Annotated in this window: 45 protein-coding genes (2 of these 45 running past the window's edge); 18 read left to right on the top strand and 27 right to left on the bottom strand. The window is 69.6% G+C overall.

The annotated features are described in order from the left end of the window. A protein-coding gene (locus tag ACFSCV_RS04650) for a phospholipase D-like domain-containing protein (protein WP_378797451.1) crosses the window boundary here: on the top strand, positions 1 to 979 show its 3' portion. It extends 461 nt beyond the left edge of the window; only the last 979 of its 1,440 coding nucleotides appear in the window; the start codon falls outside the window, past its left edge; its stop codon occupies positions 977 to 979. Between the two features lie 24 nt (positions 980 to 1,003). Further along, positions 1,004 to 1,741: an endonuclease/exonuclease/phosphatase family protein gene (locus ACFSCV_RS04645; RefSeq protein ID WP_378797449.1), complete on the top strand. Its 738-nt coding sequence runs from the start codon at positions 1,004 to 1,006 to the stop codon at positions 1,739 to 1,741. A gap of 173 nt (positions 1,742 to 1,914) precedes the next feature. Here ACFSCV_RS04645 and ACFSCV_RS04640 read toward each other — a convergent pair whose 3' ends face one another. Genes ACFSCV_RS04640 through ACFSCV_RS04630 form a run of 3 tightly spaced genes read right to left on the bottom strand, consistent with a single transcriptional unit; the run spans position 1,915 to position 4,077 of the window. Then, entirely contained in the window at positions 1,915 to 2,892 is a 978-nt protein-coding gene (locus ACFSCV_RS04640) for an NUDIX hydrolase (protein ID WP_378797447.1), read from the bottom strand. Then, positions 2,889 to 3,401, bottom strand: coding sequence for a tyrosine phosphatase family protein (locus ACFSCV_RS04635; RefSeq protein ID WP_378797445.1), 513 nt, complete (start codon positions 3,399 to 3,401; stop codon positions 2,889 to 2,891). The genes ACFSCV_RS04640 and ACFSCV_RS04635 overlap by 4 nt, the downstream gene beginning before the upstream one ends. Positions 3,402 to 3,459: 58 nt before the next feature. Beyond that, a complete protein-coding gene (locus ACFSCV_RS04630; RefSeq protein ID WP_378797443.1) occupies positions 3,460 to 4,077 on the bottom strand; it encodes a YfbR-like 5'-deoxynucleotidase in 618 nt (205 codons plus the stop codon). 185 nt (positions 4,078 to 4,262) lie between these two features. Here ACFSCV_RS04630 and ACFSCV_RS04625 point away from each other — a divergent pair, with 185 nt between their 5' ends. From ACFSCV_RS04625 to ACFSCV_RS04615, 3 genes are all read left to right on the top strand, one after another. Then, a complete protein-coding gene (locus ACFSCV_RS04625; RefSeq protein WP_378797441.1) occupies positions 4,263 to 5,597 on the top strand; it encodes a dicarboxylate/amino acid:cation symporter in 1,335 nt (444 codons plus the stop codon). A 62-nt stretch (positions 5,598 to 5,659) separates the two neighbouring features. Next, positions 5,660 to 5,917, top strand: a complete 258-nt coding sequence (locus ACFSCV_RS04620) for a type II toxin-antitoxin system Phd/YefM family antitoxin (protein ID WP_378797439.1) — start codon at positions 5,660 to 5,662, stop codon at positions 5,915 to 5,917. Further along, positions 5,914 to 6,180 (top strand): Txe/YoeB family addiction module toxin, encoded by a 267-nt coding sequence (locus ACFSCV_RS04615; protein ID WP_378797437.1) that lies wholly within the window; start codon positions 5,914 to 5,916, stop codon positions 6,178 to 6,180. Before ACFSCV_RS04620 ends, ACFSCV_RS04615 begins: the two co-directional genes overlap by 4 nt. A 53-nt stretch (positions 6,181 to 6,233) precedes the next feature. On the opposite strand, the gene ACFSCV_RS04610 is transcribed toward ACFSCV_RS04615, so the two are convergent. Further along, positions 6,234 to 6,824: a DNA-3-methyladenine glycosylase I gene (locus tag ACFSCV_RS04610; RefSeq protein WP_378797435.1), complete on the bottom strand. Its 591-nt coding sequence runs from the start codon at positions 6,822 to 6,824 to the stop codon at positions 6,234 to 6,236. Then, complete coding sequence (ygfZ, locus tag ACFSCV_RS04605) at positions 6,821 to 7,681, bottom strand: CAF17-like 4Fe-4S cluster assembly/insertion protein YgfZ (RefSeq protein ID WP_378797433.1); 861 nt, start codon at positions 7,679 to 7,681, stop codon at positions 6,821 to 6,823. Before ygfZ ends, ACFSCV_RS04610 begins: the two co-directional genes overlap by 4 nt. 362 nt (positions 7,682 to 8,043) lie before the next feature. On the opposite strand from ygfZ, the gene ACFSCV_RS04600 reads away from it, so the two are divergent. The 3 genes from ACFSCV_RS04600 (at position 8,044) to ACFSCV_RS04590 (ending at position 11,914) form a co-directional block, all read left to right on the top strand. Continuing rightward, positions 8,044 to 10,020: an acyl CoA:acetate/3-ketoacid CoA transferase gene (locus ACFSCV_RS04600; protein ID WP_378797479.1), complete on the top strand. Its 1,977-nt coding sequence runs from the start codon at positions 8,044 to 8,046 to the stop codon at positions 10,018 to 10,020. 121 nt (positions 10,021 to 10,141) lie between these two features. Continuing rightward, a complete protein-coding gene (locus ACFSCV_RS04595; protein WP_378797431.1) occupies positions 10,142 to 10,552 on the top strand; it encodes a DUF930 domain-containing protein in 411 nt (136 codons plus the stop codon). Between the two features lie 159 nt (positions 10,553 to 10,711). After that, positions 10,712 to 11,914 (top strand): ABC transporter substrate-binding protein, encoded by a 1,203-nt coding sequence (locus tag ACFSCV_RS04590; RefSeq protein ID WP_378797429.1) that lies wholly within the window; start codon positions 10,712 to 10,714, stop codon positions 11,912 to 11,914. A 6-nt stretch (positions 11,915 to 11,920) separates the two neighbouring features. Here ACFSCV_RS04590 and ACFSCV_RS04585 read toward each other — a convergent pair whose 3' ends face one another. From ACFSCV_RS04585 to ACFSCV_RS04510, 16 genes are all read right to left on the bottom strand, one after another. Continuing rightward, positions 11,921 to 15,400: an AAA family ATPase gene (locus tag ACFSCV_RS04585; RefSeq protein ID WP_378797427.1), complete on the bottom strand. Its 3,480-nt coding sequence runs from the start codon at positions 15,398 to 15,400 to the stop codon at positions 11,921 to 11,923. Beyond that, complete coding sequence (locus ACFSCV_RS04580; protein ID WP_378797425.1) at positions 15,390 to 16,640, bottom strand: metallophosphoesterase family protein; 1,251 nt, start codon at positions 16,638 to 16,640, stop codon at positions 15,390 to 15,392. The genes ACFSCV_RS04585 and ACFSCV_RS04580 overlap by 11 nt, the downstream gene beginning before the upstream one ends. A gap of 67 nt (positions 16,641 to 16,707) precedes the next feature. Next, entirely contained in the window at positions 16,708 to 18,228 is a 1,521-nt protein-coding gene (gene amaB / locus ACFSCV_RS04575) for an L-piperidine-6-carboxylate dehydrogenase (RefSeq protein WP_378797423.1), read from the bottom strand. Between the two features lie 40 nt (positions 18,229 to 18,268). After that, on the bottom strand, positions 18,269 to 18,886 hold the full coding sequence (locus ACFSCV_RS04570) for a L,D-transpeptidase (protein ID WP_378797421.1): 618 nt from the start codon (positions 18,884 to 18,886) through the stop codon (positions 18,269 to 18,271). Positions 18,887 to 19,064: 178 nt separating this feature from the next. Then, a complete protein-coding gene (locus tag ACFSCV_RS04565; RefSeq protein ID WP_378797419.1) occupies positions 19,065 to 20,372 on the bottom strand; it encodes a UDP-glucose dehydrogenase family protein in 1,308 nt (435 codons plus the stop codon). A gap of 153 nt (positions 20,373 to 20,525) precedes the next feature. Then, on the bottom strand, positions 20,526 to 21,968 hold the full coding sequence (gene glgA / locus ACFSCV_RS04560; protein ID WP_378797417.1) for a glycogen synthase GlgA: 1,443 nt from the start codon (positions 21,966 to 21,968) through the stop codon (positions 20,526 to 20,528). Between the two features lie 7 nt (positions 21,969 to 21,975). After that, positions 21,976 to 23,238 (bottom strand): glucose-1-phosphate adenylyltransferase, encoded by a 1,263-nt coding sequence (glgC, locus tag ACFSCV_RS04555; protein WP_378797415.1) that lies wholly within the window; start codon positions 23,236 to 23,238, stop codon positions 21,976 to 21,978. A 107-nt stretch (positions 23,239 to 23,345) separates the two neighbouring features. After that, positions 23,346 to 25,856 (bottom strand): glycogen/starch/alpha-glucan phosphorylase, encoded by a 2,511-nt coding sequence (locus ACFSCV_RS04550; protein WP_378797413.1) that lies wholly within the window; start codon positions 25,854 to 25,856, stop codon positions 23,346 to 23,348. A 127-nt stretch (positions 25,857 to 25,983) separates the two neighbouring features. Further along, the gene (locus ACFSCV_RS04545) at positions 25,984 to 26,214 is read right to left on the bottom strand and encodes a hypothetical protein (RefSeq protein WP_378797411.1); all 231 of its coding nucleotides are present in this window, start codon (positions 26,212 to 26,214) and stop codon (positions 25,984 to 25,986) included. Positions 26,215 to 26,372: 158 nt separating this feature from the next. Then, complete coding sequence (gene treY, locus ACFSCV_RS04540) at positions 26,373 to 29,012, bottom strand: malto-oligosyltrehalose synthase (RefSeq protein ID WP_378797409.1); 2,640 nt, start codon at positions 29,010 to 29,012, stop codon at positions 26,373 to 26,375. Next, complete coding sequence (gene malQ / locus ACFSCV_RS04535) at positions 29,009 to 31,096, bottom strand: 4-alpha-glucanotransferase (protein ID WP_378797406.1); 2,088 nt, start codon at positions 31,094 to 31,096, stop codon at positions 29,009 to 29,011. The genes treY and malQ overlap by 4 nt, the downstream gene beginning before the upstream one ends. Continuing rightward, on the bottom strand, positions 31,093 to 32,847 hold the full coding sequence (treZ, locus tag ACFSCV_RS04530) for a malto-oligosyltrehalose trehalohydrolase (RefSeq protein ID WP_378797404.1): 1,755 nt from the start codon (positions 32,845 to 32,847) through the stop codon (positions 31,093 to 31,095). The genes malQ and treZ overlap by 4 nt, the downstream gene beginning before the upstream one ends. A 4-nt stretch (positions 32,848 to 32,851) precedes the next feature. Further along, complete coding sequence (glgX, locus tag ACFSCV_RS04525) at positions 32,852 to 34,990, bottom strand: glycogen debranching protein GlgX (protein WP_378797402.1); 2,139 nt, start codon at positions 34,988 to 34,990, stop codon at positions 32,852 to 32,854. 157 nt (positions 34,991 to 35,147) lie between these two features. Further along, the gene (glgB, locus tag ACFSCV_RS04520) at positions 35,148 to 37,334 is read right to left on the bottom strand and encodes a 1,4-alpha-glucan branching protein GlgB (RefSeq protein ID WP_378797400.1); all 2,187 of its coding nucleotides are present in this window, start codon (positions 37,332 to 37,334) and stop codon (positions 35,148 to 35,150) included. After that, positions 37,331 to 40,642 carry a maltose alpha-D-glucosyltransferase gene (gene treS, locus ACFSCV_RS04515; RefSeq protein WP_378797398.1) on the bottom strand — a complete coding sequence of 1,104 codons (3,312 nt, stop codon included), beginning with the start codon at positions 40,640 to 40,642 and terminating at the stop codon, positions 37,331 to 37,333. The genes glgB and treS overlap by 4 nt, the downstream gene beginning before the upstream one ends. Further along, complete coding sequence (locus ACFSCV_RS04510; protein ID WP_378797396.1) at positions 40,642 to 42,642, bottom strand: alpha-1,4-glucan--maltose-1-phosphate maltosyltransferase; 2,001 nt, start codon at positions 42,640 to 42,642, stop codon at positions 40,642 to 40,644. The genes treS and ACFSCV_RS04510 overlap by 1 nt, the downstream gene beginning before the upstream one ends. Before the next feature lie 114 nt (positions 42,643 to 42,756). Here ACFSCV_RS04510 and ACFSCV_RS04505 point away from each other — a divergent pair, with 114 nt between their 5' ends. After that, positions 42,757 to 43,047, top strand: coding sequence for a DUF2934 domain-containing protein (locus ACFSCV_RS04505; RefSeq protein WP_378797394.1), 291 nt, complete (start codon positions 42,757 to 42,759; stop codon positions 43,045 to 43,047). Between the two features lie 116 nt (positions 43,048 to 43,163). Continuing rightward, positions 43,164 to 45,233 carry a glycogen debranching protein GlgX gene (gene glgX / locus ACFSCV_RS04500; RefSeq protein WP_378797392.1) on the top strand — a complete coding sequence of 690 codons (2,070 nt, stop codon included), beginning with the start codon at positions 43,164 to 43,166 and terminating at the stop codon, positions 45,231 to 45,233. A gap of 62 nt (positions 45,234 to 45,295) precedes the next feature. Here the strand turns inward: glgX (ACFSCV_RS04500) and ACFSCV_RS04495 are convergent, their stop codons facing one another. Then, complete coding sequence (locus ACFSCV_RS04495; protein WP_378797390.1) at positions 45,296 to 46,153, bottom strand: arylamine N-acetyltransferase family protein; 858 nt, start codon at positions 46,151 to 46,153, stop codon at positions 45,296 to 45,298. Positions 46,154 to 46,231: 78 nt separating this feature from the next. Here ACFSCV_RS04495 and soxR point away from each other — a divergent pair, with 78 nt between their 5' ends. From soxR to ACFSCV_RS04455, 8 genes are all read left to right on the top strand, one after another. Then, the gene (soxR, locus tag ACFSCV_RS04490) at positions 46,232 to 46,675 is read left to right on the top strand and encodes a redox-sensitive transcriptional activator SoxR (RefSeq protein WP_378797388.1); all 444 of its coding nucleotides are present in this window, start codon (positions 46,232 to 46,234) and stop codon (positions 46,673 to 46,675) included. 157 nt (positions 46,676 to 46,832) lie between these two features. Further along, positions 46,833 to 47,636: a phosphoribosylaminoimidazolesuccinocarboxamide synthase gene (gene purC / locus ACFSCV_RS04485; RefSeq protein ID WP_378797386.1), complete on the top strand. Its 804-nt coding sequence runs from the start codon at positions 46,833 to 46,835 to the stop codon at positions 47,634 to 47,636. Between the two features lie 89 nt (positions 47,637 to 47,725). After that, positions 47,726 to 48,307, top strand: a complete 582-nt coding sequence (locus ACFSCV_RS04480) for a hypothetical protein (RefSeq protein ID WP_378797384.1) — start codon at positions 47,726 to 47,728, stop codon at positions 48,305 to 48,307. A 32-nt stretch (positions 48,308 to 48,339) separates the two neighbouring features. Then, positions 48,340 to 48,582 (top strand): phosphoribosylformylglycinamidine synthase subunit PurS, encoded by a 243-nt coding sequence (purS, locus tag ACFSCV_RS04475; RefSeq protein ID WP_378797382.1) that lies wholly within the window; start codon positions 48,340 to 48,342, stop codon positions 48,580 to 48,582. An 8-nt stretch (positions 48,583 to 48,590) separates the two neighbouring features. Then, the gene (locus ACFSCV_RS04470) at positions 48,591 to 49,145 is read left to right on the top strand and encodes a hypothetical protein (RefSeq protein ID WP_378797380.1); all 555 of its coding nucleotides are present in this window, start codon (positions 48,591 to 48,593) and stop codon (positions 49,143 to 49,145) included. A gap of 22 nt (positions 49,146 to 49,167) precedes the next feature. After that, positions 49,168 to 49,857, top strand: coding sequence for a phosphoribosylformylglycinamidine synthase subunit PurQ (purQ, locus tag ACFSCV_RS04465; protein WP_378797378.1), 690 nt, complete (start codon positions 49,168 to 49,170; stop codon positions 49,855 to 49,857). Next, complete coding sequence (locus ACFSCV_RS04460; protein ID WP_378797376.1) at positions 49,857 to 50,660, top strand: DUF72 domain-containing protein; 804 nt, start codon at positions 49,857 to 49,859, stop codon at positions 50,658 to 50,660. The genes purQ and ACFSCV_RS04460 overlap by 1 nt, the downstream gene beginning before the upstream one ends. Before the next feature lie 170 nt (positions 50,661 to 50,830). Then, positions 50,831 to 52,774, top strand: a complete 1,944-nt coding sequence (locus tag ACFSCV_RS04455; protein ID WP_378797374.1) for an AI-2E family transporter — start codon at positions 50,831 to 50,833, stop codon at positions 52,772 to 52,774. On the opposite strand, the gene ACFSCV_RS04450 is transcribed toward ACFSCV_RS04455, so the two are convergent. The 5 genes from ACFSCV_RS04450 to pbfA form a co-directional block, all read right to left on the bottom strand. Then, positions 52,771 to 53,205 (bottom strand): GlcG/HbpS family heme-binding protein, encoded by a 435-nt coding sequence (locus ACFSCV_RS04450; protein ID WP_378797372.1) that lies wholly within the window; start codon positions 53,203 to 53,205, stop codon positions 52,771 to 52,773. The two genes, ACFSCV_RS04455 and ACFSCV_RS04450, sit on opposite strands and share 4 nt — an antisense overlap. Then, positions 53,202 to 54,344: a BMP family ABC transporter substrate-binding protein gene (locus ACFSCV_RS04445; protein ID WP_378797370.1), complete on the bottom strand. Its 1,143-nt coding sequence runs from the start codon at positions 54,342 to 54,344 to the stop codon at positions 53,202 to 53,204. The genes ACFSCV_RS04450 and ACFSCV_RS04445 overlap by 4 nt, the downstream gene beginning before the upstream one ends. A gap of 118 nt (positions 54,345 to 54,462) precedes the next feature. After that, complete coding sequence (locus tag ACFSCV_RS04440) at positions 54,463 to 55,149, bottom strand: GntR family transcriptional regulator (RefSeq protein WP_378797368.1); 687 nt, start codon at positions 55,147 to 55,149, stop codon at positions 54,463 to 54,465. Positions 55,150 to 55,240: 91 nt separating this feature from the next. Further along, the gene (locus ACFSCV_RS04435) at positions 55,241 to 56,890 is read right to left on the bottom strand and encodes a Na/Pi cotransporter family protein (RefSeq protein ID WP_378797366.1); all 1,650 of its coding nucleotides are present in this window, start codon (positions 56,888 to 56,890) and stop codon (positions 55,241 to 55,243) included. A gap of 46 nt (positions 56,891 to 56,936) precedes the next feature. Further along, a protein-coding gene (gene pbfA, locus ACFSCV_RS04430) for a (R)-1-hydroxy-2-aminoethylphosphonate ammonia-lyase (protein ID WP_378797364.1) crosses the window boundary here: on the bottom strand, positions 56,937 to 57,259 show its 3' portion. It continues 1,057 nt past the right edge of the window; only the last 323 of its 1,380 coding nucleotides appear in the window; its start codon lies off the right edge, out of view — the gene reads right to left on this strand; its stop codon occupies positions 56,937 to 56,939.

Raw genomic sequence — 57,259 nt, 5'->3', positions numbered from 1 at the left:
CGTCGGCGAGCGCTTCATCGCGGCGCTGACGCGGGCGCACAAGCGGGGCGTCGCGGTGCGCGTGCTGATCGACGGCATGGGCGGCGGCTTCTTCCTGTCCCGCGCCTATCGCCGGCTGCGGGCGGAGGGCGTTCCCGCGGCGCGCTTCCTGCACTCGGTCCTGCCCTGGCGGATGCCGTTGCTCGACCTGCGGCTGCACAAGAAGGCGCTGATCGTCGACGACGCCGTCGCCTTCGTCGGCGGCCTCAACATCGCGGCCGAGAACGTGCTGGCGAAGCCGACCGCGGAGCCGGTGCAGGACGTCCATTTCCGGGTGTCCGGCGGCGTCGTGCGCCAGATCGCGGCGAGCTTCGACGACGACTGGACCTTCGCCACCGGCGAGGAGGCGCCCGAGCGGGATTTCCCCTCCCGTCGGACCGCGGCGGGACCGGAGCGGTCGTCGCGCATGCGCGCGATCCCGAGCGGGCCGGACCTCGCGATCGACCAGCTCGCGCTCGTCCTGCAGGCGGCGATCGCCTCCGCGCGCAGCAGCATCCGGATCGCGACGCCCTATTTCCTGCCCGAAGAGGCGCTGCTGACCGCGCTCCAGCTCGCGGCGCTGCGCGGGGTCGAGGTGACGCTGACGACGCCTGAACGCAACAACCACAGGATGGTCGCATGGGCGTTCGAGGCGCATGTCCGCCCCCTGATCGAAGCCGGCTGTCGGCTCTACCGCTCGCCGCCGCCCTTCGATCACTCGAAGCTGATGACGGTCGACGACGAATGGTGCCTGATCGGCAGCGCGAACTGGGACGCCCGGAGCCTCCGGCTCAACTTCGAGCTGGCGGTCGAGGTCTATGACGCGGAGCTCGCGGGCGCATTGTCAAAGATGATCCAAGAGAAATGCGGGGCGCGGATGACGCTCGCGGAGCTCGACGGGCGGCCGCTGCCCGTAAAGCTGCGCGACGCGACCGTGCGCCTGATGGCGCCCTATCTCTGACAGGTTCCAGGACCGACGGACGTCGTGAAGATCGCCTCCTACAACATCCACAAATGCCGCGGCACGGACGGGAAGGTGCGCCCTGACCGGATCGTCGGCGTCCTCGGCGAGATCGGGGCGGAGCTCGTGGCCCTGCAGGAGGTCGACCACCGCTTCGGCAAGCGCATCGGGCTGCTCGACCCCGACGCGTTGCGGGCCGAGACCGGCCTTCATCTGCTCGCCCAGTCCGACGCGCCGGATGGGCACGGCTGGCACGGCAACGCGCTGCTGGTGGCGCGCGAGCCGCAGTCCTATCGCCGGCTTCGGATCCAGCTTCCGGGCGTCGAGCCGCGCGGCGCGATCATCGCCGAGCTCGACCTCGGGGAGGGGCCGTTTCGGGTGATCGCCGCGCATTTCGGCCTGCTGCGGCGGTCGCGCGTCAGCCAGGCGAACGTGCTGCTCTCCGCCTTCACCTGGATGCAGCCCATGCCGACGGTGCTGCTGGGCGATCTCAACGAGTGGCGCCGGCGCCGACGCTCGTCGCTGAGCGTGTTCGAGCCGCTGTTCGGCGAACCGCATCCGCTGCCGAGCTTCCCGTCGCGGCGGCCGATCTTTCCGCTCGACCGCATCCTCGGCTGGCCGCGGGGGCTGGTGCGGAACCTCGCGGTGCACAACACCCCGCTCGCCCGCAAGGCCTCAGACCACCTGCCACTGACCGCGGAGATCGACGTCGAGAAGACCGGCGTCGCGATCCGCACCGTTGCGGGGCAGGCGGAGGGCTGAGGCGTCAGCCGCGTTCCCTTCCGACTCTTCGTCATGGTCCGGCTTGACCGGACCATCCATGGCCGACGTGCAGTTCGACGCCGACGATGGGTCCTCCGGTCAAGCCGTAGGACGACGGAGTTCGTTCGGCGGCCGAGGAGCAGGTTCATGCCGAGGCTGTGGGAATATGCGCGTCAGCCGCGGCCGAAGCGCAGGCCCGGCGCGGGGCGCTCCTCCAGCACCTCGCGCCGGAAGCGGTAGAGCTGCGCCGGCCGTCCGCCGGTCGCGGTCTCGGCGGCGCCCGTGGGCTCGACCAGCGCGGTCGTCTCCACCAGCCGGCGGAAGTTCTGCTTGTGCAGCTTGCGGCCGGCGATCGCCTCCACCGCGCCCTGCAGCGCGCTGAGGGTGAAGCGGCGCGGCATCAGCTCGAACACCACGGGCCGGTATTTCAGCTTGGCGCGCAGCCGGCCCATGGCGGTCGCGAGGATGCGGCGGTGATCGTCGCGCATCGGTTCGCCGAGATTGGGAAGACTGTCGCGGTCGAGAGCGGCCCGGCGGCCGTCGCGGGCGGCCTCCTCCACGAGCCCGGCTTCGTAGAGCAGCTCGTAGCGGTCTAGGACCTTCTCCTCGTCCCAGGGCGCGCCGTCGATGCCGAAGCACTGCCTTGCGCGCACGCGGCGGGGCAGTGCGCGGCCGGCCTCCGTGTCCGGTGCCGCGGCGGTCCAGCGTTCGAGCGCCGGCAGGATCGTCGTGTCCAGCACCTCCGGGCGGCGGCGGCGCCAGTCCTCCCAGGGAAAGAAGGCGTACCACGGCCGGAACAGCGCGCCGGCCTGCGCGAGCGCCGAACCGTCGCGTGGCCGGCGGGTGAGCGCGAGATAGCCGATCGAGACCATGTGCGGGGCGGTGTCGCCGGGGGCTGCGGAGCGGCCGCGATCGCCGAAGGTGTAGAGCTGCTCCACATAGCCGACGTCGAGGCCGGACTGTTCGGCGATGAAGGTGCGCAGGCCGATCTCGAGCGTGCGGTGGCGCAGCGGCTCGAACGGGCCGGACGGCAGGCCGAGAACGTCGGCCGAACCGCCTCCGGACTGGGCGAGCAGGATCTGCGGCGCGTCGCCCTCGACGGCGACGACCGCGGCCGAGAGGCCGACGCTGACGGCGAGCGCGTCGCTCATGCGCGCACGCCGGCGAGACGCAGCGCGAAGGGCTCGCCCTCGAAGGTCTCCGCGCCCCGCCCGATTCGCGCGATCGCCGCGCTCATCCGGCCGTCGCGGGACAGAGCGGCGTCCGCGAGCGCCACGATCAGGCGGTTCGGCGTGGCGGTGGGGCTGAGGCTCCGGAGCTCGTCGGCGAGATCGAACTCGTCGCGGCCGGGTTCGCGCGCGCAGGCGATGGCGTAGGCCATCGCGGTCGAGCGGCTGACGCCGGCGTAGCAGTGCACGACCAGCGGCCCGTCGTCCGCCGCCGCGAAAGCCAGCGCCTCTGCGACCATGTCGGCCGATGGCGCGACCAGTCCCTCGCACGGCTCCGCGATGTCATGAAACCGCAGCGTCAGGTGACCGGCGGGAGCGACGTTCGCCGGCCGCTCGACCACTGCGCCGTCCGCGATCAGGGTCAGCACGCGCCGCGCGCCGCACGCGGCGACCGTGCGTTCGAGCTGGGACAGGGGACAGACGAAGATCATCTCCGCGATGATACGCGCCGCCGCCGGCGCGCGAAACGGCTGCGGCTAAGAGCGCGCGTCATCCCGCGAGCGCGTGGAACCTTTCGAGGAAGCGCGCCGCCGCGATCTCCGCCGGCCAGGGCGTCAGGTCGGCGTCGGCCGGCGCCCCGTCGGGCCGGCCGAAGATCTTCCGGGCTTCCTCCAGCCCGAAGCCGGCGAGCCGCGTCGCCTCCAGAAAGGCGGCGCAGGAATCGGCCCGTTTGAGCAGCTTCGTCGTCTCCGGGCTGCGTTCCGCCGGCAGGCCGAACCGCAGGTGGATCGCCGCCATCAGCCGGTTCTCCACCGCCTTGTAGTCGCCGCCGAGCACCGCCTTGAACGGGCTGATCATGTCGCCGATGACGTATTCCGGCGCGTCGTGCAGCAGCACGGCGAGCCGCGCGCGCGCGTCCGCGCCAGGCGCGATCCGGCCGGCGATCCGCTCCACCAGCAGGGAATGCTGGGCGACCGAGAAGATGTGCTCTCCGAGCGTCTGGCCGTTCCAGCGCGCCACCCGCGCGAGGCCGTGCGCGATGTCGCCGATCTCGATGTCGAGCGGCGAGGGGTCGAGCAGGTCGAGCCGGCGGCCGGACAGCATGCGCTGCCAGGCGCGGGGCGCCGCGGGCTTGGCGGAGGGACGGGCGGTCGGCGTGCGGGTCATCGGTGGTCGCGAATCGATCGGCTGCGCGGGGAGCATGCGGCCTGAGCCTGAAGGAACGCCAAAGACGGCGCTCCGGAGGGGGCTGCGACCGCCGTTCGCGCGCTGGACTTTTGTTCGTCGCCGGCTAGATAGCGCTGGCGCGGCCGATCACGCGACCGCGATCGTAAAGTGGGCGGGAGAGACGCATGACGGCCGTAACCGCGGAGGGCGCCCGCCACGGGGCCGGGCGACCCTGGTACCGGATCCTCTACGTCCAGGTCCTGATCGCCATCGCGCTCGGCGTCGCGCTCGGCTATTTCGCGCCCGACCTCGGCAAGCAGATGAAGCCGCTCGGCGACGCCTTCATCAAGCTGATCAAGATGCTGATCGCGCCGATCATCTTCCTGACGGTGGTGCACGGCATCGCGGGCATGGAGGACATGAAGAAGGTCGGCCGGGTCGGGCTGAAGGCCATCCTCTATTTCGAGGCGCTGACGACCGTCGCGCTGATCATCGGCCTCGTCGTGGTCAACGTGCTGAAGCCGGGCTCCGGCATGAACGTCGATCCCGCGACGCTCGACGCGGGCTCCATCGCCAAGTACCAGAAGGCCGCGGAAGGCCAGACGGTCACCGACTTCTTCCTGCACATCATCCCGGACGCGGTCGTCGGCGCCTTCGCGCAGGGCGAGATCATCCAGGTTCTGTTCTTCGCCGTGCTGTTCGCCTTCGCGCTCCACATGGTGGGCGACAAGGGCAAGCCGGTCATGGCGCTGATCGACAGCTCCATGGACATCTTCTTCAAGATCATCGGGATCGTGATGAAGGTCGCGCCGATCGGCGCCTTCGGCGCGATGGCCTACACCGTCGGCTCGCAGGGCGTCGGCGCGCTCGCCTCGCTGCTCTACCTGATGCTCGGCTTCTACGCGACCTGCCTGATCTTCATCTTCATCGTGCTCGGCGTGGTGGCGAGGTTCGCGGGCTTCTCGATCTTCAAGTTCGTCCGCTACATCCGCGAGGAGCTGCTGATCGTGCTCGGCACCTCGTCCTCGGAGTCGGTGCTGCCGCGCATGCTGCACAAGATGAAGAAGGCGGGCGCGGAAGAGAGCGTGGTCGGCCTCGTGATCCCGGCGGGATACTCGTTCAATCTCGACGGCACCTGCATCTACCTGACCATGGCCGCGATCTTTCTTGCGCAGGCGACCAACACCGAACAGACGCTGTGGCAGCAGATCGGCATCCTCGCCATCCTGCTGCTGACGTCGAAGGGGGCGGCCGGCGTCACCGGCTCCGGCTTCATCGTGCTGGCCGCGACGCTGCAGTCGGTGGAGCACATCCCGATCGCCGCGATCGCGCTGATCCTCGGCGTCGACCGCTTCATGTCGGAGGCCCGCGCCCTGACGAACCTTATCGGCAACGGCGTCGCCACCATCGTGGTGGCGAAGTGGGAGGGCGCGCTCGACGAGCGCAGGCTCCACGCCGAGCTCGACAGCGGCGGCAGCACGGAAGACGACGAGCCGGCGGCGGCTCCCGCGCGGGCGTGAGGATTGCTCGCCGGGCGGCTAATGTACATCTTGACGTACATTGACCGCCCGGAGGCGCAGCCATGCCGTCGCATGTTGGTTTCACCGAATTCCGCCAGAACCTCGCCACCCATCTCGACGAGGTGGTAGACAGCCGCGCGCCGTTGCTCGTCACCCGGAAGGGCGGCCGCTCGGTCGTCGTGATCTCAGAGGAAGAGTGGCGCGGGATGGAGGAGACGCTCTATCTCATGAGCAATCCGCGGAACGCCGAGCATCTGCTGAAGGGCATAGCGGAACTCGACGCCGGAAAGGGCGTCGAGCGTGACCTGATCGAGCGGTGAAGGTCGTCTGGTTTTCGGACGCCTGGGACGACTATGTGGCGCTGCAGGCGCAGGACCCTGAACTGGCCGACAAGATCAACGCCCTCATCAAGGAGGTGAGGCGATCCCCGTTCCAAGGGCTCGGGAAGCCCGAGCCGTTGAAGAACGAGCTGAAGGGCTGGTGGTCGCGCCGCATCAATTGGGAGCACCGGCTGATCTACAGGGTGGTCGGAATGGGCGACGACCAGACGCTTGAGATCGCGACATGCCGGTTTCACTACTGACGACACCCCGCCTCGCCGTGGCTTCGGCGTGCGGCCGCTGCGGCTGACCCTGTTCAGGCCTTTCCCTTCCGCCAGCAGTCCGCCATGTGGTCGTCGACCATGCCGACGGCCTGCATGAAGGCGTAGACGATCACCGGCCCGCAGAAGGTGAAGCCGCGACGCTTCAGGTCCTTCGAGAGCGCCTCCGAGATCGGCGTGGAGACCGGGACCTGAGCGCGCTCGGTCCAGCGGTTCACGATCGGCGCGCCGTCGACGAAGCCCCACAGATAGTCGGAGAAATCCTCGCCGCGGTCGCGCATGGCGAGATAGGCGCGGGCGGATTTGACCGCGCCCGCGATCTTGGCGCGCGAGCGCACGATGCCGGGATCGCCCAGCAGGCGCTCGACGTCGGCCTCGCCGAAGCGCGCGACGACGTCCGGATCGAAGCCCCGAAAAGCGGCGCGGAAACTCTCGCGCTTCCGCAGGATCGTGATCCAGGCGAGGCCCGCCTGAAAGCCGTCGAGCACCAGCTTCTCGTAGAGTGCACGGCTGTCGCGTTCGGGCGTTCCCCAGTCGGTGTCGTGATAGGCGACGTAGAGCGGGTCGGTTCCGCACCATCCGCAGCGGCATTTGCCGTCGGCGTGCCGCGGCGCGGCGTCGCTCACGCCGCGGTCTCGCCCGGGAAGGCGAACCGCGCCCAGGAGGGTTTCACGAGCGTCAGCATGGCGGCCCCGGCGATCAGCGGCGTGCCGGCCGCGCGAGCCTCCTCGGCCCGGTCGAGCCGCAGCAGCGCGAGGCCCCGGCCGTCCGCCGATGAGCCCATGCGGCCGATGGTGCGCTCGCCCGCCACGACCGCGGCGCCGATCTCCGGCGCCAGACCGTCGAGCACCACGGGCGCCACTCGCGTGCGGGCGGTGCCGCGATGCTCCATGCGGCTCACGATCTCCTGGCCGACATAGCATCCCTTCCGGAAGTCGATCCCGTTGAGCTGGTCCATGCAGGCCTCGTGCGGGAAGGCGTCGCCGTAAACGAAGTCGAGGCCGCCCTGCGGCACGCCGAGCGCGATGCGATGCGCGCGCCAGCCTTCCTGGCCGGCGTCCGCGACGCCGTCCGGCAGGCCTTCGCCGGCGCGGAGATAGGCGCGCGCGCCGAGCGCTGCGAGCCGGGGATCGAACGCCAGTCCCTCGATGTCGGGCAGCAGGCCGTCGCCCCAGAAGGCGGCCACGCGCGTCTCGTCGCTCGCGTCCCTGAGCTCGACCTTCGAGCGCAGCTTGTAGAGCGCGAGCTTGCGCAGAAGGTCCGGCGCGAGCGGGCGCGGCAGATCGATCCGGTAGCCGCCGTCGATGGGCGAGACCAGCATGTCGACCGCGATCTTGCCTTGCGGGGAGAGCAGGGCCGCGAAGGCGGCGCGTCCAGGCGCCAGCCCGCTGACGTCGTTGGTCAGCAGGTTGTCCAGGAACCGGCCGGCGTCCGCGCCGGTCACGTCGATCACCCCACGGACGTCCAAAACCGCGCCGCGCATCGGCGTTCTCCTCAGCATCCGCGTCCCTCGGCGACGGACGTTAGGCTCAGCCGCGCCGCGCCTCAAGCGGCCTAGAGAGCCCCCGGCGGGCCTCCCGGTTCTTCAGAAAAACTGCTTTTGAACAGAAGTTATCCTGAATAAGGGAATGTGCGTCTACACGTGACTGGATGGCGTCAAGTATGCCAATTCACAATATTGCGCCTGCGACAGATTGATCGAGACATACGCTGCATTGCGGCCCGCTAACACCCGCTCTAACCTCGGGGCTCAATCGCGCCCCGTCCTTCGCGTATCGGCTCGCCGGCCGAAACGTCACGAACGGCGGCCACTAGACAGCGGAGCGTGCGAAATCCATGGCGCAAATGAAAAAAAACAAGGTGATCTCCGCGAGGGAGGCGATCGCGCTCATCCGGGAGAATGACGTCGTCACGACGACGGGATTCGTCCAGAGCTGCATTCCGGAGGCCCTGCATGCGGCGCTCGAGGAGCGCTTCGTCGAGACGGGCTCGCCGAAGAATCTGACGCTGATCATGACCGCCGGCGCCGGCGACAGCAAAGGGCTGGGCACCGGCCGGCTTCACCATGAGGGGCTGCTCGGCCGCGTCATCGCGGCGAACTTCGGCCGCATGCCGAAGGTCGCGCAGGCGGCGAAGGAGAACCGCATCCGCGGGTACAATCTCCCGCAGGGCGTGATCTCGCAGCTCTACCGCGCCTGCGCCGCGGGTCAGCCCGGCCTGTTCTCCAAGGTGGGCCTCCACACCTATGTCGATCCTCGCCACGGCGGCGGCCGCGTCAACGAGCTGACCTCCGACGATATCGTCAAGGTCGTCGAGGTCGACGGCGAGGAGTGGCTGTTCTACACCGCGACCAAGATCGACGTCGCCTTCATCCGCGGCACGAGCGCCGACCCCCATGGCAACATCTCCATGGAGAAGGAGGCGCTGACGCTCGACGTGCTGGCCCAGGCCATGGCCGCCCGCAACAACGGCGGCATCGTGATCGCGCAGGTCGAGCGCATCGTCGAGGACGGCTTCCTGCTGCCGAAGGACGTGCGCGTGCCGGGCATCCTGGTGGACTGCGTCGTCGTCGCGGAGCCCGAGATGCACCGCATGAACTACGGCGTCATGCACAACCCCGCGCTCGCCGGCCAGATCCGCGTGCCGGTCGCCAACATGGCGAAGATGCCGCTCGACGCGCGCAAGGTGATCGCGCGGCGCGCCGCCTTCGAGCTGCCGCCGAACGGCGTCGTGAACCTCGGCGTCGGCGCGCCGGAAGGCATCTCCGCGGTCGCGAACGAGGAGAGGGTCACGCCCTACATCACGCTCACGACCGAGGCCGGCGCCGTCGGCGGCGTGCTCGCGAGCGGGTCGAGCTTCGGCGCGGCGACCAACGCCGACTGCATCATCGACCAGAACCAGATGTTCGACTTCTACGACGGCGGCGGGCTCGACATGACCTGCCTCGGCATGGCCGAGTGCGACGAGGAGGGCAACGTCAACACCTCGTCCTTCGGCGGCAAGCTGAACGGCTGCGGCGGCTTCATCAACATCAGCCAGAACGCCCGCTCGGTGGTCTTCGCCGGCACCTTCACCGTCGGCGGCCTCGACGTCGCGATCGAGGACAGCCGCCTCGTCATCCGGCAGGAGGGCCGCTCGCGGAAGTTCATCCGCCAGGTGGAGCAGAACACCTTCTCCGGGCCCTACGCCAAGCAGCGGTCGCAGCCGGTGATCTACGTCACAGAGCGCTGCGTGTTCGAGCTGACGCCGGAAGGGCTGGAGTTGACCGAGATCGCACCCGGCGTCGACATCCATCGCGACATCCTCGCGCACATGGACTTCAAGCCGATCATCAACCGTCCGAAGATGATGGACATCCGCATCTTCCGCGACGAGCCGATGGACCTGCTCGCCGATCTGCTCAACCTGAACCTGTGCGAGCGAGTGAGCTACGACGCCGACCGGAACATGCTCTTCCTCAACCTCGAGGGCTGGCACTGCCGCTCGAAGGAGGACATCGCGGACCTGCGCAAGGTTCTGGTGGACGCCTGCGAGAAGGCCGGCAAGCGCGTCAAGTCGGTCGTCAACCACGACGGCTTCAAGCTCAGCGAGTCGCTCTACGACGACTACGCCGAGATGATCCAGTATCTGCTCGAGAACTACTACGAGACCACGACCCGCTATGCGACGAACGCCTTCCTGCGCCTGAAGATGCAGGAGGCGCTGAAGCGCCGGGGCGTCGCGCCGCATGTGTTCGAGCGCAAGGAGGACGCGCACGCCTTCCTCGAAGCGACCGCGAACGCCGCCAACAAGGCCCGCCGCAGCGAAACCGCGGCCGCGTGACGGTTGCGGAGGCCGGGCGTTCGAACGTCCGGCCTCCGTCTCTCCCTCCGGACGGTTGTCGACCGAACGCCTCGGGTGCTACCCGGACGGCTCCTCAGACCGTTACGAGTTCCTGAATCGCATGCGAAAATTTGTCAGCCTCGCCGCCGCGGGGGCGCTGGCGTCCTCCCTTGTCGCCTCCGTTCCCGCCTACGCGTTCTCCTACGACCGCCGGACCGAGGCGGCGCTCCGCAAGCTCGAGCCCGAGACCCGCTTCAACCAGGTGTGCGACCTCGCGGCCATGGAGAAGATCCGCAAGAACGAGCCGGAGCTGAAGCCTGACCGCATGGCGATCGACGCGCTCGCGGAGCCGGAGCGGAAGGGCGACACGCTGTCGGGGACCGGAGCCGCCGTCCGGGCGGGCGGCGTCTGGCGGCGGCTCGCCTTCACCTGCAGCGCGACGCCCGACCGCATGACGGTGACGGCCCTGCGCTACACGCTCGGAGCGCCGATCCCCGAGCAGGACTGGGAGCGCTACGGCCTCTGGCGCTGAGGCGCGGAGCGAAAGCCGATCTGAACTTGACGCTTGATGGCGCCGCCTCCGGTGCTACCGTCGACCCGCCCGGCGAAGATCGGGCGGAGCGGAAGGCCGCCGGCGCGGGGGGACTGACCCCCGTGAAAAACGAGCGGCCCGTCTCGGGAGGAGATCGGCATGAAGCTGTCAGCGACCGTCGCCGCGGTCCTGTTCGCCGCGAGCGCGCTGCCCGCCGCGGCGCAGGTGTCGGACGGAAAGGTGAAGATCGGCATCCTGAACGACCAGTCCGGCGTCTACGCGGACTTCGGCGGCAAATGGTCGGTCGAGGCGGCGAAGATGGCGGTCGAGGACTTTGGCGGGAAGGTGCTGGACGCGCCGGTCGAGATCGTCAGCGCCGACCATCAGAACAAGCCCGACATCGCCTCCAACATCGCCCGCCAGTGGTACGACACCGGCCAGGTCGACAGCATCATGGAGCTGACGACCTCGTCGGTCGCGCTCGCGGTGCAGGGCCTGTCCAAAGAAAAGAAGAAGATCGACATCGTCACCGGCGCGGCGACGACGGAGCTCACGGGCAAGCAGTGCTCGCCTTACGGCTTCCACTGGGTCTACGACACCAACGCGCTCGCGGTCGGCACCGGCGGCGCGTTGGTGAAGCAGGGCGGCGACACCTGGTTTTTCCTGACCGCCGACTACGCCTTCGGCTATTCGCTGGAGGCGCAGGTCACGAAGTTCGTCACGGGGCAGGGCGGTTCGGTGAAGGGCTCCGTGCGCCATCCGCTGAGCAACGCCGACTACTCCTCGTTCCTGCTGCAGGCGCAGTCCTCCGGCGCCAAGGTCATCGGGCTCGCCAACGCCGGCCTCGACACCGCCAACGCCATCAAGCAGGCGTCGGAGTTCGGCATCGTCGAGGGCGGCCAGCGGCTCGCCGCGCTGCTGTTCACGCTGTCCGAGGTCCACGGCCTCGGCCTGCAGGCGGCGCAGGGGCTGTCGCTCACGGAAGGCTTCTATTGGGACCGCGACGACGAGAGCCGCGCCTTCTCCCAGCGCTTCTTCGACCGCACCAAGCGCATGCCCAACATGGTGCACGCCGGCACCTATTCGGCCGTGACGCAGTACCTCAAGGCGATCAAGGCGGCGGGCTCCGACGACACCGAGAAGGTGGCGGCGAAGCTGCACGAGATGAAGGTGGACGACGTGTTCGGCCGCGGCGCGAGCGTCGGCGAGAACGGCCGGCTGATCTACGACATGTACCTCATGGAGGTGAAGAAGCCGGAGGAGAGCACGAAGCCGTGGGACTACTACAAGGTGGTCGCGACGGTGCCCGGCGATCAGGCCTACATCAAGCCGTCCGAAAGCGGCTGCCCGCTCGCGCAATGACTGGGCTCAGCCGAGGGTCGCGATCCCGCAGCGGCCCTCGGCGGCCAACTCCTCGGCCATGCGCAGCACGCTGCGGTGGTGGGTGAACAGCAGTGCCTGCGCGTCCCGAGGGGAGGCCGCCAGCAGCTCCAGCGCCGCCCGGCTGCGGGCGTCGTCGAAATGCACGAGGATGTCGTCGGCCACGAAGGGCAGGGGCTCAGTCGAGGCGTTGTAGTTCTCGATGCTCGCGAGCCGGAACGCCAGGAAAAGCTGGTCGCGGGTACCGTCGCTCATGGCCTTGGCCGGCACGGCGCCACCGCCAGCACGCACGCCGACCACCACCGGCTGGCCGTCCGCGTCGACGTCGGCGGCGACGCCCGAGAACGCGCCCCGGGTCGCAAGCGCGAACAGCGCGCCGGCGCGCGCGATCAGCGGGTCTTGCCGCTCGGCGCGCACCCGCGCGATCGCGGCCTCCACCAGATCGCGGGCGAGCGAGAGCTCCACGTAGCGTTCGGCCGATTCATGCAGTTCGGCGATGGCGGCCTCGCGCAGCGCGACCGCGCGGTTGACGCCGGCCGGATCGGAACAGGCCGCGAGCGCCGTCTCCGCTTCGTGTTCGGCGCGCGCGGCGGCGTCGAGTTCGCGCTCGATCGCCTCGGCGCGCGCGCTCGCGGCCTCGCGGTCGGCGCGCAGGCCGTCCGGGTCGCGCCCCTCCGCCTCCGCGCGCAGGGCGTCGAGCGAAAGCCCGTCGCCGGCGGCGTCGATGGTGTCTCGCAGGCGGCGCGCCTCGTCCTGATGCGTCCGTCGTTCCGCATGCCGGGCGGCGACGGCGGCAAGCTCCTCGGGCGATTGGACGCCGGCGAGCGCCGCCAGCGCGGCGACCCGATCTTCCGCCGCGGCCTTTCCCGCCCGTCGGCGTTCGACGGCGGCCGTCGCGTCCTGGAGATGAGGCGTCAGGGTTTCGCGCTCGCGCCGGCGGGCGTCGTTCTCGGCGAAGCGCTCCTGCAGCATGCGCGCTGCGGCGACCGCATCCTGCGGCAGCGCGAGCCCGATCCCGTCGCCCGCCGCGGCGACGGCCACGCCAAGAGCCTGCTCGTCCTCGTCCATGCGGCGCAGGCGGCGGCGGATGAGCTCCAGAGAATCCATCACGCCGCGCGCCTCGGCCCATTCCACCGCGGCGTCCGCCCCGTCGTCGGGCGTCGCGTCGGCGGTCAGGCCGAGCCGCGCGACGGCCGGCTCCCAGGCTTGCCGCCAGAGCTCCGCTTCTTCCCCGAGCGCGGCGCGCCGGGCGCGGGCGGCGTCCAGCGACGCGCGCGCCTCGTCGCGGTCGCGCGCGTCGCGGCGGCGCTCCACATGCGCCTCCTCGTGACGCGCCAGCGCGCCCTGTGCGGCGCGCACGCGATCGGTCAGCGCCGCGGACGCATCTGCGGACGACAGCCCCCCAAGCCGTTCGGCGAAGGCGAGCGCCGCGTGAGCCGTTGACAGGGCTGTGCGCGCCGCCTCGGCCTCGCGCCGCCGGCGCGTCGCGGCTTCGCCGAGATCGAGAACGGCCCGGCGCTCCTCCGCGAAGGCCCGGAGGGCCGGCAATCCTGCCGCGCGGGCGTACGCCTCGGGAAAATCACGGGCCAGCGCCTCAAGCGCTTCCGCGCGCGTCCCCGCGATTTCGACAAGGGCGCGTTCGGAAGCCTCGAACTGGATTCGGGCCTCGTCGCGCCGTCGTTCCGCCTCGGCCAGGGCCGCGGCGCGGCCCGCCTCCGCCGCGCGTCGGTCGGCGAGTTCGTCCGCCTCGGCGACGGCGCGCTCCAGATGCGCCGCGCGCAGCGTCCGCGCCGCCTCGTCGTCATCGCTCCGGCCGGTGACATAGGCGGGCCGGATGGCGCTCCAGGCGGCGCCGCGCGCGCGCCGCGCTTCGCCAAGCGCCTGATCGGTCGCGATCTCGCCGCCTGAGGTCAGCCGCGAGATCTCGATCTCGGCGGCCTCGCGCCGGCCGCGCGCGTCGTCGCGCTGGCCGAGACAGCCGAGCCGCTCGGCCTCCGCCGCATCGTCGCGCGCCTGAAGCGCGGCGAGCGTGTCGCGATCCGGCGCGCGCAACGCCGCGAGCGCGACGAAATCGGCGAAACCAAGCGCCTCCAGCCGCTCCTGCGCCTGCACGGCGGCGTCGTCCGCCTCCGCCCCGAGCGCCCGGGCCGCGGCGTCGGCGGCGGGAAGGCCTGCGAACTCCGCCGCGGTCACGCCCGCGGGCCGGTCATGGCCGCGCGCGTCGGCCTCCGCTATGCGCTGGTCGAGCGCTGCGAGACGGGCGGCGAGCTCGCGGATGCGGGCGTCCTCTGCGACGATCGACGGCGCGCGGGTCTGGGCCGCGGCGGCGAGACGCCGGCCGGCTTCGATGGCCTCGGGCGGCGGCAGCCGGGCGGCGAGGTCCGCGTCCGGCGCGACCCCGAGCCGCCGTCGCAGCCGCGCGAGCTTCGCCTGCGCCTGCGCCAGCTCCACCTGCCGGTTCGCACGGTGCTCGCGCGCTTCCGCGACATGGACGGCGGCGACGCCGATGTCGCGGATCGCGGCCTCCTGGGCGAGCAGGGCGGGATCGGCCGTCACGCCGCGCAGCCGGGCTTCCGCCGCGGCGACGGCCGCTTCCGCCTCCTCCAGCGCGCGGCCGGTCTCGGCGGCGGCGGCGAACGCTTCGCCGACCTCGCGGTCGAAGGCGGGCGGCAGTTCGGCCAGATCGGCGAAGCTCTCCGCCTCCGCCTCGATCCGGTCGAGCCGCTGCAGCGGCGGGGCCACGCGGCCGAGGCGTTCGAGCGCGGAAACGGCCACCACCGCCGCGCGCCGTTCGGAGCGCAGCCGTTCGCAGGCGGCGGCCGCCTCCGCGTGGGCGGCCTTGGCGCGCTCGTAGGCTTCGCGGGTGAGCAGCCCGGCCTTGACCTGCCCGTCTGCGGCGTCGAAGGCGTCGAGAGCGCGGTAGAAGGCGCGCTGGTCGCTTTTGCGGGCGCCGAAGAGACGGTCGCGCTCCTGATCGATGCGCTCGAGCCGCGCGACCAGCGCGCGAAGCCCGCCGCCCGCCTCGACGATGAGGCGGCCGATCTCGCCGTCGGCCTTGAACAGCGATTCGCCGCCGTCCCGCAGCCGCTCGTGATCGAGCCCGAACAGCGCCTCGAAGCGCTCGCGCGTGGTCGCGCCGAGCAGCGCGGCGAGCGCGGCTTCGTCCAGCGCCGCGCCGTCCTCGCCGGTCAGCGTGCGGCCGGCCTTGCCCTTGCGCCGGCGGACCGAGAGCGAACTCCCGTCCGCCCGCGTGATCTCGGCGCCGAGGCGCATGGCGTCGTTGCCGAACACCGCACCGCGGACGCTTCTGGCCGGCACGCCGAACAGCACGTCGCCCACCGCCGACAGGGCCGTGCTCTTGCCGGCCTCGTTCGGCCCGTAGATCACGGTCAGCCCGTGGCCGGAGAAGGCGATCTCGCGCGTCTCGATCGCGCCGTAGCGCTCGAGCGTCAGCCGTTCAAAGCGCATCATCGCCCTCCACGAGGGCGCGGGCGAGCGTCGTCGCGCGGGCGCCGGCCTCAGCCCGGATCTGCGCCGCGAACTCGGCGGCGCGCGCCGACTGGGGCAGCTTCGCCAGCACCTCGGCCAGCCGGGCGTCCCTGCGGGCGGCGAAGGAGGCGTCGTCGGCGATGGCCGCGATTTCCGCGTCGAGCCGTCCGGCGACGGTCGGATCGAGCGACGGGGAGGAGGCCGACGGCGGCGTCAGGCCGAGCGACAGCTTTTCGAGCCAGAGATCGCCCGACAGACCCGCCGCCAGCGTCTCGACGTCGTCGCGCAGCTCGCCGCGGCCGAGCGCGAACGCCCCCGCAAGCGGTGTTTCGCCCGTGAGCCGCAGCCGCAGCGCCAGCGGGCGGCCGCCGGCCTGGTCCAGCGCCTTGACCATCGTCGCGCGGATTCGATCGAGCGCGGAAACGCGATCCGCGACGCCGTCGAGCCGCGCTTCGGCGCTGCCCCAGCGCACCGCATCGAGGGCGCGATGCTCGACGGCCGCGACCTCGCCGTCGAGCACACGCACGATCGACGCGCCCTTCGCCCCGGTCTCGCGCACACTGCGGCCCTGGAGGTTGCCGGGATAGACCACATGCGGCCGCTCGGAGAGAATCTGGCGGTCGTGAATGTGCCCGAGCGCCCAGTAGTCGTAGCCATGCAGCCGAAGCTGCTCGAGCGAGCAGGGCGCATAGGCCGCGTGCTCGCCCTCGTGTCCGATCAGCGCCGTGTGGAGCAGGCCGATGTTGAAGCAGCCGGCGACAGGGGGCGGATAGGCCCGGGCGAGGTTCTCGGTGACGTCGCGCTGGGGAAAGCTGCGGCCATGGATCGCGACGTCCAGCCCGTCGATGCGGAAAGTCTCCGGCTTGCGGGCTGAAATTAACCGCACGTTGTCCGACAATTCCAAGCGGCTCATGAACCGGTTCTCGGCGTCATGGTTGCCGAGGATGACCACGACCGGCACGCCGGCCTCCGCCAGCCGCCGCATGCGGGACACGAAATAGAGGCCGGCGCGGATGTTGCGCAGGTCGCCGTCGAAGACGTCGCCCGCCAGCAGGACGAAGCGACAATCTTCGGCGATCGCCAGTTCGACCAGCGCGTCGAGCGCGGCGCGGGAGGCGTTCTCTACGCGTTCGGCGAAGTCGGGCGAGCGTCCGGCGAGCCCGATGAGCGGGCTGTCGAGGTGCAGGTCGGCGGCGTGGAGGAAGCTGAAGCCGGTCATGGCCGCTTCAGCCTAGCGCGGGCCGCCGGCGGATGCAGGCGCTCCGCCCGACATCCCTGTGGGCAGCTCAGCCGATATCGAACCGCACGCCCTGCGCGAGCGGAAGCGTCGCGCCGTAGTTCACGGTGTTGGTGGCCCGGCGCATGTAGGCCTTCCACGAATCCGAGCCGCTTTCGCGGCCGCCGCCGGTCTCCTTCTCGCCGCCGAAGGCTCCGCCGATCTCGGCGCCCGAGGGACCGATGTTGACGTTGACGATGCCGCAGTCGGACCCCCGCGCGGAGAGGAAGCGCTCCGCCTCGCGCAGGTCGTTGGTGAAGATCGCGGAGGCGAGGCCCTGCGGAACGGCGTTGTTCAGCGCGATCGCCTCATCGAGGTCGTCGCAACGGAGCACATAGAGGATCGGCGCGAAGGTCTCCTCAAGCGCTGGGCCGGCGTGCTCCGCGATCTCGACCAACGCGGGACGCACATAGAACGATTCGGCGCCGCCGGGGCCTTCCACACGCTCGCCGCCGGACACCGTCGCGCCCGCGAGCCGCGCGCGTTCGAGCGCCCGCTCCATGGCCGAGAAGGCGTCGCCGTCGATCAGGGGACCCACCAGAACGCCCTGCTCGCGTGGGTCGCCGATCGCGACCGAGGCGTAGGCCTGGCGCAGGCGCGGCAGCAGGTTGTCGTAGACTTCGCCGTGCACGAACAGCCGCCGGAGCGTGGTGCAGCGCTGGCCGGCGGTGCCCATGGCGGAGAACGCGACCGCCCGCAGCGTGAGGTCGAGATCGGCCGAGGGTCGCACGATCGCGGCGTTGTTGCCGCCGAGCTCCAGCAGCGAGCGCCCGAATCGGGATGCGACGCGCGGGCCGACGGCCCGGCCCATGGCGGTGGAGCCGGTCGCGGAGACCAGCGCTACGCGAGCGTCGTCGACCAGCTGCTCGCCGAGCTCTCGTCCGCCGAGGACGACGGACGACAGGCCCTCCGGAGCGCCGCCGAACACCGCCGCCGCGCGCTCGAACAGGGCCTGCGTCGCAAGCGCGGTCAGCGGCGTCTTCTCCGAGGGCTTCCAGACGGCCGCGTTTCCGCAGACGAGCGCGAGCGCCGCGTTCCACGCCCACACCGCGACGGGGAAATTGAAGGCCGAGATGACGCCGACGACTCCGAGCGGACGCCACGTCTCCATCATGCGATGGTCCGGCCGTTCGGTCGCGATGGTCAGTCCGTAAAGCTGGCGGGAGAGACCGACGGCGAAGTCGCAGACGTCGATCATCTCCTGCACCTCGCCGAGGCCTTCGGAGACGATCTTGCCGGCTTCGAGCGTGACGAGACGGCCGAGTGCCGCCTTGGACCGGCGGAGCTCCTCGCCGAACAGCCGCACGAGCTCGCCGCGGCGCGGGGCGGGGACGTCGCGCCAGATCTCGAACGCGGCGGAGGCCCGTCCGATCGCCGCCTCCAGTTCGGCGGCGTCGGCAAGGCGCGGTTCGGCCAGCTTCTCGCCCGTGATCGGCGTCCGGCTTGCGGGCCCGCCGACGAGGCGTTCCGCCGGAACGCCGAGCGCGGCGAGCACAGCGCGAGCTTCGGCAGGCGCGCCTTCGGTGGTCACGTCGGTTCCGTTCCTACGGTCGCGCGCCGGTCCGTTCGTCTCAGCGCACCACCACCTTCGCGCCGATCGGGACCCGCGTGTAGAGATCCTCGACGTCGAAATTGATCATGCGGATGCAGCCCGACGACATCGCCCGGCCGATGGTGTGGGGCTCATTGGTGCCGTGGATGCGGAACAGCGTGTCCCGGCCGCCGCGGTGAAGGTAGAGCGCGCGGGCGCCGAGCGGGTTCTCGGGGCCGCCCGCCATGCGCAGCGGCAGGTCCGGCCGGCGCTGCAACATCTCGGGGGGCGGCACCCAGTCCGGCCATTCCTGTTTGGCGCCGACCACTGCCTCGCCGCTCCAGCCGAAGCCTTCCTTGCCGACGCCGACGCCGTAGCGGACCGCGCGGCCGTTGGGCTCCACGAGGTAGAGAAACTTGTCGGCGGTGTCGATGACGACGGTGCCCGGCGCTTCGCCGGTCGGGTCCGTCACTTCCGTCCGGCGGTACTGCACCGGCAGCGCCGACGGATAGCTTGTCGACATGGCCGCTACGACGCCGGGCGCGCCGCCGGCGGTAGACAGGGAGGACGAGCCGCCGCAGCCGGCGAGCAGGACGGCGAAGCCCGCAGATGCGAGCGCGAAGCGCGCCGCCGGGAAAGCACGAAACGCGGATGTCATCGAACCGACCTGCCCTCACGCCCAACGCGGCCGTTCACGGAACACTGTCCGTCGACGGCTTCTTGTCGCCTTGCGCTGAGGATAGGGCGCGACGGGCCGCGCGGCGCGACGGATCACGCGCGCCGCGCGCGTTTGCCGGGGCCTTGTCGCCCCGGCGCCACAGTGGACGTGGTCCGGCTCAGCCGGCCGCGCCGATGCCGCTGTAGGTGAAGCCGCGCTGGGCCATGTCGTCGGGGCGGTAGACGTTGCGCAGGTCCACCACGATCGGGGCCTTCAGGGTGGCCTTCACGCGGGCGAGGTCGAGCGCGCGGAACTGGTCCCACTCGGTCAGGATCACGAGGGCGTCGGCGTCCTTGATCGCGGAGTAGGCGTCGTCGGCGTATACGACGTTCGGCAGCAGCGGCTTGGCCTGCTCCATCGCCTCCGGGTCGAACGCGGCGACCGTGGCGCCGGCCTTCTCCAGCGCCGGAACGATCGCGAGCGAGGGCGCCTCGCGCATGTCGTCGGTGTTCGGCTTGAACGCGAGGCCGAGCACCGCGATGCGCTTGCCGGAGACGTCGCCGCCGCTCGCCGCGATGATGCGCTCGGCCATCGCGAGCTTGCGGGCCTCATTCACCTCCTCGACCATCTCGACGATCTTGATCGGCGCGCCGTAGTCGCGGCCGGTCCGCACGAGGGCGCGGGTGTCCTTGGGGAAACACGAGCCGCCGAAGCCTGGGCCGGCGTGCAGGAACTTGGAGCCGATGCGGTTGTCGAGGCCGATGCCGCGGGCGACCTCCTGCACGTTGGCGCCGACCTTCTCGCAGAGATCGGCGATCTCGTTGATGAAGGTGATCTTGGTCGCGAGGAAGGCGTTGGCGGCGTACTTGATCAGCTCGGCGGTGCGGCGGCCGGTGAACACCAGCGGCGCGACGTTGAGGTAGAGCGGGCGGTAAAGCTCTTCCATCACGTCCTTGGCGCGGTCGTCCTCGACCCCGACCACGATGCGGTCCGGGCGCTTGAAGTCGCCGATGGCCGAGCCTTCGCGGAGGAATTCGGGGTTGGACGCCACCGAGATGTCGGCGTTCGGGTTGGCTTCCTTCAGGATGCGTTCGACCTCGTCGCCGGTGCCGACTGGGACCGTCGACTTGTCGACGATGACGGTGAAGCCGGTCACGGCCTGGCCGATCTGGCGCGCCGCTTCATAGACGTAGGTGAGGTCGGCGTGGCCGTCGCCGCGACGGGACGGCGTGCCGACCGCGATGAACACCACCGCCGCGTCCTTCACGGCGGGCGCGAGCTCGGTGGTGAAGGTGAGGCGGCCGGCCTCGACGTTGCGGGCGACGAGATCGTCGAGGCCCGGCTCGAAGATGGGCATGACTCCGCGCTTCAGTCCGTCGATCTTGGCCTGGTCCAGGTCGACGCAGGTCACTTCGTGGCCGAAGTCCGCGAAGCATGCGCCGGACACGAGCCCGACATAGCCTGAACCGATCATCGTCACGCGCATGCGCAATCCCCCAGGGAAGTCATCTTGCGTTCATCTGCCGACGCCAGCACGAAGCCGCGCCCGTTACGTCGCTCTGCGCGACGAATGTTTCTTATTTGAGCACCTTCGCAAACGCAACAAAACGAGGCAGGGATGCGCTCCACCGCCGCAGCGTCACGTCGTCCGCGCAAGTTCCGCATAAAGTCTGGCGTAAGTACGGGCGGATGCGTCCCACGACACGTCGGAACGCATGCCGTTGCTCTGGATGCGGGTCCAGAGGTCGCGGTCGGCGTGCAGCGCCGCGGTCCGGCGAAGCGCCGCCTCCAGCGCGCCCTGAGTCGTCGGTGAGAACTGGACGCCGGTCGCGACGCCGGCGGCGATCGCAGCCGGGTTGGCGTCGATGACGGTGTCGGCGAGGCCGCCGACGCGTGAGACCACCGGCAGGGCGCCGTAGCGGAGCGCGCAGAGCTGCGTCAGGCCGCAGGGCTCGAAGCGCGAGGGCACCAGCAGCGCGTCCGCGCCGGCCTGCACGAGATGCGCCTTGCGCTCGTCGTAGCCGATGAAGACGCCGATCCGCCCGGGATGCTCCGCCGCGAGGCGGCTGAAGCGTTCTTCGAGCCAGGATTCGCCCGCGCCGACGAGCGCGAGCGTGCCGCCGACGCCGAGAAGCGTGGGTATGGCGTCGGCGAGCAGGTCGAGACCTTTCTGGCTCGACAGGCGGCTGATGACCGCGAACAGCACGCCGTCGCCCACGTCGAGCCCGAACTCCTGCGCCAGCGCACGGCGGTTCGCTTCCCTGCCGCCGGGATTGGCGGCGGAGTAGGGCGAGGCCAGGGTCGGGTCGGTCTCGGGGTTCCAGACCTCGACGTCGACGCCGTTCAGGACGCCCGAGACGACGTCGGCGCGGGCGCGCAGCAGCCCGTCGAGCCCGAGCCCGCCGTCCGGCTCCATGATCTCGGCGGCGTAGCTCGGCGAGACGGTGGTGATGCGGTCTGCGAACTGGAGCGCGGCCTTGAGGTAGCCGACGCCGCCGAAATACTCGACGCCGTCAATCCCGAAGGCCGCTTCGGGCAGGCCGAGCGCGCCGAAGACAGAAGCCGGAAACCAGCCCTGGAAGGCCATGTTGTGGATGGTCGCGACCGTCTTCGGCCGCGGATGGGGCGCGAAGGCGAGGTAGGCGGCGGCGAGGCCCGCCTGCCAATCGTGCATATGCACTATATCCGGCGCCGGCAATCCTGCGGCGCCCCGTCCGATCTCGGCCGCGACCTTGCCTACAGCCGCGAAACGCAGGGCGTTATCGTCCCAGTCGCGACCGTCAGGCCCGACATAGGGGTTGCCCTGGCGGGCGAAGAGATGAGGCGCGTCGATCGCGAGCACGTCGAGCCCGCGCGGCGAGGCGGCCACGATCTCGGCCGGTCCGCCGAACAGGTCGTCGAAATGCGCCACCACCTCCCCGCCGGGCATGGCGGAAAGAACCGAAGGGTAGCCCGGAAGCAGCGTCCGGACGGCGACGCCGTGCGGGGCGAGGGCCCCGGGAAGCGCGCCGACGACGTCGGCCAGCCCACCGGTCTTGACGAGCGGATAGGCTTCGGAGGCGACGGAAAGGACGGCGGTCATCGGCGGCTCACAGCTGGTCGATCATCGACTGCGTGATCAGGCACACGCCTTTGCTCGTGCGGCGGAAGCGCCGAGCGTCGAGTTCGGGATCCTCGCCGACGACCAGCTTTTCCGGAATCGCGACGCCGCGGTCGATGACCACGTTGCTGAGGCGCGCGTGCCGGCCGATCTCCACGTAAGGCAGGATGACCGCGCGCTCGACGTCAGCGTAGGAGTTCACCCGCACGCCGGTGAAGAGCAGCGATTCCTTGACGCCCGCGCCCGAGACGATGCAGCCGCCGGACACGAGCGAGGAGATCGCGCGTCCGCGGCGGTCGTCCTTGTCGTGGATGAACTTCGCCGGCGGGGTGATCTCGGCGAAGGTCCAGATCGGCCATTCGGTGTCGTAGAGGTCGAGCGCGGGCACGAAGTCCGTCAGGTCGATGTTGGCCTCGAAATAGGCGTCGACCGTGCCCACGTCGCGCCAATAGGGCTCCTCTTCGGTGCTGGAGCGCACGCAGGAGTGGGCGAAGTGGTGCGCCACCGCTTTTCCGCCCTTCACGATCTCCGGGATGATGTCCTTGCCGAAGTCGTGGGACGAGTTTGGGTCTTCCGCGTCCTTGCGCAGCAGATCGAACAGGAACGGCGTGTCGAAGACGTAGATGCCCATGCTCGCGAGCGAGACGTCCGGCTTGCCGGGCATGGCGGGCGGGTCCGCCGGCTTCTCCAGGAAGTCGATGATCCGGTCGTTTTCGTCGATGTGCATCACGCCGAAGCCGGAGGCCTCGGAGCGGGCGACCTCGAGACAGCCGACCGTGACGTCGGCGCCGCTCTCGACGTGCTGCGCGAGCATAAGTTCGTAGTCCATCTTGTAGATGTGGTCGCCCGCGAGGATCACCATGTGGCGCGGCGCGTAGTCCTCGATGATGTCGAGGTTCTGGTAGACGGCGTCGGCGGTGCCGAGATACCAGGCTTCCTCGGAGACCCGCTGGCTGGCGGGCAGCACGTCGAAGCTCTCGTTGCGCTCGGTGCGGAAGAAGTTCCAGCCGCGCTGCAGGTGGCGGATCAGGCTGTGCGCCTTGTACTGCGTGGCGACGCCGATACGCCGGATGCCGGAGTTCAGCGCGTTCGAGAGCGCGAAGTCGATGATGCGGGTCTTGCCGCCGAAATAGACCGCGGGCTTGGCGCGGCGGTCCGTCAGCTCCATCAGGCGCGAGCCGCGGCCGCCGGCGAGCACATAGGCCATCGCCCCGCGGGCGTAGGGCGGGCCGAGCGGCGCTTTGGCGGACATGGCGGCGTTCCTCTCACACGTTGTGGTCCGGTCGTCGTCGCCGCTCCCCCGGCCGAGGGAGCGGCGCGCGCCGGTTGCTTCATGCTAGCGGAAATCCGGACGCCGTCTCAGCGGTTCGCTGGCGTCACGCCCCAGATATCGTCGGCGTATTCCGCGATCGTGCGGTCGGAGGAGAACCAGCCGACCTTGGCGGTGTTGGTGACGCTCGCCTTCATCCAGGCCGCCCGGTCGCGCCAGAGCTTGTAGACCCGCCGCTGGGCCGCGAAGTAGGCGTCGAAATCCGCCGTCACCAGGAAGGTGTCGTGGTTCAGAAGTCCGTCGACGAAACCGCGGTAGCGGTTGGGATCGTCGGGCGAGAACACGCCGTTGCGGATTGCTTCGAGCACCTCGCGCAGGGTCGAGGAGGCTTCGACCGCGGCGTGAGCGTCGTAGCCGCGGCGCTTGCGCGCCTCCACCTCCTGCGCCGTCAGGCCGAAAATGAAGATGTTCTCGTCGCCCACGTGCTCCTTGATCTCGACGTTCGCGCCGTCGAGCGTGCCGATGGTGAGCGCGCCGTTGAGCGCCAGCTTCATATTGCCGGTGCCCGAAGCCTCCATGCCGGCGGTCGAGATCTGCTCCGACAGGTCGGCGGCCGGGATGATGATCTCGGCGAGGCTGACATTGTAGTTCGGCAGGAACGCCACCTTCAGAAGGCCGCGCACGGTGGGATCGGAGTTCACCACCCGGGCGACGTCGTTGGCGAGCTTGATGATCAGCTTGGCCTGATGGTAGCTCGCCGCCGCCTTGCCGGCGAAGATCTTCACCCGCGGCATCCAGGCCCGCATCGGCTGGGCGCGCATGGCGTTGTAGATCGCGACCGTCTCCAGAATGTTCAGGAGCTGGCGCTTGTATTCGTGGATGCGCTTGATCTGGACATCGAACAGCGCGTCCGGGTCCACCTGCACGTCGAGCCGATCCGCGATCACCTTGGCGAGCGCGACCTTGTTGGCGCGCTTAGACTCCGTCAGGCGCTCGTGCAGGCCGGTGTCCCCGACCATCGGCAGCAGCTTCTCGAGCCGCATCGGGTCGTCGAGCAGCTCGGGGCCGACCGCGTCGATGAGGATCGAGGTGAGCCCTGGATTGGCCTGGGCGAGCCAGCGGCGGAAGGTGATGCCGTTGGTCTTGTTGACGATGCGGTCGGGATGCAGCCGGTGAAGGTCGCGGAACACCGTCTGCTTCATCAGGTCGGTGTGGAGCGCCGACACGCCGTTGACCTTGTGCGATCCGGTGAAGGCGAGCTGGCCCATGCGCACGCGCCGGCCGTTCGTCTCCTCGATCAGGGAGACCGACGCCAGAAGAGCGTCGTCGCCGGGGTGGCGCTTGCGGGCGGCGTCGAGCTCGAGCGCGTTGATCAGGTAGATGATCTGCATGTGGCGCGGCAGCAGCCGCTCCATCAGCGGCACCGGCCAGCTTTCCAGCGCCTCGGGCAGCAGCGTGTGGTTGGTGTAGGAGAATGTCGCGACCGTGATCTTCCACGCTTCGCCCCAGGCGACGCCGTGGAGGTCGACGAGGATGCGCATCAGCTCCGGCACCGCGATCGCGGGATGGGTGTCGTTGAGCTGGATCGCCACATGATCGGGCAGGGAGCGAAGATCGCCCCACTCCTCAAGATGCCGACGCACGAGGTCCTGCAGCGAGGCGGAGGCGAAGAAATACTCCTGTCGGAGCCGCAGCTCCTGTCCCGCCGGGGTCTCGTCGGAGGGATAGAGCACCTTCGAGATCGACTCGACGCGCACGCGGTCGGCGAGCGCGCCGACATAGTCGCCACGGTTGAAAGCGTCGAGCTTCAGCACGTCGCCGGCGCGCGCCGACCACAGCCGCAGCGTGTTGACGTGCCGCCCGCGCCAGCCGGCGACGGGCGTGTCGAAGGCCACCGCCTCGACGGTCTCGGCCGGCCGCCAGACATGCTTCGCCGCGCCGCCCTCATTGATCTGCTCGACATAGCCGCCGAAGCCGATGGGATAGTCGATCTCGGGGTGGGCGAACTCCCACGGATTGCCGAAGGACAGCCAGTCCTCCGGATATTCCTGCTGCCAGCCGTCGCGCATGCCCTGGCGGAACAGGCCGTGGTCGTAGCGGATGCCGTAGCCAAAGGCCGGCACGCCGATCGAGGCCATCGAATCCATGAAGCAGGCGGCGAGGCGGCCGAGGCCGCCATTGCCCAGCGCGGCGTCCGGCTCGGCGGTGCGGATGCGATCGAGATCGACGCCGAGGCCTGACAGCGCCTCGCGGGCGACGTCGGTCAGGTTGAGGTTATTGAGCGCGTCGAACAGCAGGCGTCCGATCAGGAACTCGAGCGAGAGATAGTAGACCCGCTTCGCCGGCTTGTTTTCCTTGCTCGCGTGATCGGCGACCCAGCGGTCGACGATGCGGTCGCGCACCGCGTAGGCCGTCGCGACGAACCAGTCGCGCGGGCTCGCCGTCTCCGGCGAGCGGCCGACCGAGTAGGTCAACTCGGCGAGGATTTCCTTCTGCAGTTTTTTTGCGTCGACGCCGGAGTCGGTGGTCCCGGCGGGACCTGCTTCACGCACCGGACGGCGAGCGACGTCGTCGTCCGGCGGGGTCGTTGCATCGTTCATGCGAGGTCTCCCTCAGTCGCGGCGCCCGCACCGGCGCGATCGCGCCAGTCAGGCACGCACGACCTCGGCTTGGCAATGCTGCGATGCGGGATCGAACGAAAAAACTCGCCGCGGTCGCCTCGCGCGATCAGGCGCGCGCGAACGCCACCACGTTCCCGCCGGCCGCGGTCGACGCGTCCCGCGCCGCCTCGTGTTCGTCGGACGCCGCCGCGATGCGGTCACGCAGCTCGCGCACGTCCACGAGCAATTCGAGGCCAAGGCCCAGCGGCGCGCACATCAGCGTCGTGGCGTAGACGTCGAGGGCCTGCGCGATCAGTTCGGCGTCCTGCCCCGACAACGGAATCTTGAATGTGCTCATCGACGTCATTCCCCGACGGTCTGTCCGGCGGCGCGCGCAATGTGCGCTCACCGCAACGGCGATCCGGCCATGGGCCGGTTCTCCCCCGAGACGCCGCCTAGAACGATTCGATTGAACCACGAAGTCGACAGATTGACATACGACGAACGACCGGCGCGTCAGTCCGTCGCGACCAACAGGGCGAGGGAAAGCTCAGTCAATTCCGTCAGTTGCAGTGCGCCGCCTGGTTCGAGCCTCCGTCCCGTCAGCCGGTCGATCAGCGTCTTTCCCGCAAGCTGTGACGGCAGGGAGACAGTCGTGTCGCGCAAGGCGATGGCGTCGGGCGCGAGCGACCCGTCCGCGGCCAGCCGGCCGGCGGTGGCGCGCAGGCCGATCACGACGGCAGTCTCACCTTCGAGCGAACGGGCGAAGGCAATGACGTCGTCGGCGACAGGACCGTCGACCGTGAGAGGTTCGTAGGCGCCGCGGGCGAACAGAGACGGCCGGCGGGCGCGTTCGCCAAGGACCGCCGCGATCAGCGCCTGCTTGACCGCGCCGTCGCGCCAATGGGCCGCCGCCGCGCCGGCGGTTTCTTCCCGCGCGAGCGCATCCGCGCGGGCGGCGTAATCGACGGGCCGCCGGTTGTCCGGATCGACCAGTGTCAGGTCCCAGAACTCCGTGCCCTGATAGGTGTCGGGCACGCCTGGTATGGTGAGCTTCAGCAGGGTCTGCAGGAGGCCGTTCGCGGCGCCCGCCGCGCCGATCCGCTCGGCGAAGGTCGCGATCGCGCGGCGGAGCGTGGCGTCCCCGCCGGTCAGGACGCCGTCCAGCAAACGCCTCGCCGCGGCCTCATACGCTTCGTTCGGAGCCGACCAGTCGGTCGCGAGCTTGGCTTCGCGCATCGCCTTGAGCTGCCAGCCCGCGACGCGTTCGGCGAAGGCCGCGCAGCCCTCGGCGTCGTCCGGAGACAGTTCGTCCGGCCATGCTCCCACAAGAATCTGGAACAGGATCAGTTCGTCGGCGGCCGACGGCGCGTCGGGAGCGCGCAGCGGCTCAGCGAGTTCGCGCCAGCGTCGCGCGGTCGCGATCCACTCCTCCGGAATCTCGCTCAGCACCGCGACGCGGGCGCGCACGTCCTCGCCGCGCTTGTGGTCATGGGTCGCCGTCGTAAGCATCGCGTCGGGAAAGGCGCGGGCGCGGGCGGCGGTCCGGGCGTGGAACGTAGGGACGTCGATCGCAAAGGTCGCCACGTCGAAACCGACGTCGGTGCGGGAGACGAGCTTGCCGTAGCGATAGAACGCGGTGTCCTCCACCGCCTTCGCGGCGACCGGCGCCGAAAGCTGCTGGAAGCGACGGATGGCCTTGTCGCGCAGCAGGCGCTGGTCTTCGGGGCCGACCGCGCCGCCGAGCCAGCCGTCGAGCAACTCCAGCACGTTGAGGTCGGCCGGCAGGATGGACTGGCGCGCCTTCGCCATCGCGCGCTCGAACAGCGCCCGATCGGCCTCACTGCGTGGTTCGGCGGCGTTGGCGTAGGTGCGGTAGGCGGGGAAGTGCGCCAGCAGCTCGACCAGCGCCCGGCGGATCGCGGCGCGCGGCGTGTCGCGCGTGTCGTAGTCGAGCCGCGCCACCTGATGCAGCGCCTGAGCGGCCTGGTCGAGCTGGGCGGAGAAGGAGCGGTCGAGGATCTCCCGGCGCGCGATCTCCTCCTCGGCGTGAAAGTCGGCCGGCCGCCCGCTCACTTCGGCCCAGAACGCGGCGAGCGGGGCTTCGCCGGCGGCGTCGTGCAGAAGCGCGCTGACGTCGTCCATGAAGTCGTAGCCGCTCGCGCCGTCCACCGCCCAGTCCGAGGCGAGCTCTTCGCCGGGGCCCAGAATCTTCTCGATCACGAGATAGGCGCGCTGATCGGCCAGCGGTCCCGGCCGGTCGCGCTGGACCGCGTCGAGATGCTCCCGCAGGCGGCGGGCGTAGCCGCCGGGGTCCATCAGGCCGTCGATGTGGTCGACGCGGAAGCCGTCGATCAACCCTTCGCCATAGAGCCGTAGCAGCAGCTCATGGGTCGCCTCGAACACGGCCGGGTCGGCGATGCGCAGGCCCGCAAGCTCGTTCACGTCGAAGAATCGGCGCCAGTTTATTTCGTCGCCCGCGACCATCCAGTGCGCGAGCCGCCAGTTCTGCTTCTCGAGCAAGGCGTGAAAGCGCTCGCGCCCCTCGTCCGTCGCGGGATCGTAGGCCTCGAGGCCGACGCTTTCGATCTCGTACCGGTCTTCGGGGCGCAGCGGAAACATGTGGTCGGCGTAACGCACCACGAGGCCCCCGCGCTTGCCTTCGCGCGTGATCTGCAGGTCGCCGTTGCGCAACGCTTCGCCGTAGGTCGAGCCGAGCGTCGGCAGCAGGATCTTGCCGTGGAGCACGGGATCGGCCGGCTCCCAGTCGATGTCGAAGAAATGCGCGAACCGACTGCCGCGTCCGTAGGTAAGAACGTCGAGCCACCAGGCGTTGTCGTCCTTGCCGACCGCCATGTGGTTCGGGACGATGTCGACGATGACGCCGAGCCCTTCCGCGCGCAGAGCGGCGACCAGAGCCCGGAAGCCGTCTTCGCCGCCGAGCTCCGGGTTCACGGTGGTCGGGTCGACCACGTCATAGCCGTGCATCGAGCCCGCGCGGGCGGTCAGGATCGGCGACGAGTAGAGGTGGCTGATCCCGAGCGCCTTGAGGTAGCCGACCAGCGGGATGGCGTCCGCGAAGGTGAAGTCCTTGTGGAACTGCAGGCGCATCGTGGCCCGCGGGGGAGCGGGCGGGGGCGGCGGCGCTGCGGTCACGGGTCTCGTCTCCGGTTCAGGCTGGCGAGCCGGTCCTTCGCCGCGTGCGCGGCGAGAAGCTCGGGGGCCGGCGCGGGGAGCCGGCGTCGCCAATTGGGGTGTTCGTCGAGGGTGCCGGGCAGGTTTGGCTGCTCGGTCTGCCCGAGTGCGTCCTCGAGGGGGAGGAGCGCGAGCTTCGAAGGCGTCAAAGCGAGGAAGCTCACGGCAGCGTCGAGGGCCGCGTCAGGCTCCTCCTGCGGCGGCGGGGCGCCCTCGGCGACCCCCGCCGCGGCAAAGGCGGCCCAGAGCTTCTTCCTGTCCTCGGCGCGCGTGGCGTGGTCGTTCGCCGCCGTTTCGCCGAACTGGTCGCCCGCGATGCCGGCGCGGAGATCGATGTCGGCCCCCCGCCACCAGCCGGCGGTGGTCGGCAGGTCGTGGGTCGTGGTCATCGCGAGCGCGTCGTCGGGATAATAGTCCGGCGGATAGAACCGCGCGCCGTCGCGCTCGAACTGCAGCACGCGCATGCCGGCTATTCCCGTCGCCGCAAGCCGCTCGCGGAAGCCGTCCGGCACCGTGCCGAGGTCTTCGCCGACCACGACCGCGCGGTTGCGGTGGGATTCGAGCGCGACGAGGCGGAGCATGTCGTCGGCCGGGTAGGCGAGGTAGGCTCCGTTTTCTGCGCCCTCGTTCTCGGGGATCATCCAGAGCCGCGTCAGCCCCATGGCGTGGTCGATGCGCACGCCGCCCGCGTTCTTCATGCAGGCGCGCAGCGTGGCGAGGAACGGGGCGAAACCGCTCTTTTTCAGCGCGATGGGCGAGAAGGTGGCGAGGCCCCAGGCCTGGCCGCCGGCATTGAACAGGTCCGGCGGAGCGCCGACCGAGAGGCCCACCAGCACGTCGTCCTGCCGGCCCCACGCGTGGCTGCCGCCGGCGTCCATGCCGACCGCGAGATCGGAGATCAGCCCGATCGCCATGCCCGCGCCGCGCGCGACCTTCTGGGCCGCGGCGAAGGAGCGGTCCGCGATCCATTGCAGGAAGACGTGGAACGTCACCGTGTCGCCGTGCTCGGCCGCGAAGGCCGCCACTTCCGCGCTCGCGGGGTTTCTCAGCGGCTCGGGCCAGCGGCGCCAGCTCCACTGCCCAGCGTCGGCGGCGAAACGGGCGCCGTGCAGCGTCTCGAACCGTGCGTGCTCCTCGAGCAGCGCGCCGCCCTCGGCGCGGAACGCGGCGAAATCCGCGGCGAGACGACCGGGCGTCGCCTCGGCGAGTTCGAAGTCACGGAAGCTTTCGTAGAGCGCGCGCAGCGTGGCGAGCTTCGCGTGAGCCGCGTCCGGCCAGTCGATCAGGGCCGCGCGCTCATGAAGCGCGCGGACGCCCGCGACGCCCGCGAGGTCTGAGGCCGCTGCGACCCGCTCTTCCCCGAACAGGAAGTCGGGATCGCCGTTGAGCGGATTGAGGAACAGGCGGCTTGACGGTGAGTAGGGGCCGAAATGGTGTGGGTCGGCGGTGAAGCCGGCGTGCAGCGGAGACAGCGCCAGCGCGTCGGCGCCTGCGTGCGCCGCGACCTCCGCGAGCGCGGCGACGCCTCCGAGGTCGCCAATGCCGCCGTCGCCGGAGCGCGTCAGTCCGTAGACCTGCGCCGCAAGCCCCCACATCCGCCGCCCGCCGCCGGCGGTGACGACGCTCGGCCCGCTTGGCGGCGCGACCGCTAGAATGGTCTCCTCATCGCCGATCAGTAGCCGGTGATAGCCGGGCTCGAGCACGGCGCGCATCAACGCGCGGCCGCCGCCGGCGTCTCCGAGAGTCAGATCGAACGAGGCGCCGTCCTCGCGGACGAATCGGGCCGCTGCGCCGGCCGGCGCCTTCAGCGCGAAAGCCTCGCCGACGCGGGCGGTGACGAGCGCCGGGCGCGCGGCGTCGAGCGCGTCAAGCCGATGGATCGACTCCGCCGCGTCGGCGCTGGTTTCGCAGGGAAGACCCATCGCTTCCAGCAGCCGGCGCAGCCTGTCCGGGGTTACGGTCTGCTTGCGTCCGGTCTGGTCGATCCAGTCGACTGAGAAACCGGCGCGGCGGGCGAGCGAAAGAACGGCCTCATCGTGGTTCACGCGGCGGATTCCAGAAGAGCGATGGTGGCGTAGCCCGGCAACTGGCCTGCGCGCGCGGCGTCGGCCGCGCCGGGCGTGGTCTCGAACAGGACCGGGCCTTCGATCGGCGCGATCGACGCCGGTTCTTCGGCGAGGTTCAGCGCGACGGTGAGGCGCGAGCCGTCACCAAGCTCCCAGCGTGCGACCGCGGCCTTCGGGCCAAGCGGCTCCGCGCCCGCCGATTTCGCGCCTGGGACGCCGGGCGTGATCTTCGCGGCGCGCAGCGCGAGCAGCCGGCGGTAGAGCGCCGTCCGCTCCTCGGCGCGTTCCGGGTGCGGCTCGGGGATTGAGCGCTCGAAGGTCGACGCCGCGTTGGGGTCGGGAATTTCCGCGCCCGCGAAGGCGGCGAACTTGGCGAACTCCTTGCGACGCCCGAAGCGCACGGCTTCGGCGAGCTCGTCATTATGGTCGGTGAAGAACAGGAACGGCGTCTCGCTCGCGACCTCTTCGCCCATGAAGATCATCGGGATGTGCGGGATGAGCAGCAGGGCGGCGGTCGCGGCCTCGACCCCACGCGGGTCGGCGAGCGCGGTCAGCCGGTCGCCGAAGGCGCGGTTGCCGATCTGGTCGTGGTTCTGAAGGAAGCTGATGAAGGCCGTCGGCGGCAGGTGGCCGCTCGGCGTGCCCCGCGGCTTGCCGTCGAGATGCGGCGATGGCTCGCCCTGGTAGACGAAGCCCTCGGAGAGCGTCCGCGCGAGCTTCGCCGCGGCGTCTTCGACATAGTCCTCGTAATAGCCTTCACGCTCGCCGGTCAGCAGGACATGGATGACGTGGTGGAAATCGTCGTTCCACTGCGCGTCGACGTCGCCGGCGAGATGGGACTGCTGGTTGTGCTCGTTTTCGAGGATCAGGTGGACGTGGCGGCCGGGCTCGACCGTCGCGCGCACCGCCGCGGCCATCTCGTCGATCCAGTCCTGCTCGGAGATCGCGTGAACCGCGTCGAGCCGCAGCCCGTCGAAGCGGTGCTCCATCAGCCAGTAGAGCGTGTTCTCGGTGAAGTAGCTCCGCACTTCCGGCAGCCGAAAGTCGATGGCGCCGCCCCACGGCGTCTGCAGGTCGTCGCGGAAGAAGGTCGGCGCCGCGGCTCCGATGTAGTTCCCGTCCGGCCCGAAGTGGTTGTAGACCACGTCGAGGAAGACCATCAGGCCGAGTCCGTGCGCGCGGTCGATCAGCGCCTTCAGCTCGTCCGGCGTTCCATAGGCGGCGTCGGGCGCATAGGGCAGCACGCCGTCGTAGCCCCAGTTCCGCGCGCCCGGAAAATCTGCGATGGGCATGAGCTGCACGGCGGTGACGCCGAGTTCGGCCAGCAGCGGCAGCGCCTCGGCGACGCCGGCGAACCCGCCGAAGCAACCGACGTGGAGCTCGTAGACCACTGTTTCCGCCCACGGGCGCCCGGTCCAGCCGCCCGTTTTCCAGTGGTAGGCCTTGGGATCGACCACGACGCTCCAGCCGTGGATGTCGCCGTCCTGGAAGCGCGAAGCGGGGTCCGGCACAGCGAGGCCATTGGGCAGGTGGAAGCGATAGCGGGAGCCTGCGGGCGCCGGGAGCTCCGCCGAGAACCAGCCGCCGTCTTCAGGCGCCATGGCGACGGGGTCCGAACCTTCGATCTCAAGCCGGACCTCTGGATGCGCCGGCGCCCAGAACCGGAAGAGCGTCTTGTCCGCGCCGACCGAGGCGCCGAAAGGCAGCTTGCGTTCGAAGGCGGCGCTCAAGCGGTCATTCTCCAGTCGGATCGTTCGAGGGCGGGGCGTGGTTCCGACGGCGCCCCGACGACGCCACGGCGTAAAGCAGCACCCCGCTTCGGGCGGCGACCACGATCGTGTCGCCCTCGAGCGGGCGTTCGGGCGCGTCCGGCGCCGCGGTGTCGATAAGCACCGTCGTCGGCAAGGCGGGGGGAGGTGCCCGGAAGGTGCGGTCGTCGGCAGTGGGATTCAGCATCAGGGTCAGGATCGGAGCGGAGCCGCCGCCGCCGCGCGTGGCGCGGCGAAGCGTCAACGTCCGTTCTCCGCCATCGTTCCAGGCGCCTGCGGTGAGTTCGAGCCCGGCCTCGTCGAACCAGGCGATGTCGAGCACGCCGGGGGCGGGCTCCTCGCGGCCGTGCAGGAAGTTCTTGCAGCGCAGGATCGTGTGTTCGGCCCGCAGCCGGATCAGGCGCGCGACGAAGGCCGTCAGGTCGCGTCCGGCCGGGGACGCCGCGAGCGTCCAGTCGACCCAGGACGTCGGGTTGTCCTGAGCGTAGGCGTTGTTGTTGCCGTTCTGGGTGCGGCCGAACTCGTCGCCGGCGAGCAGCATCGGCGTGCCGCTCGAGAACAGGAGCGTCGCGAGCATCGCGCGGGCCGCGCGGGCGCGAACGTCGAGAATGGCCTCGTCGTCAGTCGGGCCTTCGACGCCCCAGTTCGAAGAGTAGTTCTCGCCGTGGCCGTCGCGGTTGCCCTCGCCGTTGGCGAGGTTGTGCTTCCGTTCGTAGGAGGTGGCGTCGGCGAGGGTGTAGCCGTCGTGGCTCGCCACGAAGTTGATCGACGCCCAGGGCTTGCGCGAGCGCCGGTCGAACAGGTCGGACGAGCCAGCGAGCCGCGCCGCGATCTCCGGCCTCTGGCCGCCGTCGCCGCGCCAGAACCGGCGCACGCTGTCGCGGTAGCGGTCGTTCCACTCCGCGAAGCCGGGGGGATGATGGCCGAGCTGGTAGCCGCCGGGGCCGATGTCCCACGGCTCCGAGATCAGCTTCACACGCTGGAGCACGGGGTCCTGACGGATCGCGTCGAAGAAGCCGGAGCCCGGATCGAAGCCGTCTTCCTCGCGCCCGAGCGTGACGCCGAGATCGAAGCGGAACCCGTCGACATGGTAGGCTTCGACCCAGTAGCGCAGGCTGTCCATCACCAGCTGCAGCACGCGCGGGTGGCTGACGTTGACCGTGTTGCCGGTGCCGGTGTCGTTGACGCAGTAGCGCCGGTCCTCCCGCGCCAGACGGTAGTAGCTCGTGTTGTCGAGGCCGCGGAACGACAGCGTCGGGCCTTCTTCGCTGCCTTCGGCGGTGTGGTTGTAGACCACGTCCAGGATCACCTCGATCCCGGCGGCGTGCAGTCGGCGCACCGCGACCTTGATCTCCGTCAGCGAGCCGTCGGAAAGGTAGCGCTGTTCCGGCGCGAAGAACCCGAGCGTGTTGTAGCCCCAGTAGTTCCTGAGGCCCTGCTCGATCAGGCGCCTGTCCTGCACGAAGGCGTGGATCGGCAGCAGCTCCACGGCGGTGACGCCGAGCCGCTTGTAGTGCTCGATCATCTGCGGGCTGGCGAGGGCCGCGAAGGTGCCCCGCTCGTGCGGGAGGATATCCAGGCGCTGCATGGTGAGGCCACGCAGATGCGCCTCGTAAATCACCGTCTCCGACCACGGCACGTTCGGCGGCCGGTCGTCGCCCCAATTGAAGGCGTCATCGGTGACGATCGCCTTCGGCATGCCGGGCGCGCTGTCGCGCCGGTCGTAGGACAGATCGCCGCGCGGGCTGTGCAGCCGGTAGCCGTAGAGCGCGTCCGACCAGCGCACCTCGCCGGCGATCTGTCGGGCGTAGGGGTCGAGCAGCAGCTTGTTGGGGTTGAAGCGGTGGCCGTGCTGCGGGTCGTAGGGGCCGTGGGCGCGGAAGCCGTACAGCAGGCCCGCGCGGGCGCCCGCGAGGTAGCCGTGGAACACCTCGTCGGTCTTCTCCGGCAGCGCGACCCGCGCGATCTCGCGGCGCCCGGACGGGTCGAACAGACAGAGGTCGATCTGCTCCGCATTGGCGGAGAATACGGCGAAGTTCACGCCGAGCCCGTCCCAGGTCGCGCCGAGCGGGTAGGGGGAGCCGGGTTCGAGCTTCGTGGTCATGAGCCTCGGGAAGGAAATCGTGACGACGGCGGAGCTTAGCGCGGACGCGCCCGACCGCGTAATCGGCGCGATCCTGTCCGCCTCATTCTGGCGCGCGGATCACCGTCGGTCGCGGCGGATCGGCGGGACACGAGGTCGCGCCCCCGCGAGGCAGGGCTCAGGCGAGCCGCAGGGCGACCACCGCGAGCGGCGGCAGCGTCAGCAGCAGCGACTGCGCCTCGCCATGGCTTTCGACCTCGGTCGTCGCCACGCCGCCGCCGTTGCCGAGGTTGGATCCGCCATAGAGGTTGGAGTCGGTGTTGACGATCTCGCTCCAGAACCCCGCGGCCGGCACGCCGACGCGATAGTCGCTGCGGGGCACCGGCGTCAGGTTGGCCACGACGAGCACCGGCGGCGTTCCCTCCGGGCCGAGGCGTAGGAACGCGAACACGGAGTTGGCGCGGTCGTCGCCGATGACCCAGCGGAAGCCCTCGGGCTCCGCGTCGCGCCCATGGAGGGCGGGATCGCCGACGTAGATGCGGTTGAGGTCGCGGATCAGCCGCTGGACGCCGGCATGGCCGGGGTCGTCGAGCAGACCCCAGTCGACCTGATCGTCATGGTTCCATTCGCGCCCCTGCGCGACCTCGCCGCCCATGAACAGCAGCTTCTTGCCGGGATGGGTCCACATCAGCCCGAACAGGGCGCGCAGGTTGGCGAGCTTCTGCCAGGCGTCGCCCGGCATCTTGCCCAGCAGCGAGCCTTTGCCGTGCACGACTTCATCATGGCTGAGCGGGAGAACGAACTTCTCGGAGAAGGCGTAGACCAGCCCGAAGGTGATCCCGTCATGATTGTACTGACGGTAGATCGGGTTCTGCTCCATGTAATGGAGCGTGTCGTGCATCCAGCCCATGTTCCACTTGTAATGGAAGCCGAGGCCGCCCTCTTCGGTCGGGCGCGTGACGCCGGGCCAGGCGGTCGACTCTTCCGCCACCATGATCGCGCCGGGCGCGCGCTCCCGCACCACTGCGTTCAAATGCTGCAGGAACTGAACCGCCTCGAGGTTCTCGCGCCCGCCATACTGGTTCGGAATCCACTCCCCGGCGTTGCGCGAGTAGTCGCGGTAGAGCATCGAGGCGACGGCGTCGACGCGCAGGCCGTCGACGTGAAAGACCTCGATCCAGTGCAGCGCGCTCGCGATCAGGTAGTTCTGCACCTCCTTGCGGCCGAAATTGTAGATCGCGGTGTTCCAGTCGACGTGGAAGCCTTCGCGAGGATCGGCGTGCTCGTAGAGCGCGGTGCCGTCGAAGCGGTAGAGGCCGTGGTCGTCGGTCGGGAAGTGGGCCGGTACCCAGTCGACCACCACGCCGACGCCCGCCGCGTGGGCGGCGTCGACGAAGCGCGCGAAGTCCTCCGGCGCGCCGTAGCGGGCGGTCGGCGCGAACAGGCCGAGCGGCTGGTAGCCCCACGATCCGCCAAACGGATGCTCGCTGACCGGCAGCAGCTCCAGATGGGTAAAGCCCATGCCCGCGATATACGGAATGAGCTTCTCCGCCGCGAACGCCCAGTCGACTTCGCGGCCGTCGGGCTTCATCCACGATCCAAGATGGACCTCGTAGAACGACAGCGGCGCGTCCGGCCGATGGCGTGCGGCGCGCCCGGCGAGCCAGTCGCCGTCAGTCCAGACATAAGGCTCCGTCGAGGCGACGACGGAGGCCGTGGCCGGCGCCTTCTCGCTCGCGCGGGCGACGGGGTCGGCCTTGTCCGGCAGCCTCGCGCCATCGGCTCCGATGATCGCGTATTTGTAGCGTTCGCCCGGCCCGATGCGGGGGACAAACAGCTCCCACACGCCCGAAGGATGGCGCAGCCGCATGGGATGGCGGCGGCTGTCCCAGGCGTTGAAGTCGCCGACGACCGCGACCCGGCGCGCGTTCGGCGCCCAGACCGCGAAGCGGACGCCCGCGACCCCGTCGATCGTCAGCGCGTTCGCGCCGAGCGCGGACGCGAGCTCGAAATGGCGGCTCTCGCCCAGCAGATGCAGGTCAAGATCGCCAAGCAGAAGTCCGAAGGAGTAGGGGTCTTCGGATTCGTGGACCACGCCGCCCGGCCAGGTCACGCGCAGAAGGTACGGGTCGACGCCGCGCACCGGCCCTTCGAACACGCCCGAGCCGTCGATCTCGGCGAGCGTTCCGACCACGGCGCCGTCCGAGCGCGCCACGACCTCGGCGGCCTCGGCGCCCGGCAGCACGGCGCGCACATAGGGGCCGGCGCCGTCGTCACGGCGCCCAAGCGCCGCGAACGGATCGGCATGCGTCCCATGCGCCAGAGCTTCCAGCGTCGCGCGGTCGAGCGTAGTCGTGAGCGTCATGCGGAATCTCCTTCGGGCGCCAGCCGAGCGGCGAGCGCGTGCAGGCCTCCGAGCGGAACGTCGATCCAGGCCGGCCGGTTCGCCGCCTCATAGGCGATCTCGTAGGCCGCCTTCTCGATGAGGAACATGTCGAGAAGCTCCGTCGAGACGCCGCCGCCGGCGGCCTCGATGCTGGTGCGGTAGGCGGACAGGAACGCCTCTTCGGCGTCGGCGCGGAAACGCTCCAGGAAGTCGTCGCGCCGCTGTCCTCCCACATGGGCGGACGCCTGTTCGTTCCGCCCGACCATCGCCGCGGCGTAATCGAACGAGCGCATGACGCCCGCGACATCGCGGAGCGGGCTCGCCTTGGCGCGGCGTTCGTCGAGCGGCCGCGCGGGCTCGCCCTCGAAGTCGATGAACACGACGTCGCCGCTCGCGACGAGAATCTGGCCGAGATGCAGGTCGCCGTGGATGCGGCTGACAGTCGTCCCGACACCTGCATCGGCGAGGCGACCGATCGCGGAGACGAGCGCGCTCTTCCGCGCGACCAGCGAGGTCGCGCGCCGGCCTTGCTCCTCGACGTCCCAGCCCGGCTTCGCCTGCAGAGCGTGGAACGCATCGTCGATCAGGGAAAGCGCGCGCGCCTTCCAGCTTTCGACATCTGCGGTTGTCGCCGGGTGCGGGTCGAAGTCGGGGTTCTCGCTCGGCCGCGCAAGTGTCGCGTGCAGTTCGCCGAGCCGCGTGCCGAGCGTCGCGGCGAACTCGGTGAACTCGCCGAAGCGGTAGTCGTCCGACATCGCGCCGCCGCCGCGGGCGCCGAAGTCGTCCAGCGCGCGGGTGAGATGGTCGAGCGTCCAGCTCCAGGCGTCGCCTTGGTTGCGCACATAGCCCTGGATGATCGCGAGGGTGGCGCGCTGCCCGTCGGCGTCGACGCGCACCATCTCGCCGAGGAACGTCGCCGAGGCGGCGTAGCCCTGTTCGGTGAGGTAGCGGCCCATCTCCGCTTCCGGGTGGCGTCCGGGGGCGATCTTGCGCAGCAGCTTGATCATCATGAGGTCGCCGGCGATCAGCGACGAGTTCGACTGCTCCGCGGACAGCCAGAGGATCTCTGCGTCGTCCGGGAGCGCCGGGATCTCGACGCCCTCCGCCTTCTCGAACCGGACCTCGCCGTTTGCGGTCGGGATCGCCGAACCGTCCTTGAGCGCGCGGGCGATCGCGAAGGCGAAGCTCGGCAGGGCGAAGGCGTCGGTCAGCAGGTGCACCTCGCGGCCCTTGCGGACGCGCGCCAGGGCGAGCCGGCTCGGCAGAGCCGTAAGCGTCTCATCCTCGGACACGACCGCCAGCGGCAGCAGCCACCGGGTCGGCTCCGCGCCGCCGGTAACCTCCACCTCCACGAGCGCGATGTCCTGCCCACGCGACGGCAGGCGGGTCAGCGACTTGATGCGCGGAAGAATCTGCTTCTGGTCCTTCCCTGAGAACCAGCGGCGCTTGGCGAGATAGGCCGGCAGCACCGCCGTCTCGAGCGTCTTGCGCGCCTCGGTCTGCATGGCGTCGTCGACGCCGGCGCGCAGCACCAGCGTGACGTAGTCGGGCAGCGGCTCCGGCGCCGGCGTGTGCCAGGCCGGCGCGGCCTGCGCGGTCGTCAGCACGAACCAGTAGAAGCCGTAGGGCGGCAGCGTCAGCAGGTAGGTGAGCTGGCCGATTGGCGGAAACACCGAGCCGGCCGTCAGCTCGACGGGCACGCGGCCCTCGAACTCGGACAGCTCCAGCTCGACCGCCTGCGGGCTGCGCCCCATGTTGGCGACGCAAAGGATCGTCTCGCCCTCATGCTCGCGCAGATAGGCGAGGATGCGGCGGTTCGACGGGAACAGGAAGCGGATCGTTCCTCGGCCGAAGGCCGCGTGCTGCCGGCGCGTCGCAAGCATGCGGCGGGTCCAGTTCAGCAGCGAGTGCGGGTCCCGCGCCTGCGCTTCGACGTTCACGGCGTAATAGCCGTAGAGCGGGTCCATGATCGGCGGCAGCACGTTCGACGCGAAATCGGCGCGCGAGAAGCCGCCGTTGCGGTCGATCGACCATTGCATCGGAGTGCGGACGCCGTCGCGGTCGCCGAGGTGGATGTTGTCGCCCATGCCGATCTCGTCGCCGTAGTAGATCACGGGCGTTCCGGGCATCGACAGCAGCAGCGCGTTCATCAGCTCGATGCGGCGGCGGTCGCGCTCCATCAGCGGAGCGAGCCGCCGGCGGATGCCCAGATTGATCCGCGCCCGCTTGTCCGAGGCGTAGGTGTTCCAGAGGTAATCGCGTTCCTTGTCCGTCACCATCTCGAGCGTCAGCTCGTCATGGTTGCGCAGGAAGATCGCCCACTGGCAGTTGTCCGGGATCGACGGCGTCTGCCGCATGATGTCGGTGATCGGGAAACGGTCCTCACGCGCGATCGACATGTACATGCGCGGCATCAGCGGGAAGTGGAACGCCATGTGGCATTCGTCGCCCTCGCCGAAATAGTCCTTGGTGTCCTCCGGCCACATGTTGGCTTCGGCGATCAGGAAGCGGTCGGGATAGGTCCGGTCGAGCTCGGCCCTGATCTTCTTCAGGATGTCGTGGGTTTCCGGCAGGTTCTCGTTCGAAGTGCCGTCGCGCTCGATCAGATACGGCACCGCGTCGAGGCGTAGGCCGTCGATGCCGAGGTCGAGCCAGAACTTCATCACCCCGAAGACCGCCTTCAGCACCTGCGGGTTGTCGAAGTTCAGATCGGGCTGGTGGCTGTAGAACCGGTGCCAGAAGTATTGTCCGGCGACCGGGTCCCAGGTCCAGTTCGAGCGTTCGGTGTCGAGGAAGATGATCCGGGTGCCGGAATAGAGCGTGTCGTCGTCCGACCAGACGTAGAAGTTGCGGTGCGCCGAGCCCTTCTTCGCCCTGCGCGCGCGCTGGAACCACGGATGCTGGTCGGAGGTGTGGTTGATGACCAGTTCGGAGATCACCTTCAGGCCGCGCTTGTGCGCCTCGTGGATGAAGCGCTTCACGTCGGCGAGCGTGCCATAGTCCGGCGAGACGTCCTTGTATTCGGAGATGTCGTAGCCGTCGTCGAGGCGGGGGCTCGGATAGAACGGCAGCAGCCAGATCACGCTCACGCCGAGGTCGGCGATGTAGTCGAGCTTGGAGATCAGGCCCGGAAAGTCGCCGATGCCGTCGCCGTTCGAATCGAAAAACGACTTCACGTGCAACTGGTAGATGATCGCGTCCTTGTACCACGTCGGGTCTATCCCCTCGCGCGACACGACGGTTCCGCTGGGCTCCTTGAGGTCCGCGTGGGCGACAGGGGCGTTCATCAGGCTACTCCCGACAGGTTCGTCAGCCGCCAGACGTGGAACGGCAGTTCGTTCGGATTAAGGTGGATCCACTGCTCTTTGCCGGTCAGCGTGAACCGGTTGCCGCGCATCAGGTCCTCGACCGCGATCGCGCCGTGGTCGGGGAGGCCAAACTCCCACAGCGGAACTTCATAAGGCGCGTTTTTCACCGTGAACGGGTCGAGGTTCACGAACACGAGCACCATGTCCTCGATCCGGCCGGAGCCGTCCTCGGCGAAGCGCGGCTTGCCGTAGTAGAGCACGTGATCGTCGAAGCAGTTGTAGAACCGCACGCCGAGATGGCTGTGCAGGGCCGGGTTTTCCTTCCGGATGCGGTTGAGCCGCGTGATCTCCGGGATGATGTTGCCGGCCTGCGCCCAGTTGCGGATGCGGATCTCGTACTTCTCGCTGTCGAGATACTCTTCCTTGCCCGGGAGCGGCGCGCTCTCGCAGATCTCGAAGCCGTTGTACATGCCCCACAGGCCCGAAAGCGTGGTCGCGAGCGCTGCGCGGATCAGGAAGCCGGCGCGGCCGGACGTCTGTAGGAAATAAGGGTTGATGTCCGGCGTGTTGACGAAGAAATGCGGGCGGAAAAAGTCCTTCGGCGCCGTGGTGGTCAGCTCCGTCAGGTACTCCGTGATCTCGGCCTTGTGGTTGCGCCAGGTGAAGTAGGTGTAGGACTGCGAATAGCCGAGCTTCGCCAGCCGATACATCACCTTCGGTCGGGTGAACGCCTCCGACAGGAAGATGGCGTCGGGATGCTCGAGCTTCACCTCTTCGATCATCCATTCCCAGAACGGGAACGCCTTGGTGTGGGGATTGTCCACACGGAACGTCTTCACGCCCTCCGACGCCCAAAACAGCACGACGTCGCGGAGGGCGACCCACAGCCCGGGAACGGCGTCGGGTCCGTAGAAGTCGACGTTGACGATGTCCTGATACTTCTTCGGCGGGTTCTCCGCGTACTTCATCGAGCCGTCCGGCCGCCACTTGAACCAGCCCGGATTCTCCTTGAGCCAGGGGTGATCCGGCGAGCACTGGATGGCGAAGTCGAGCGCGATCTCCAGGCCGTTGTCCGCCGCCGCGGCGACCAGCGCCCGGAAGTCCTCGAGCGATCCGAGTTCGGGGTGCAGCGCGTCGTGGCCGCCGTCGGGCGAGCCGATCGCATAGGGGCTGCCGACGTCGTTGGGGCCGGGCGTCAGCGTGTTGTTCGGGCCCTTGCGGTTGGTCTTGCCGATCGGGTGGATCGGCGGGAAGTAGAGCACGTCGAAGCCCATGTCGCGGATCTGCGGCAGGCGGCGGATGACGTCGCGGAAGGTGCCGTGCCGCGTCGGATCGCCGCTCTCGGAGCGCGGGAAAAGCTCGTACCAGCTCGCGAAGGCGGCCTGGACCCGGTCCACTTCGAGTCCGTAGGCGGCGCTCCGCGTCAGGAACGCGCGGTGGCCGGCGGCCTCGACGGCGGCGTGCGTCTCCGGCGACAGCAGAGCCGCGACGCGATCGGAGACGCCAAGCGCCCGGGTGGCCAGGATGATGTCCGCTAGCGCCTTCGCCGCCTGCTGAGGCGCGGTCGAGGCGATTTCCTCAAGCAAAATCAGGCCTTCGTCGGTTTCCAGAGCGACGTCGAGCCCGGCCTCCCGCTTCTTCGTCAGATCGCGGCGGAACGTGCCGAAGTCGTCCCACCACGCCTCGACGGCGAACTCGTGCCGCCCGATCGCTTCGGGCGTGAATGCGGCGCGCCAACGGTCGTTCGGCAGTTCGGCCATCGGGGCGCGGCGCCAATCGCCTTCGCCGCGGGGGCGCCAGACGACTTCGGCGCGCAGAACTTCGTGGCCGTCGGCGAACACGTCGGCCTCGACCACGATGGCGCGCCCGATTACCGTTTTGACCGGAAAACGCCCTCCGTCGACGGTCGGGGAGACCGCCTCGATCGCAATCCTGGGCCGGCGGGCGGCTTCGATGGCGTCGAGGGGGGCGTCGGTCATGCGTCTCTCCGCGTTCAATCGGTGTGTGACGGCTGTGGGCTCGCATCAGCGGACCCATAGGTCGGTCAGCGGTTGTGTCCGACAACCCCGCGGGGTGAGCGAAAGGAGCGGAGCATGAGCGATCGGGACGCGCGGATCAGCGAGCTTGCTTACCGGATCTGGGAAGAGGAAGGCCGGCCGGAAGGACGCGACGGCGACCACTGGATCGAGGCGGAGCGGCGCTACGCCGCACAGGAGACGCCGCCCGCGCCGCCGAAAAAGAAGAAGACGATGTCTAACGCCCAGCGGGCCAAGATTCTCAAGGGGCTGGCCGCCAAGCGCGCTGCGGCCGAAGCGGCGGCGTCCGCGCCGGTCGTCGCCCCGAAGCCGAAAAAGGCGAAAAAACCCAAAGCGGCGAAGGAATGAGGCGCCGTTTCCTCTTCTGAGCGAATGATCATGCTGGAACGCCGGTCGTGCCCCGCCGTTGTGATGGCGGGACCACGCGGGCTTCATGGTCCGCTTTCAGGCGAGGCGACAGTTACATGGGCGATATCAAGACGAACCGCCGGGCCGAGGCTGGGCGGCCGTACCCGCTCGGCGCGACGTTCGACGGAGCGGGCACGAACTTCGCCTTGTTCTCAGCCCATGCGGAGCGGGTCGAGCTTTGCTTGTTCGACGACAAGCAGAACGAGGTCGAGCGGATCACGTTGCCCGAATATACGGACGAGGTCTGGCACGGGTATCTCGACGGCGTGCACCCCGGCCAGATTTACGGCTACCGCGTTCACGGGCCGTTCCGCCCCGAAGAGGGGCACCGTTTCAATCCCAACAAGCTGCTGATCGACCCCTACGCCAAGAGCCTGATCGGCTCGATCGAGTGGAACGAGGCTCATTTCGCCTACGATCTCCACGCGGCGGACAAGGACCTGACCTTCGACGAGCGCGACAGTGCGCCGTTCACGCCGAAATGCGAGGTGGCCGACACAGCCTTCGACTGGACGCGCGACACCAAGCCGGACATCCCGTGGGACAAGACGGTGTTCTACGAGACCCACGTCCGCGGCTACACCATGCTGCATCCGGCGGTGCCCGAGGGGCTGCGCGGCACCTTCGACGGTCTCGCCCAGAAGGAGGTCATCGACCACATCAAGGCGCTCGGCGTCACCTCGGTCGAGCTGTTGCCGGTCCACGCCTTCCTCGACGACCAGCACCTCGAGGGCAAGGGCCTTAAGAACTTCTGGGGTTACAACACCATCGGCTTCTTCGCGCCGATGGGGCGCTACGCCGGGGACCCTTCGAAATCCGGCCGGGCCAAGCTCGCGAGCTTCAAGCACATGGTCCGCGCACTCCACAACGCCGGCCTCGAGGTGATCCTCGACGTCGTCTACAACCACACCGCCGAGGGCAACGAACTCGGGCCGACGCTGTCGTTCAAGGGCATCGACAACCTGAGCTATTACCGTACGCTGCCCGACAATCACCGCTACTACATCAACGACACCGGCACCGGGAACACTGTCAACATCAGCCATCCGCGCGTGCTGCAGATGGTGATGGACAGTCTGCGCTACTGGGTCGAGGAGATGCATGTCGACGGCTTCCGCTTCGACCTTGGCACCATTCTCGGCCGCGAGACCTACGGCTTCGACGCGCGCTCGGGCTTCTTCGACGCCATTGGGCAGGATCCCGTTCTGCGCAAAGTGAAGCTGGTGGGCGAGCCCTGGGACATCGGCCCCGGCGGCTACCAGGTCGGCGGCTTCCCGCCGGGATGGGCGGAATGGAACGACAAGTACCGCGACAACGTCCGCGACTACTGGAAGGCGGGCGCCGGCCATCTCGGCGACTTCGCCGCGCGCGTCACCGGCTCCGGCGACATCTACGACCGGCAGGGGCGTCGGCCTTGGGCGGGCGTGAACTTCGTCACCGCCCATGACGGCTTCACGCTGCACGACGTCGTCACCTACAACGAGAAGCACAACGAGGCGAACGGCGAGGACGGCAAGGACGGCCATTCCGACAACCGCAGCTACAACTACGGCGTCGAAGGCGAGACCGACGACGAGGGGATCGTCGCCACGCGCGAACGGCAGAAGCGCAACTTCCTGGCGACCCTGCTGTTCTCCCACGGCACGCCCATGATCCTTGCGGGCGACGAGTTCGGCCGCACTCAGGGCGGCAACAACAACGGCTACTGCCAGGACAGCGAAATCTCGTGGGTCCACTGGGACCTCAACGAGAACAACGAGAAGCTGCTCGCTTTCACCAAGCGCCTCACGGCGCTGCGGGCCGAGCGGCCGATCCTGCGCCGCGCGAGCTTCCGCGACGGCATGGAGGTGACGTGGCTGAATCCCGGCGGCGGCGAGCAGACCCCCGAGCAATGGGGCGACGGGAACGCCGACTGCATCGGTCTGAAGCTGAAGACGGAGGGCGACGAGGTCATCCTCATCTTCAACGCCCATGACGGCGCGGTGCCGTTCACCCTGCCCGAACGTGACGGCGGCGCCGAATGGTCGGCCTTGATCGACACCGCCGCCCCGGAGGACGAACCTCGCGGGCTCGCCGGCGGCCAAGCCTTTGACGTCGCCGGACGCTCGCTGCTGCTGCTGGAGTAGCTTTCGGTTTCCGCGACGGCGGAGCTTCTCCGAAGCCGCTCCGCCGTCGCCCCCTCATCGGTTCAGGTCTTCGCGGCCCGCTCCAGGAGGGGCCGCCAGTTCGGCTCCACCATCAGCTTGAACGTATCCGACAGCACGCGCTCGAGATCACCGGCGCCGAGCATGTGACGCTCCGGAGCAGCACCGGGGCGGCGGATCGTCAGCCGACGGTCCATGAGCGCGAAGCGGGCCTCGGGGGCGATCCGCGCGGCCACCAGAAACCGGCGGAAGAACGACGAGGGGTGGGTGCAGGTGAACCAGTTCGCGATCACATAGTCCGCCGTCGTGTGCGCTTCGTCCGAGAACTCGTACATCGGCGACCACCCGTCTTCGGTCATGGCGAGGACCCGGGTGATTCCTCTGGACGACGTGATCCGCCAGGGCTCATGCGCCGTCTCCTGCGGCCGGGGATCGTCGAGCCGAAGCGGTTCGGGAGGAACCATGGCGCCGAACCCGACGTCCACGAGATAGGGCTGGCCCTCGACGGTGACGCGCAGCGTCCTGTGGGTGCGGCCGGCGAGTTCGTCGTCGGCTCGACCGAGAAGCACGCGGGCCAGCAGTCCACGGACCTCGAATCCGAGCGCGCTGAGCACCCGTTGGAACAGCCCATTCTGCTCGTAGCAGAAGCCGCCGCGCCGGGCTGCGATCAGTTTCCGGTCGATCGCCACGGGCGCGATGTCGACGACGCGACCGAGCGCGACGTCGATCGCCTCGAACGGGATCGCGGCGAGATGCGCGCGCTGGAGGGCGGCGAGCGTCTCATGCGAGGGCGTGAGCGGCCCCCGATAACCGATCCGCGTGAAATAGGCGTCGAGATCGACCTCGTCTGGCGAGAGAAGCTCGGCGCTGGGCGCGGGCGGGGTGAGGAAGAGGGCGGACATGAGCGGAGCTCCCAGCTTGTCGATGCGCAGGAGCAAGGCTATAAAACCTCAAGTAAGGTTGAGGTCAAGAGGGCGACGATGGTCGCGGCGCGGGACATGAGCGTGGGCGAGGTCGCCCGCCGCAGCGGCGTCGCGGTGTCGACGCTGCATTTCTACGAAGCCCAGGGGTTGATCCGGAGCCGCAGGAGCGAAGGCAATCAGCGGAGGTTCGCTCGCGAGATCCTGCGCCGCGTCGCGATCATCAAGGTCGCCCAGCGGCTCGGCGTCCCGCTCGCGAAGATCGGCGAGGCCCTGCAGGCGTTGCCGCGGGACGGCGCGCCGACGGCGGCGGATTGGCGCGCGCTGTCCGCCGCCTGGCGCGGGGAGCTCGACGACCGCATCGCACGGCTCACCCGGCTACGCGACGAACTTGACGGCTGCATCGGGTGCGGTTGCCTGACGGCGCCCGATTGCCCGTTGCGCAATCCCGACGACGTCCGGTCTCGCGAGGGTCCCGGCCCGCGGCTGCTGGACCCCCTCTGAACGCGACGGCTCCGCCGCCGCGCTCGTTGTGCTTGCCCCCCTGATCGGCTAGGGTCCGGCCGCGCGCATGGCGTCTCCGTCCGGACGGGGACGGCCGATTCCTGCGCGCCGCCGGACCGACGACCATCCGGTCAGACACGAAAAACCGGCAGGTGATATGGATTTCCTCAAGCCACGGTATACGCCGATGAACCGCCGCCGCCGCATCTATGAAGGCAAGGCGAAGGTCCTCTATGAAGGACCGGAGCCCGGCACGTTGATCCAGCACTTCAAGGACGACGCCACCGCCTTCAACGCCAAAAAGCACGAGGTGATCGACGGAAAGGGCGTCCTGAACAACCGGATTTCCGAGTTCGTCTTCCAGAACCTCAACGACATCGGCGTGCCGACGCATTTCATCCGTCGGCTGAACATGCGCGAGCAGCTCATCCGCGAAGTCGAGATCATTCCGCTCGAGGTCGTGGTGCGCAACGTCGCCGCCGGCTCGCTGGCGCAGAAGCTCGGGATCGAGGAGGGCACCCAGCTGCCGCGCTCGATCATCGAGTTCTATTACAAGAACGACGCCCTGAACGACCCGATGGTCTCCGAGGAGCACGTCACCGCTTTCGGGTGGGCGAGCCCGCAGGAGATCGACGACATCATGGCGCTCGCCATCCGCGTCAACGACTTCCTGTCCGGCCTGTTCCTCGGCGTCGGCATCCGACTCGTCGATTTCAAGATGGAGACCGGCCGCCTCTGGGAGAACGACACGGTGCGCATCGTCGTCGCCGACGAGATCAGCCCCGACTCGTGCCGTCTCTGGGACATCAAGTCGAACGACAAGCTCGACAAGGACCGCTTCCGTCGCGACATGGGCGGCCTGGTGGAGGCCTATTCCGAGGTGGCGCGCCGGCTCGGCATCCTGCCGGAGTCCGAGGCTCCGAGCGGCCGCGGGCCTGTGCTCGTGACGTCGAAAGACTGATGGCGCCGAACTGACGCCGCGTTCATAGAACTGCCGACGCCCCGCTCCCCCGAGCGGGGCGTCTTCGTTTCGGAAGGGAGGATAATAATATGCCCATAAAGATCAGGGCTCTGGCGCTCGCCGCCGGCTTCATGGCGTTCGCCGGCTCCGTCGCCGCGCAAGCGCCGGCTCCCGCGCCCGCCGCGGCGGAGGCCGACGATGCGGGGCCGTCCATCAACATCGAGAAGGTGCTAGGCGACGTCGGCTCCGGGTGGACCAAGCACTCGTCCACCGGCGAGAGCGTGACCTATGTCTGCGACAAGGACAGCTGCGGCGGCCGCGGCGTGCTCGGGGTCAGCGCGGCCAAGCCGAGCGACGACTACCTCAAGAAGATCGTCGCCGATCCGAATGGCGCGCTCCCGAGCTTCAAGTACGGCAACGAGGAGTCGATGAAGGCCACGGGCTGCGCGTTCAAGACCTACGACGTCAAGAAGCTGAGCGACAGCCGGGTCCAGATCGACAGCTCGGGAGGCTGCCCGGACGGCTCCTCCGCCGTGATGGCGACGATTTTCGACGCCAAGGCGAAGCGGCTGATGGCGGTTCAGGTGTTGACGAAGGGCGAGAGCGCTGCTCTCAAGCTGCGGGACGACAGCGCCGCGAAGATCGCGCAGGCGCTGGACGCCACATTGTAGTCCGCTCCACCGCCAGCGAGGTTCTCCCGGTCATGAAGGCGCGCGTCACCGTCACCCTCAAGAACGGGGTTCTGGATCCTCAGGGCAAGGCGATCGAGGGAGCGCTCGGCTCCCTCGGCGTCGCAGGCGTCGAGAGCGTGCGCCAGGGCAAGCTGTTCGACGTCGAGCTCGCGACCGAGGACCGCGCCGAGGCCGAGGCCACGCTGAAAGCCATGTGCGAAAAGCTGCTCGCGAACACCGTCATCGAGAGCTATCGCTACGACATCGCGGGGTGATCCCGATCATGACCGAAAGCTCAAGCGTCGCGCGCGGCCTCGCCGTCGCGGCGGCCCTCCTGCTCGCCGCCGGCGCGGCTTCCGCGCAGGGCGTTCCCGACATCATCGGCCCCAACGGCTCGTTCCGGCTTCTGCCGGACGGCACCAACTGGGAGAAGTTCCAGACCGTGCGCCAGATCGGCGTGAAATGCGTCGACAAGGCCTGCGGCGGCGAGCGCGTGTTCTGCACCATTCAGACGCGGGCCGACGAGAAGGCGCGGCCGGGCGTGACCCTGCCGGACGAGACCGCCAAGGCCTTCGGCGACGGCGTGCTCGCCAACGCGCCGAAAGAGTTCAAGACGGACTACGTCGCTCCGTTCACGCCCAGGCGCTTCGGGCCAAACTCGGGGCACTGGGCCGAGCTGAAGGCCGAGGGCGCGCCCGGCAATCTGCGCTTCGGGCTGTTCCTCGTCGCCGCGAAAGGCTACGACGTGGCCTTCAACTGCGTGACGCCGTCCGAGAGCTGGGCGGCGCACCAGCCGAAGATCGAGGCACTGCTCGCCTCGGTCCACATCACGCAGTAGCGCTCTTCGAGGACCTCGGGCCATGAACGCCGCCGTCATCGTCTTTCCCGGCTCCAACCGCGAGCGTGACGTCGCGGCGGCGTTGAAGGCGGGCTCCGGCAAGGCGCCCGCCATGGTCTGGCACGCGGAGACCGAGCTTCCCGACGGCACGGACCTCGTCGTGCTGCCGGGCGGCTTCTCCTATGGCGATTATCTCCGCTGCGGCGCGATCGCGGCGCGGGCGCCTGTCATGGACGCGGTGCGCGCCCACGCCGCCCGCGGCGGCCATGTCCTCGGCATCTGCAACGGCTTCCAGATCCTGGTTGAGAGCGGGCTGCTGCCGGGCATCCTGACCCGCAACAAGGGCCTGCGCTTCATCTGCAAGACCCAACATCTCAAGGTCGAGCGCGCCGACACCCGCTTCACGAGCGGGTACAAGCCCGGCCAGGTGATCGAGGTCATCTGCGCCCACGGCGAGGGCAACTACTTCGCCGACCCCGAGACCATCGCGCGGATCGAGGGCGAGGGGCTGGCGGCGTTCCGCTACTGCGACGCCGGAGGAAACGTCGGCGGCTCCGCCAACGCCAATGGCTCGATCAACGACATCGCCGGCGTCTATTCCGAGAAGCTGAACGTTCTCGGCATGATGCCCCATCCCGAGAACCTGATCGACGCGGCCGTCGGAGGCGTGGACGGCCTCGCGATGTTCGCAGGGCTCGCGAAGGCGGCGTGATGGCGGCCGGCGCGATCCGGGTCGGGATCGGTGGCTGGACGTACGAGCCTTGGCGCGGCGCGTTCTACCCCGACGGCCTGCCCCAAAAGCGCGAGCTCGCCTACGCCGCGGAACGCCTGACCGCGATCGAGATCAACGCCACCTTCTACGGCGCGCAGAAGCCCGAGAGCTTTCGCAAATGGGCGGCGGAGACGCCGGACGACTTCGTGTTCGCGGTCAAGGGGCCGCGTTTCGCGACGCAGCGCCGTGTGCTCGCGGAGGGCGCTGAATCGGTCGCGCGCTTCCTCGACGGCGGCGTGACGGAGCTGGGCGCGAAGCTCGGCCCGATCCTCTGGCAGCTGCCCGCGACCAAGCGCTTCGATCCGGACGACCTCGGCGGCTTCCTGAAGCTGCTTCCGGTCGAGCGCCACGGCGTCAGGCTGCGTCATGCGGTCGAGGCGCGTCACGAGAGCTTCGGCGATCCGCGCTTCGTGGACATGCTGCGCGCGGCCGACGCCGGCGTGGCGCAGGTCGTCCTCGACGACCCCGACCATCCGATGATCGCGGACCCGACCGCGGACTTCGTCTACCTGCGGCTGGAGCGTGCGCAGGAGAAGGTTGAGACCGGTTACGCCGAGGAAGAACTGGACGCCTGGGCGAAGCGACTCGCGGCCTACGCCAAGGGCGAGACGCCAAAAGACCTTCCCACGCTTGCGGCCAAGGCGCCGGCGCGGCCGCGTGACGTCTACGCCTTCTTCATCTCGGGCGCCAAGGTGCGGAACCCCGCCGCCGCGCAGGCGACGATCGCGCGTCTGCGAGGCTGATCCCTGCCGGCGGCCGAACGACTGCGCCGACGCCCGGCCAAACGTCATGCTTTCTTCATCCTTCCGCCACCCGCCTCGTTCGGGCGGGAACGACGCGGCGCGCCGCGCGTTCGATGCCCTGAGGGCGTGTGCGCGGCGGAAATCGAACCGCGTTGGGGGATGTGCCGAAAATGGCGGATGCGTCGGACACGCACGGAAGGGGGTTCGAACCTTCCGGGCCGCTCGTAAGCGCGGCGTCAGCCGCGATCATCGGCGTGATCGTGGTGGGCGTGCTCTATGTGGGACGCGACCTGCTCATCCCGCTCGCGCTTGCGCTGCTGCTGAGCTTCGTGCTGGCGCCGCTGGTCAGCAGGGCCCGCCGGCTCGGCGCGCCGCGGACGCCGGCGGTCGTGAGCGTCACGCTGCTCGCCTTCCTGGCGCTGTTCGGCCTGTCCGCCTTGATCGCGGGTCAGGTCGGACAACTCGCGGCCGACCTGCCGCAGTACCAGTCGACCATGCGGGAGAAGGCGCAGTCGCTCCGCGAGATCACCGGCGGCAGCCGCACGCTGGAGCGCGCCGCGGAGCTGCTCCAGAGCCTCGGGCAGGAGCTGAACGCGCCGCAGCCGGAGGGCCGGACCATAGGCCCCGACGGAAAGCCCACGAACGCCGAGGCGGAACGGCCGATGCCGGTCGAGATCCGCACCCCCACGCCGACCCCGCTGCAGAACCTGCAGGCGATCATCGAGCCGCTGATCCATCCGCTCGCGACCACGGGCATCGTGCTGATCTTCGTGATCTTCATTCTGCTGCAGCGCGAGGACCTGCGGAACCGGCTGATGAGCCTCGCCGGCGCCAACGACATCCAGCGCACCACCGCCGCCCTCGATGACGCCGCCAAGCGGCTGAGCCGGCTGCTGCTGACCCAGCTTGCGATCAACGTCTCCTTCGGCGTCGCGATCGGCTGCGGGCTCGCGCTGATCGGCGTGCCGAGCGCGCCGCTCTGGGGCGTGCTTGCGACGGTGCTGCGCTTCGTCCCCTACATTGGCGCGATCATCTCGGCGATCTTTCCGATGGCGCTCGCCGCGGCCGTCGACCCCGGCTGGACCATGCTGGCCTGGACGGCGCTGCTGTTCGTCGTCACCGAACCGATCGTCGGCCACATCATCGAGCCGCTGGCCTTCGGCCGCAGCACCGGCCTGTCGCCGGTCGCGGTGGTGGTTGCGGCGACGTTCTGGACCGCGTTGTGGGGGCCGATCGGGCTTGTTCTGGCGACGCCGCTGACGGTCTGCCTCGTCGTGCTCGGGCGCCATGTCGACGCGCTGCGCTTCCTCGACGTGATGTTCGGCGACCGACCCTCGCTGTCGCCGCCCGAATTGTTCTACCAGCGCATGCTGGTCGGCGATCCCGCCGAGGCGGCGGAGAAGGCCGAAGAGTTCCTGCGCGAGCGTTCGCTTTCGGCCTATTACGAGGAGGTGGCGCTGCCGGGCCTGATGCTTGCGAGCCGCGACGCCGTCCGCGGCGCGCTGGACGACCGCCGGATCGCGACCGTCCGCGCCGCGGCGGACGAACTGGTCGAAGACCTCGACGCCTGGGACGACGAGGATCCGACCGCCGCCGCACATGACCGGACAGACGACGCCGAGGCCGCGGACGCGATCGACCGCGCCGCGTCCGACGCCTCCGCGGCGGGGCTGCCCGACGCCGCAGCGCCACCGCTGGTGGTGCGCTGTCTCGGCGCGGTCGGAGCCATCGACCAGGCGGCCGCCGGAATGGTGCGGCAGGTGCTCGAAAAGCACGACGTCGCGGCCACGCTCGAGACCGACGATCTGGTCTCGGCGGCGGGCGAAGCCGGCCGGCTGGTGATCTGCATCGTGGCGCTCGCTCCGGGCGAGGCGCATCTGAGGCTTGCGGTGCGGCGGGTTCGCCGCCGCGCGCCGGACGCGACCGTCGTGCTGGGCTGCTGGGGCGGCGAGGACTCCGTCGCCGGCGCCGCGCGCCGGGCTGGCGCCGACGCGGTTGGCCGCAGCCTACCCGAGGTCGTGGCGCTCTGCCTCGCGGCGGGCAAGTCGCAGGATTTGATCGACGACGCCGCAGTCCCGACGGCGCCTGCGCTCCTCGCCGCGCGACGCGCCTAGAACTCGGTCGCGGCGCCGATGGCGGCCAGCGCCGCTTTCGCGATCGCCACGTCGTCGTCGTCGGAGGCGGAGCCGATCCCGATCCCGCCGATGCAATGGCCGTCGAACACGATCGGCAGCCCGCCCGCCATCTGCGTGATCCGGCCGTGCGAGGCGAAGGCGAGGCCAGCTGCGATGTCTTGGGGGATTTTCGGCGTCGGCCGGCGGTGGGAGGCCGAGGTCTGCGCCTTGGACCGGGCGGTCTCGATCGACAGGAACTTGGCGCCGTCCATCCGCGCCATGGCGAGATCGACGCCGCTCTCGTCCACGATCACCACGTTCACCGGCGCTCCGATCGCCTCGGCGTGAGCGACCGCGGCGCCGATCATCGCGAGCGCGCCGGCGTGGGTCAGTTTCGGCGCGCTCCGGATGGCGGGCGGCTGTCCGCTCACGACAGCGAGCCCTTGACGCCCTCGACGAGGAACGCCTTCTGGTCGAGTTCGGGCGCGTAGTTGTCGAGGCTGGAGCCGGTGGCGACGATCTCGGCGCCCTTGTTGTCGCGGATCGGGCCGACATAGATCGGCTTGCCGGCCGCGAGATCGGTGACCGTCGCTTCTGCGGCCTTGCGCGCCGCCTCCGGCGCTCCGGCGCCGAACGGGGTGAGCCGCACCATGTCCTTGTCGAAGCCGCCGACCAGCGTGTTCGGCAACGGCTGGCCCTTGCTCAAAAGCTCAGCGAAGCCCTTGTAGATGGTCTCGTATTTGAGCTCCGCGCCGGTGACGAAACCCTTGGGCGCGAGCGAGGCCTGCGAGGCGTTGTGGCCGCAGGTCTTCACGCCGCGGCCTTCGGCGGTCTGCACGATCACCTTGGGGCTGTCGACGTGGCAGGCGATGAGGTCGCAGCCGGAATCGATCAGCGAGTTGGTGATCTCGGCCTCGCGCACCGGCAGGGACCAGTCGCCGGAGAACACCACGTGGACCGTCGCGTTCGGATTCGATTTTCGCGCGCCGAGCGTGAACTCGTTGATCGAGCGCAGCACGATGCTGATCGGCTTCGCCGCTACAAAACCGATCCGGCCGCTCGCCGAAGACAGCCCGGCCGCGACGCCGGACGCGTAATGCGCCTGGTCGAGTGAGGCGAAGTAGCCGCCGAGGTTCTTCGGATGCTTGTCCGCGCTCCAGAGCGTGGTCGGATGGCGGAACTGCACGTTCGGATAGGCCTTGGCGAGGTCGATCATGAACGGGTTGAAGTAGCCGAACGAGGTGCCGAAGATTAGGTTGGCGCCGTCGATCTCGATCATCGACTGCATGGTCTTGACGACGTCGACGCTCTCGGGGACGCGCTCCTCCTCGACCACGCGCACGTTCGGCGTCCGGCGCAGCGCGTCGATCGCGACCGCATGCGATTGGTTCCAGCCGAAATCGTCCTTCGGTCCGACATAGACCACTCCGACCGTCACCTCGCCTGCCGCGAGAGCGCGGCCGGCGCCGAGGCCGGTGGCGGCGACGCCGACGGCGGCCGCGCTGCGCTTCAGGAACGCGCGACGATCCTGCCGGCCCGCGAGGAGCCGCACCCCTGCTGCATCCGCCATGCTCCGCCCTCGCTCAGGACGCCCCGTCGGCGTCGATCGAGGGCCATTATTGTATACATGATTTTATGATCAAGAATACAATATGGGCGCCGTAAGCGCATCTTCTGGGCGCCGCGGCTCATGGCGCTCCGTAGCGCGCCAGCACGGCGGCGAGCGACGGCTCTTCCTGCGAGGCCTGGTCCGGAAGCGCGCGGCCGATGACCGCGTGCAGGTGCTCGCCCATCAGCCGCATGGCGCGCTCCTCGTCGCCGGCGTCCAGAGCCGCGACGACGCCGCGGTGCTCGGCGGTCGAGCAGTCCGCCCGGTGCGCGCGGCCGTGGACCGCAAGGATCAGCGAACTCCGCGACACCACTTCCGAGACGTAGCGTTCGAGCAGCGCGTTGCCGGTGAGCCGCGCCAGCACGATGTGGAACTCGCCGGCGAGACGGCCGGCCCCGGCGTGGTCTCCGCGCCGGCCCGCCGCATCCTCCTCGTCGATATGGGCGAGAAGGGCGGTCTTGGCCGCCGCGCTCCAGCGGCGGGCAAGGATCGCGACGACCTCGCGCTCAAGGCAGCGCCGGACGTCGAAGATGGCGCGCGCCTCGTCGGCGGTGGGAGCCGCGACCGTCGCCGTGCGCTTCGGCCTGACGTCGACGAGCCCCTCCGCGTGCAGCCGGGCGAGGGCCGCCCTGACGATGGTGCGGCTCACCCCGAAATGGCCGCCGATCTCGTCCTCGCGTAGCTTCGCGCCCGGTTTGACCGCCTGTTCTATGATGGCGCGCCGGAGCGACTGGTAGGCGATATCGGCGCGGCTGGAGGCTGACATGGGTCAGGCATAAGCGGCGGCCCCACGCGCCGCAACGGCTCCGGCGCAATCGTCTCGTATACGCGATCGCCGGTCCGAACCCGCGGCGTCCTCAGTTCGGCGCGAGCCGGCTCGCCCGGAGATCGCCGCTCTTCTCCAGCAGGCCGTAGACGGTCGCCGCGATGTGGGCCTCGATGCGCTTGAGATCGCGGGTGATGTCGAGCTGCAGGGCGCTGGTCTCGATCTGGTCCGGGCGGCCCGAACGCATCTCGGCGAAGTGACGCTCGGTCGCCTCGCGCTCCAGCGCGCGGAAGTTCTCCTTCTCCGCGACCAGCCGGCGGGCGGCGTCGGCGTCGTCCGACATGAACACCGTGACCGCAAGCCTCAGGTGCTCGCAGAGCCGGTCGTGCATGGCGTCGATCCGGCGCATGGCGGGGGCCGGCAGCAGGCGCCGGTCGTGGATGCGCTGCGCGGCCATCTCCATCAGGTTCTTGTCCACGATGTCGCCGATGTGCTCGAGGTTGATCGCGAGCGCGAGCGTGGCGAACACGCGGGCGGTCTCCTTCTCGCTCAGCCGGTCGTGGTCGATCGCGCCGATGTAGAGCTGGATCTTGTCGTACAGCGTGTCGAGCACGTCGTCGGTGCGCCGGACCTGCAGCACCCGCGCCACATCGTCATGGGCGAAGGCGGCCTGGGAGCCCTTCAGCATGTCCTCGACCACGTCGGCCATGCGCAGCACCTCGCGGGCGGCGTTGGCGAGCGCGACCGAGGGGGTCGAGAGCGCGGCGTCGTCGAGATAGAGCGGCGTCGCCGGGTCGTTCGCGGGCGGCCGGTCGGGGAGAACCCGGCGCAGGACCGCGGCGAGTTGCGGCAGCACGCCGATGAACAGCGCCGCAGTCGCGATGTTGAAGGCGAAATGAGCGAGCGCCGCGAGTCGCGCCGGGTCCGGGTCGATCGCCGCGAGCCCGTCCGCGATCGGGCCGAGGAAGGGCAGGGCGAGCGCGCAGCCGACCAGCCGGTTGATCAGATTGCCGAGCGGCGCCCGAAGCTTGGCCGGGTCTCCTCCCATGGCGTCGAGAAGCGGGTTCAGCGCGCTGCCGAGGTTGCAGCCGAGCACCATCGCGAGCGCGGCCTCGACGGTGACCACGCCCGCGCCCGCGAGCGACATGACGAGCAGCATGGCGGCGACGGAGGAATGCGCCGCCCAGCTCAAGGAGGCCGCGATCAGCACGGTGATCAGCGGCTCCTCCGTCACGGCGGCGAACAGCGTCTTGAGGGTCGCGGAGGCCTCAATCGGGCGCATCGTCTCCACCAGCAGGTGGAGCGCGAGCAGCATCAGCCCGAGCCCGACCGCGGTCTGCGCGAGGTCGCGGACGAGGCTCGACCGCGAGCGGCGGTAGACCAGCACGCCCGCGAACAGGAACAGCGGAAAGACATGGGAGACGTCGAAGGACGCGACCTGGACGATCAGGGTCGTGCCGACGTTCGCGCCCAGCATCATGGCGAGCGCGGGCGCGAGCTCGACGGCGCCTGCCGCGCTGAACGAGGCGATCATCAAAGCTGTCGCCGTCGAGGACTGCAGCAGCGCGGTCACGCCGAGGCCGGCGAGGAAGGCGTGGCCGCGCGTCTTCAGGCCTTCGCCGAGCGCGTGCCGAAGGCGGCTGCCGAAGGCGCGCTGCACGCCGCTGTTGACCACATGCACGCCCCACAGCAGCAGCGCGATCTCGCCCAGCAGTTCGATGAGGACGTGCGTGGCGCTCATGAGGCGCCGCCTGCCGGCGCGGCCATTGGAACCACGTCCCGGCGGCTCAACGCCCCCGCGCCTCGACCGCGCCGTCGATCGCCGCCTCCAGGCGGTCGAGCGCGTCGGCCATCTCGTCGCGCGTGATGGTCAGCGGCGGCGTGAGAGTGAGCACGTTGCCCATCGTGGTCTTGAACGACAGGCCGAGATCCAGCGCGCGGTACATGATGTCCTCCGCAAGCGTCCCGTCAGGGTCGGACCCGCCAGTCTTCACCATCTCGAGCCCAAGAAGAAGCCCCCGCCCGCGTGCATCGCCGATGACGTTGTGGCGGGTTTTCATCTCCGCGAGCCGCTCCAGCGCGTAGGCGCCGACCGCGGCGGCGTTCTCGA

It is taken from the genome of Methylopila henanensis (assembly GCF_042681025.1).
Lineage (GTDB): Bacteria > Pseudomonadota > Alphaproteobacteria > Rhizobiales > Methylopilaceae > Methylopila > Methylopila henanensis.
Note: the sequence above shows the minus strand (reverse complement) of the source record. Positions and strands in the feature narration are given on the sequence as shown.

Excerpts from the sequence above, each read along its gene's own strand:
- ACFSCV_RS04640 (WP_378797447.1), bottom strand. The coding sequence starts at position 2,892 with ATGAGCGACGCGCTCGCCGTCAGCGTCGGCCTCTCGGCCGCGGTCGTC.
- purC (WP_378797386.1), top strand. The coding sequence starts at position 46,833 with ATGGATTTCCTCAAGCCACGGTATACGCCGATGAACCGCCGCCGCCGC.
- purS (WP_378797382.1), top strand. The coding sequence starts at position 48,340 with ATGAAGGCGCGCGTCACCGTCACCCTCAAGAACGGGGTTCTGGATCCT.
- ACFSCV_RS04510 (WP_378797396.1), bottom strand. The coding sequence starts at position 42,642 with ATGACCGACGCCCCCCTCGACGCCATCGAAGCCGCCCGCCGGCCCAGG.
- ACFSCV_RS04480 (WP_378797384.1), top strand. The coding sequence starts at position 47,726 with ATGCCCATAAAGATCAGGGCTCTGGCGCTCGCCGCCGGCTTCATGGCG.
- ygfZ (WP_378797433.1), bottom strand. The coding sequence starts at position 7,681 with ATGCGCGGCGCGGTTTTGGACGTCCGTGGGGTGATCGACGTGACCGGC.
- glgA (WP_378797417.1), bottom strand. The coding sequence starts at position 21,968 with ATGACCGCCGTCCTTTCCGTCGCCTCCGAAGCCTATCCGCTCGTCAAG.
- ACFSCV_RS04580 (WP_378797425.1), bottom strand. The coding sequence starts at position 16,640 with ATGACCGGCTTCAGCTTCCTCCACGCCGCCGACCTGCACCTCGACAGC.
- ACFSCV_RS04635 (WP_378797445.1), bottom strand. The coding sequence starts at position 3,401 with ATGATCTTCGTCTGTCCCCTGTCCCAGCTCGAACGCACGGTCGCCGCG.
- ACFSCV_RS04495 (WP_378797390.1), bottom strand. The coding sequence starts at position 46,153 with ATGTCCGCCCTCTTCCTCACCCCGCCCGCGCCCAGCGCCGAGCTTCTC.
- ACFSCV_RS04600 (WP_378797479.1), top strand. The coding sequence starts at position 8,044 with ATGAAAAAAAACAAGGTGATCTCCGCGAGGGAGGCGATCGCGCTCATC.
- glgC (WP_378797415.1), bottom strand. The coding sequence starts at position 23,238 with ATGTCCGCCAAAGCGCCGCTCGGCCCGCCCTACGCCCGCGGGGCGATG.
- ACFSCV_RS04435 (WP_378797366.1), bottom strand. The coding sequence starts at position 56,890 with ATGAGCGCCACGCACGTCCTCATCGAACTGCTGGGCGAGATCGCGCTG.
- soxR (WP_378797388.1), top strand. The coding sequence starts at position 46,232 with ATGGTCGCGGCGCGGGACATGAGCGTGGGCGAGGTCGCCCGCCGCAGC.
- ACFSCV_RS04445 (WP_378797370.1), bottom strand. The coding sequence starts at position 54,344 with ATGGCGGATGCAGCAGGGGTGCGGCTCCTCGCGGGCCGGCAGGATCGT.
- ACFSCV_RS04460 (WP_378797376.1), top strand. The coding sequence starts at position 49,857 with ATGGCGGCCGGCGCGATCCGGGTCGGGATCGGTGGCTGGACGTACGAG.
- purQ (WP_378797378.1), top strand. The coding sequence starts at position 49,168 with ATGAACGCCGCCGTCATCGTCTTTCCCGGCTCCAACCGCGAGCGTGAC.
- ACFSCV_RS04590 (WP_378797429.1), top strand. The coding sequence starts at position 10,712 with ATGAAGCTGTCAGCGACCGTCGCCGCGGTCCTGTTCGCCGCGAGCGCG.
- ACFSCV_RS04470 (WP_378797380.1), top strand. The coding sequence starts at position 48,591 with ATGACCGAAAGCTCAAGCGTCGCGCGCGGCCTCGCCGTCGCGGCGGCC.
- ACFSCV_RS04455 (WP_378797374.1), top strand. The coding sequence starts at position 50,831 with ATGGCGGATGCGTCGGACACGCACGGAAGGGGGTTCGAACCTTCCGGG.
- glgB (WP_378797400.1), bottom strand. The coding sequence starts at position 37,334 with ATGACGCTCACGACTACGCTCGACCGCGCGACGCTGGAAGCTCTGGCG.
- ACFSCV_RS04570 (WP_378797421.1), bottom strand. The coding sequence starts at position 18,886 with ATGACATCCGCGTTTCGTGCTTTCCCGGCGGCGCGCTTCGCGCTCGCA.
- ACFSCV_RS04595 (WP_378797431.1), top strand. The coding sequence starts at position 10,142 with ATGCGAAAATTTGTCAGCCTCGCCGCCGCGGGGGCGCTGGCGTCCTCC.
- ACFSCV_RS04440 (WP_378797368.1), bottom strand. The coding sequence starts at position 55,149 with ATGTCAGCCTCCAGCCGCGCCGATATCGCCTACCAGTCGCTCCGGCGC.
- ACFSCV_RS04545 (WP_378797411.1), bottom strand. The coding sequence starts at position 26,214 with ATGAGCACATTCAAGATTCCGTTGTCGGGGCAGGACGCCGAACTGATC.
- ACFSCV_RS04625 (WP_378797441.1), top strand. The coding sequence starts at position 4,263 with ATGACGGCCGTAACCGCGGAGGGCGCCCGCCACGGGGCCGGGCGACCC.
- glgX (WP_378797402.1), bottom strand. The coding sequence starts at position 34,990 with ATGACCACGAAGCTCGAACCCGGCTCCCCCTACCCGCTCGGCGCGACC.
- ACFSCV_RS04565 (WP_378797419.1), bottom strand. The coding sequence starts at position 20,372 with ATGCGCGTGACGATGATCGGTTCAGGCTATGTCGGGCTCGTGTCCGGC.
- ACFSCV_RS04505 (WP_378797394.1), top strand. The coding sequence starts at position 42,757 with ATGAGCGATCGGGACGCGCGGATCAGCGAGCTTGCTTACCGGATCTGG.
- glgX (WP_378797392.1), top strand. The coding sequence starts at position 43,164 with ATGGGCGATATCAAGACGAACCGCCGGGCCGAGGCTGGGCGGCCGTAC.
- ACFSCV_RS04550 (WP_378797413.1), bottom strand. The coding sequence starts at position 25,856 with ATGAACGATGCAACGACCCCGCCGGACGACGACGTCGCTCGCCGTCCG.
- treS (WP_378797398.1), bottom strand. The coding sequence starts at position 40,642 with ATGAACGCCCCTGTCGCCCACGCGGACCTCAAGGAGCCCAGCGGAACC.
- ACFSCV_RS04585 (WP_378797427.1), bottom strand. The coding sequence starts at position 15,400 with ATGCGCTTTGAACGGCTGACGCTCGAGCGCTACGGCGCGATCGAGACG.
- ACFSCV_RS04620 (WP_378797439.1), top strand. The coding sequence starts at position 5,660 with ATGCCGTCGCATGTTGGTTTCACCGAATTCCGCCAGAACCTCGCCACC.
- ACFSCV_RS04630 (WP_378797443.1), bottom strand. The coding sequence starts at position 4,077 with ATGACCCGCACGCCGACCGCCCGTCCCTCCGCCAAGCCCGCGGCGCCC.